The sequence below is a fragment of the Paenibacillus hunanensis genome (assembly GCF_014645615.1).
Lineage (GTDB): Bacteria > Bacillota > Bacilli > Paenibacillales > Paenibacillaceae > Saccharibacillus > Saccharibacillus hunanensis.
Genome location: NZ_BMMB01000001.1, coordinates 1 through 57,671 on the forward strand (window position 1 = coordinate 1; position 57,671 = coordinate 57,671).

41 protein-coding genes and 1 riboswitch are annotated in these 57,671 nt (G+C 47.9%); of the genes, 21 read left to right on the forward strand and 20 right to left on the reverse strand.

The genetic code is table 11. The features are described 5' to 3' along the window. Positions 1-1,418: S-layer homology domain-containing protein (locus IEX62_RS00005; protein WP_188773372.1), on the forward strand; the 1,418-nt coding region annotated here is incomplete at its 5' end. A 266-nt stretch (positions 1,419-1,684) separates the two neighbouring features. On the opposite strand, the gene IEX62_RS00010 is transcribed toward IEX62_RS00005, so the two are convergent. The 10 genes from IEX62_RS00010 to IEX62_RS00060 form a co-directional block, all read right to left on the reverse strand. Further along, entirely contained in the window at positions 1,685-5,215 is a 3,531-nt protein-coding gene (locus IEX62_RS00010; protein WP_188773373.1) for a glycoside hydrolase family 2 TIM barrel-domain containing protein, read from the reverse strand. Between the two features lie 8 nt (positions 5,216-5,223). Next, positions 5,224-6,528, reverse strand: coding sequence for a glycoside hydrolase family 125 protein (locus IEX62_RS00015; RefSeq protein WP_229685523.1), 1,305 nt, complete (start codon positions 6,526-6,528; stop codon positions 5,224-5,226). A 3-nt stretch (positions 6,529-6,531) separates the two neighbouring features. Next, positions 6,532-10,083, reverse strand: a complete 3,552-nt coding sequence (locus tag IEX62_RS23635) for an alpha-mannosidase (RefSeq protein WP_229685524.1) — start codon at positions 10,081-10,083, stop codon at positions 6,532-6,534. 18 nt (positions 10,084-10,101) lie between these two features. Continuing rightward, positions 10,102-11,067, reverse strand: coding sequence for a carbohydrate kinase family protein (locus IEX62_RS00030; protein WP_188773374.1), 966 nt, complete (start codon positions 11,065-11,067; stop codon positions 10,102-10,104). A gap of 53 nt (positions 11,068-11,120) precedes the next feature. Then, a complete protein-coding gene (locus IEX62_RS00035) occupies positions 11,121-12,020 on the reverse strand; it encodes a carbohydrate ABC transporter permease (RefSeq protein ID WP_188773375.1) in 900 nt (299 codons plus the stop codon). A 102-nt stretch (positions 12,021-12,122) separates the two neighbouring features. After that, a complete protein-coding gene (locus IEX62_RS00040) occupies positions 12,123-13,847 on the reverse strand; it encodes an extracellular solute-binding protein (RefSeq protein WP_188773376.1) in 1,725 nt (574 codons plus the stop codon). 71 nt (positions 13,848-13,918) lie between these two features. Further along, entirely contained in the window at positions 13,919-14,869 is a 951-nt protein-coding gene (locus IEX62_RS00045; protein WP_309807851.1) for an ABC transporter permease, read from the reverse strand. A gap of 151 nt (positions 14,870-15,020) precedes the next feature. Then, on the reverse strand, positions 15,021-15,785 hold the full coding sequence (locus IEX62_RS00050; protein WP_229685525.1) for a sugar phosphate isomerase/epimerase family protein: 765 nt from the start codon (positions 15,783-15,785) through the stop codon (positions 15,021-15,023). Beyond that, positions 15,782-16,708, reverse strand: coding sequence for an aldo/keto reductase (locus IEX62_RS00055; protein ID WP_229685526.1), 927 nt, complete (start codon positions 16,706-16,708; stop codon positions 15,782-15,784). Before IEX62_RS00055 ends, IEX62_RS00050 begins: the two co-directional genes overlap by 4 nt. A gap of 1,095 nt (positions 16,709-17,803) precedes the next feature. Continuing rightward, complete coding sequence (locus tag IEX62_RS00060; RefSeq protein ID WP_188773379.1) at positions 17,804-18,829, reverse strand: LacI family DNA-binding transcriptional regulator; 1,026 nt, start codon at positions 18,827-18,829, stop codon at positions 17,804-17,806. 447 nt (positions 18,830-19,276) lie between these two features. On the opposite strand from IEX62_RS00060, the gene IEX62_RS00065 reads away from it, so the two are divergent. From IEX62_RS00065 to IEX62_RS00080, 4 genes are all read left to right on the forward strand, one after another. Then, positions 19,277-19,990 (forward strand): FadR/GntR family transcriptional regulator, encoded by a 714-nt coding sequence (locus IEX62_RS00065; protein ID WP_229685527.1) that lies wholly within the window; start codon positions 19,277-19,279, stop codon positions 19,988-19,990. A 163-nt stretch (positions 19,991-20,153) separates the two neighbouring features. Next, entirely contained in the window at positions 20,154-21,521 is a 1,368-nt protein-coding gene (locus IEX62_RS00070) for a uracil-xanthine permease family protein (RefSeq protein ID WP_188773380.1), read from the forward strand. 100 nt (positions 21,522-21,621) lie between these two features. After that, positions 21,622-22,281, forward strand: a complete 660-nt coding sequence (locus tag IEX62_RS00075; protein ID WP_188773381.1) for a cysteine hydrolase family protein — start codon at positions 21,622-21,624, stop codon at positions 22,279-22,281. A 480-nt stretch (positions 22,282-22,761) separates the two neighbouring features. Continuing rightward, complete coding sequence (locus IEX62_RS00080; RefSeq protein WP_188773382.1) at positions 22,762-25,851, forward strand: PAS domain S-box protein; 3,090 nt, start codon at positions 22,762-22,764, stop codon at positions 25,849-25,851. A 458-nt stretch (positions 25,852-26,309) separates the two neighbouring features. On the opposite strand, the gene infC is transcribed toward IEX62_RS00080, so the two are convergent. After that, complete coding sequence (infC, locus tag IEX62_RS00085; RefSeq protein WP_188773383.1) at positions 26,310-26,789, reverse strand: translation initiation factor IF-3; 480 nt, start codon at positions 26,787-26,789, stop codon at positions 26,310-26,312. Positions 26,790-26,960: 171 nt separating this feature from the next. Here infC and IEX62_RS00090 point away from each other — a divergent pair, with 171 nt between their 5' ends. The 13 genes from IEX62_RS00090 to IEX62_RS00150 all read left to right on the forward strand — a co-directional run bounded on the left by IEX62_RS00090 (position 26,961) and on the right by IEX62_RS00150 (position 40,735). Continuing rightward, a complete protein-coding gene (locus IEX62_RS00090) occupies positions 26,961-28,442 on the forward strand; it encodes a copper amine oxidase N-terminal domain-containing protein (RefSeq protein ID WP_188773384.1) in 1,482 nt (493 codons plus the stop codon). Positions 28,443-28,986: 544 nt separating this feature from the next. Next, positions 28,987-29,955 (forward strand): hypothetical protein, encoded by a 969-nt coding sequence (locus IEX62_RS00095; RefSeq protein ID WP_188773385.1) that lies wholly within the window; start codon positions 28,987-28,989, stop codon positions 29,953-29,955. Between the two features lie 274 nt (positions 29,956-30,229). Beyond that, the gene (locus tag IEX62_RS00100) at positions 30,230-31,210 is read left to right on the forward strand and encodes an aldo/keto reductase (RefSeq protein WP_188773386.1); all 981 of its coding nucleotides are present in this window, start codon (positions 30,230-30,232) and stop codon (positions 31,208-31,210) included. Positions 31,211-32,187: 977 nt separating this feature from the next. After that, positions 32,188-32,466, forward strand: coding sequence for a hypothetical protein (locus IEX62_RS00105; RefSeq protein ID WP_188773387.1), 279 nt, complete (start codon positions 32,188-32,190; stop codon positions 32,464-32,466). Positions 32,467-32,700: 234 nt separating this feature from the next. Then, complete coding sequence (locus IEX62_RS00110) at positions 32,701-34,650, forward strand: asparagine synthase-related protein (RefSeq protein ID WP_188773388.1); 1,950 nt, start codon at positions 32,701-32,703, stop codon at positions 34,648-34,650. A gap of 60 nt (positions 34,651-34,710) precedes the next feature. Continuing rightward, positions 34,711-34,839, forward strand: coding sequence for a paeninodin family lasso peptide (locus tag IEX62_RS00115; protein WP_188773389.1), 129 nt, complete (start codon positions 34,711-34,713; stop codon positions 34,837-34,839). Between the two features lie 58 nt (positions 34,840-34,897). Next, positions 34,898-35,032, forward strand: coding sequence for a paeninodin family lasso peptide (locus tag IEX62_RS00120; protein WP_188773390.1), 135 nt, complete (start codon positions 34,898-34,900; stop codon positions 35,030-35,032). A gap of 51 nt (positions 35,033-35,083) precedes the next feature. Next, entirely contained in the window at positions 35,084-35,218 is a 135-nt protein-coding gene (locus tag IEX62_RS00125; protein WP_188773391.1) for a paeninodin family lasso peptide, read from the forward strand. A 311-nt stretch (positions 35,219-35,529) separates the two neighbouring features. Continuing rightward, entirely contained in the window at positions 35,530-36,465 is a 936-nt protein-coding gene (locus IEX62_RS00130) for a phosphoenolpyruvate carboxykinase (ATP) (RefSeq protein ID WP_229685529.1), read from the forward strand. A 164-nt stretch (positions 36,466-36,629) separates the two neighbouring features. Further along, positions 36,630-36,938 (forward strand): lasso peptide biosynthesis PqqD family chaperone, encoded by a 309-nt coding sequence (locus tag IEX62_RS00135; RefSeq protein WP_188773392.1) that lies wholly within the window; start codon positions 36,630-36,632, stop codon positions 36,936-36,938. Then, the gene (locus tag IEX62_RS00140) at positions 36,913-37,371 is read left to right on the forward strand and encodes a lasso peptide biosynthesis B2 protein (protein ID WP_188773393.1); all 459 of its coding nucleotides are present in this window, start codon (positions 36,913-36,915) and stop codon (positions 37,369-37,371) included. Before IEX62_RS00135 ends, IEX62_RS00140 begins: the two co-directional genes overlap by 26 nt. Positions 37,372-37,742: 371 nt before the next feature. After that, positions 37,743-38,945, forward strand: a complete 1,203-nt coding sequence (locus tag IEX62_RS00145; RefSeq protein ID WP_188773394.1) for a nucleotidyltransferase domain-containing protein — start codon at positions 37,743-37,745, stop codon at positions 38,943-38,945. Continuing rightward, positions 38,942-40,735, forward strand: coding sequence for an ABC transporter ATP-binding protein (locus IEX62_RS00150; protein WP_188773395.1), 1,794 nt, complete (start codon positions 38,942-38,944; stop codon positions 40,733-40,735). The genes IEX62_RS00145 and IEX62_RS00150 overlap by 4 nt, the downstream gene beginning before the upstream one ends. Before the next feature lie 401 nt (positions 40,736-41,136). Here the strand turns inward: IEX62_RS00150 and IEX62_RS00155 are convergent, their stop codons facing one another. Beyond that, positions 41,137-42,084: an aldo/keto reductase gene (locus IEX62_RS00155; protein WP_188773396.1), complete on the reverse strand. Its 948-nt coding sequence runs from the start codon at positions 42,082-42,084 to the stop codon at positions 41,137-41,139. A gap of 509 nt (positions 42,085-42,593) precedes the next feature. Further along, entirely contained in the window at positions 42,594-43,598 is a 1,005-nt protein-coding gene (locus tag IEX62_RS00160; RefSeq protein WP_188773397.1) for a Gfo/Idh/MocA family protein, read from the reverse strand. Between the two features lie 126 nt (positions 43,599-43,724). Here IEX62_RS00160 and IEX62_RS00165 point away from each other — a divergent pair, with 126 nt between their 5' ends. After that, positions 43,725-44,558 carry an AraC family transcriptional regulator gene (locus IEX62_RS00165; protein ID WP_188773398.1) on the forward strand — a complete coding sequence of 278 codons (834 nt, stop codon included), beginning with the start codon at positions 43,725-43,727 and terminating at the stop codon, positions 44,556-44,558. A 379-nt stretch (positions 44,559-44,937) separates the two neighbouring features. On the opposite strand, the gene cysC is transcribed toward IEX62_RS00165, so the two are convergent. From cysC to IEX62_RS00200, 7 genes are all read right to left on the reverse strand, one after another. Next, positions 44,938-45,543 (reverse strand): adenylyl-sulfate kinase, encoded by a 606-nt coding sequence (gene cysC / locus IEX62_RS00170; protein ID WP_188773399.1) that lies wholly within the window; start codon positions 45,541-45,543, stop codon positions 44,938-44,940. A 312-nt stretch (positions 45,544-45,855) separates the two neighbouring features. Then, entirely contained in the window at positions 45,856-50,124 is a 4,269-nt protein-coding gene (locus tag IEX62_RS00175) for an S-layer homology domain-containing protein (RefSeq protein WP_188773400.1), read from the reverse strand. 241 nt (positions 50,125-50,365) lie between these two features. Next, on the reverse strand, positions 50,366-51,100 hold the full coding sequence (locus tag IEX62_RS00180; protein ID WP_188773401.1) for a polysaccharide deacetylase family protein: 735 nt from the start codon (positions 51,098-51,100) through the stop codon (positions 50,366-50,368). 292 nt (positions 51,101-51,392) lie between these two features. Beyond that, positions 51,393-52,280 (reverse strand): hypothetical protein, encoded by an 888-nt coding sequence (locus IEX62_RS00185; protein ID WP_229685530.1) that lies wholly within the window; start codon positions 52,278-52,280, stop codon positions 51,393-51,395. A 40-nt stretch (positions 52,281-52,320) separates the two neighbouring features. Continuing rightward, a riboswitch (cyclic di-GMP riboswitch) is annotated at positions 52,321-52,414 on the reverse strand. 226 nt (positions 52,415-52,640) lie between these two features. Continuing rightward, entirely contained in the window at positions 52,641-53,402 is a 762-nt protein-coding gene (locus IEX62_RS00190; protein WP_188773402.1) for a peptidylprolyl isomerase, read from the reverse strand. A 186-nt stretch (positions 53,403-53,588) separates the two neighbouring features. Further along, positions 53,589-54,512, reverse strand: coding sequence for an AEC family transporter (locus IEX62_RS00195; RefSeq protein ID WP_188773403.1), 924 nt, complete (start codon positions 54,510-54,512; stop codon positions 53,589-53,591). A gap of 322 nt (positions 54,513-54,834) precedes the next feature. Beyond that, a complete protein-coding gene (locus tag IEX62_RS00200) occupies positions 54,835-55,200 on the reverse strand; it encodes a GIY-YIG nuclease family protein (protein ID WP_188773404.1) in 366 nt (121 codons plus the stop codon). Positions 55,201-55,582: 382 nt separating this feature from the next. On the opposite strand from IEX62_RS00200, the gene IEX62_RS00205 reads away from it, so the two are divergent. Together IEX62_RS00205 and IEX62_RS00210 are read left to right on the forward strand one after the other, a co-directional pair. Continuing rightward, a complete protein-coding gene (locus IEX62_RS00205) occupies positions 55,583-56,296 on the forward strand; it encodes a M50 family metallopeptidase (RefSeq protein WP_188773405.1) in 714 nt (237 codons plus the stop codon). Next, a complete protein-coding gene (locus IEX62_RS00210; RefSeq protein ID WP_188773406.1) occupies positions 56,293-57,660 on the forward strand; it encodes an N-acyl-D-glucosamine 2-epimerase in 1,368 nt (455 codons plus the stop codon). The genes IEX62_RS00205 and IEX62_RS00210 overlap by 4 nt, the downstream gene beginning before the upstream one ends. Positions 57,661-57,671 lie beyond the last annotated feature (11 nt).

Genomic DNA, 57,671 nt, shown 5'->3' on the forward strand with positions numbered 1-57,671 from the left:
TGGAACCGAATCAAGCGCTGGCGGACAATACCGATTATTATGTCACAGCTACGTCGGGAACGTTTATGGATTGGGGCGATCGCGAGCTGACAAACTTCACAGAGCCGAATATGTGGAGTTTCCGTACAGCGGATCATACTGCTCCGCAAGCGACATTTGAATACAGTGCTCTGAGTGGGTATCTACGTCTGAATTTCGATGAACCTGTGCAAAAGGGATATGGCTATCTGAAAATCTATGATCAGGCAACAAACGAAGTCGTTGCTTCGATTAGTTTGTGGGAGAATGAGTTCATTTCTGGTTATCATATCAATTTCAAGAACCTATACGGGAACAGCGCATCGTTTCATGTGGAAGGATTGCAAGCTGGAGAAAGCTACCGAGTGATGATTTCATCTGGTGGGTTATTTCAAGATTTAAACGGTAATTCATATAAAGGAACGGGCGAAGCAGGATGGAACTTCCGTATTACAAATGAAAAAAAACCTGAAACAAAGTCAGATAAAAAAACAACGACATCGGGAGGGGGAGGAGTTACTGGAGTTCCCTCTACATCTCCAGTAGTTAATTCAACGCCACAGTCAGGTTTAGATACTAGTACGTCAAAATCTAGTAATCCATCAGCTTCCAATACAGGAACTGATAAAACCAAAACGCCTGCTACAATGACATCCATGCTCGTTGAACCGCAGCTTGCATCATCCGGTACAGTGAGCTTGCCAGCACCAGTAGCACCAACAGCGAACACATTTGTCCATTATTATGATGCCAAATGGGATAAATGGATTGCCGTTCCGACAACGAGTGATGGCACGACGCTGAAAGCAGATGTTCCAACGGGTTCATGGACATCGGTCATCAATAGCGAGCAGGCGGTGAAGCCTGCTGATGTAGTGAAGAGCTGGGCAGTCGCGCCAGTTATGAAGCTGATGAGTCTTGGTATTGTGCAGGGAGATACCCAGGGAAATTACAATCCAAAGCAGGCAATTAATCGCTACGAAATGGCTGTTATTTTAGCGAAAACATTGCGCCTAGATGTGAATGCTCCGTCACAAGGTTCACCAGCCTCCTCAGCGAATACTCCTGACTGGGCACAGCCTTATGTACAGGCTGTAGTGAGTCAGGGTATCATGACAGGCACCAGTGACAGCTTCAACGGTAACGGTCAGGTGACACGAGAACAGCTGGCTACATTGATTGGGCGTATGCTGCCAGATTCCGCAACTACAGGCACGCCAGCAACCAATGTCACATTTAAGGACGCTTCGAAAATGTCGACCTGGGCAGTTCAGGGTATTGCGAAGGTACAGGCACTTGGATTGATGAAGGGCTATGACGATCAGAACTTCCGTCCAAAGCAGGCAGTGACACGTGAGGAAATGGCAGCAGTTATTGCGAAAGTTGTGGATATGTTGTAATTGGTTATTTAGAGGAATGTCTTGCATCCTCAAAAGCTAGTAACTAAAAAACAATTGAAGCAGTACAAGAAATAATGGCAACTAGCATCGTAAAAAGAAAAGCGTCAACACCTGTACTTAAATGGTGTTGACGCTTTTTGTTGTTACTGGATCATGTTGACCCGAAATCGATTGCGAATTACCATTTATTCGAACCCGAACCCGAACCCGAACCCGAACCCGAACCCGAACCCGAACCCGAACCCGAACCCGAACCCGAACCCGAACTACTTACCTACCCAACCATCCTCCAGCACCATCGGAACAATATCCAGCTCATACTGGAATTCCTTCTCCTGCAACCGATACGCTTCTGCCAATTCCGGTCCACATGAGTTCGAGCCAACCCCACTCATTTTATAATCCACATGCAAATACGTCTCGGCACGCGGCTGTAGCTTATACGTGTGCGTGGCTGCGGTTAGATCAGCTGGCGTATAATGTGACGCGTTAAACGAAAAGCACTTCGGCGCGCTCACATACAGACCCACACCCAGCGAATTGGTAATCATTAGCCAGCTCGTATCGGTACGTGAACCATTTTCCTGCGGTACAACATAATTGTAAAATAGCTCATCTACTGTACAGCGATATCGACCCAAGCGTGTACTATGGTGCTTATCCACATAGCTCTCATGCGGTCCACGTCCAAAGTACGTCACATGCTCCATCCCCGTCTTGAGCGGCAACAACAATCCAAAGCGCGGCAGAAATGGAGCTGTTTCTAACACATTAGCATACAGCTTGAGCTGAATGAGCCCACTGCGATGTATGATCCACTGTGCTTCGCCACGAACAAGGGGATATTGAGCGATTGCACCGAGTGAGAAGGAGGTGGTGATCTGAATCGTGTCCTCTTCCTGCTTGCTCCAGGTGGAAGTATATGTTTTCGTATGCAGTCGATCCATTCCGATATCTCGCCATTTTTCCTCGATATTCATATCATTGCTGATCGGCGCGCGCCACACGGCAAAGGAGGATGGCGCATCCAACAATAACGTGTCCTGACGCTGTAGCTGTTGCCATACGCCTTCGACCAGATCGTATTCGTAGCGGAAGCGATCTCCAGTAATATGAAGCACACCCTGATGTTCTGTTACAGTTAGCGGTTGTGCATGGATCAGTGCAGTGGAAGTCGAAGTCGTATCTCTCCCAGAATGATCCGTAACGTCAGCTACCTTCATTCCATCCAGCGTAAATTGGAAAAAGGCAATCTCATACCCTGTATCTGCCCAGGCTGTGCTGCCACGTTGACGTAGACGGAACGTTACATAGCTGTTTTGCCCTAATGTATGGGCTGCTCTGTTGGAGCTTGGCGAGCGATCTGAAATGGCAAAGCGTGTCCGGGCTACAGACTCAGCAGGCAATGTCCAGTCCAGCAACGCAGAATCATGCGGAGCAATCGTCGGTAGCTCCATTTGTCCCTGTGCTAGCAATATGCCCTCGTCCTCTACAATCCAGTCGAGTAGCAGATGATCTAGATCGATAAAGTCGTATCGATTGTGTATACGCAAGGATAAAGTGGAATCGAGATCATCCTCACCGTCCCGTTGAGACTGGTGCTCCTGTTCCATCCACACTGGAGCCATAATCTGCTTGAGCTCCAGTAATCCGGGATGTGGCTTGCGATCCGGAGAAACTAATCCATCGATGCAAAAGGATCCATCATTCGGTGTATCGCCAAAATCGCCACCGTACGCATAATAGATGCGTCCCAGTTCATCCTGTTGCTGAATCCCATGATCTGCCCATTCCCATACACAGCCACCCATTAATAGCGGTTGAGCATAGATCGCATCCCAATAGGCTTTCAGATCGCCCGGGCCATTGCCCATCGCATGGCTATATTCGCACAGGAATAACGGTTTGTGGCTATCTGGATGAATAGCATATTCCGTTATTTCTGCGGGCGAGGAATACATACGACTTTCCACATCCAGCACCGAGGTATCGGGATGACCCTTGTATCCGGGTGCTGCGCCCTCATAATGTACGGGACGCGAATCGTCACGTTCCCTTGTCCAGCGTGCCATCGTGATGTGGTTGCGATCATAGCCAGATTCATTGCCCATCGACCACATAATTACCGAGCTAAAGTTCTTGTCACGCTCGACTAGCCGTACGGCGCGATCAACAAAAGCTTGCTCCCAATCTGGATTAGCGGATAGCTGGTGAAAGGCACCGGGGCCAAAGCTTTCTGGAATTCCGATACCATGACACTCCAGATCCGCTTCATCGATGACATAAAATCCGTATCGATCACATAGCTCTAAAAAGCGTGGATCGTTCGGATAATGTGCTGTACGTACAGTATTGATATTATGCCGCTTCATGAGTAATAGATCGTCGATCATATGCTCCAGTGGTACCGTATGTCCCAGTACCGGATGTGTATCGTGGCGATTCACACCCTTGAGCTTGATCGGCTGTCCGTTGATCATGAATACACCCTGTTCACTGATCGTCACTTCTCGCAGACCAATTGCAAAATGCAGCACCTCACCAGCCGCCTCAATATACAAATGATATAGCTCCGGTGTCTCCGCATTCCAGAGAACGGGGTTATTCCAGCTCAGCTGTATGTTTACAGCTTCCGTCGAATCATTGGCAGCTTGCTGTGTATGAGCAACGATCGTACCATCTGGCGCAAGCACCGTGAACTTGATTGGCAGTGCGAGCTCGGATACACTTTCTCCAGAACCAGAACCAGAACCAGAACCAGAACCAGAACCAGAACCAGAACCAGAACCAGAACCAGAACCAGAACCAGAAGCCGGGGAGGCGAGCTGTGCAGAAGCAGCATCTGAATCGGAGGTTAACTCTGGAGCTGGATTGATCGCTTCGGCAAAGGAATGACTTAATGCATCCAGTGCCCCAGCATGGCGGGCAATATGCTCATAATCCAGCTCAATTTGCAAAGTAGCCGCTGTATAATCTCCTGTCGCAGCACGAGTGAGCGTCTGCTTCACAAACACATCACGTATATGACTGGAAGCACGATTCAGCAGATACACATCGCGGAAAATGCCGTTATACCGCCACATGTCCTGATCCTCCAGATAGGAGCCATCGCACCATTTGAGTACCAGTACCGCCATCTGATTGGTGCCCGATTTAAGATACGGAGTAAGGCGGAATTCCGCTGGTACACGGCTGCCCTGACTATAGCCGACGAATGCACCATTTACCCATACATAGGCACACGACAGCACACCTTCAAATACGACATACGTTTCCCGTGCTTGCCAGTCATCCGGTAGCTCGAATTCACGCACATAAGCACCTGCGGGGTTACGAGTCGGAATATGTGGTGGATCGCAGGGGAAAGGATAGTTCAGATTCGTATAATGCTGTTGATCATATCCATGACGTTGCCAGCAGGAGGGCACGGTCAGTGTATTCCAAGCATCGCTAGCAGGTGATACCATTTGGTCAGCACCAGCACCAGCACCAGCACCAGCACCAGCACCAGCACCAGCACCAGCACCAGCACCAGCACCAGCACCAGCACCAGCACCAGCACCAGCACCAGCACCAGCACCAGCAGTATGCCAGAATTCAGGCTCTACCTGACGAACGGAATCATAATAACGGAATTGCCAGTCTCCATTGAGTGAACGGTAAAAGGGAGAACGGTTGCGTTTTCCTGAGCTGGCAGCCTGCTGATCTGCATAAGGAATATAATAGGCGCGTGCAGGCTCGCGATTCATATGCAGTACATCAAGCTGTTGATGAAAATTCGGAATGAAAAAGGTCATAAGCGGGTCTATTCCTCCTTGTCACATCGTTCAATGAAACGAATAACGAATTCAGCGAATACACTATTCGACCAGGCGAACCATGGCCTTGTATATTGCGCTGGATCATCCTTGTGAAATCCTTCGTGCATCAAGCCTGTACCGTCGTGTGTCGTAGACAGCCAGTGGAGTAGCTGCTTCATCTCTTCAGGATCATTGGACGTCAAGCCTTGCATCGATAGTGCAATATGCCAGATATATGATGGCGGTGTATGCGGACTGCCGATTCCACTAGCAGCTGTACCGGTGAAATAATACGGATTATCCTCACTCAAAATAAAACGGCGTGTATTTTGATAGACAGCGTCATCTGCGTCGCGATAGCCGAGATACGGAATCGATAGCAGGCTCGGTACATTGGCATCGTCCATCAGATGATGATTGCCCTGGCCGCCTGTTTCGTACGCGTAGATTTTACCATAGGTTGGATGCAGTACTGTGCCATAATGCTCAATGCCGAATTCGATTTCTTCCTGTAGCTTCTGCGCGCGTGCCCTCAGGCGTTCATCGTTATAGATTTCACGCGCAATCTCTGCCATATAGCCAAGCACTACGACAGCGAACATATTTGACGGAATCAAATAGCCGAATGTACACGCATCATCACTCGGACGGAAGCCAGACCAGGTCATACCCGTATAGGAGGTTGGCATGCCGCGTCCATTATTTCGCAATGTATCAGACGGTGGACAATGCTCACGGATGAAGTGATACGGTGAGCGTTCATCATGACGCTGCTCAACGATCCATAGATCGATAATGCGGTGCATCGTCTGATAAAAGCTCGTATCAAACAAATCCGTTCGCCCGGTCTGCCGCCAGAACAGATAGCTTAATTGAATCGGATAGCAGAGGGAGTCAATCTCATATTTTCGTTCCCAGATCCACGGCGTCAGCTCTGTCAGATCCTCATCATAACGAGCATCATTCGGCTCAGGATTGAACGCATTGGCATATGGATCAAGGCTAATACAAAATAACTGCCTGCGAATCAATCCAGCAATACGCTCACTCAGCTCCGCATCCTCCGCAGCCAGTGGCAAATAATGCCGCACCTGTGCTGCCGAATCTCGTAACCACATTGCCGGGATATCGCCAGTAATGACGAAGGAGCTTCCATCCTCCATCACACGAATTGTCGTTTCATACGTACTGGCATAGCAGCCGCGAAACATTCGTTGTACATCTGGGAAATCCTCTAGCTGCTGCTCTATCCGCTGTACGTATTGCTCCATCGCTGGCGTGAGTGTGAGCGGTGTATCGATTAGCGTCATCGTCTACACCTCCTGTACTGTAATCAGGAAGGTACGTAGCTCATATGGCGTGATCGTAAGCTCAATCGGACGATGCTGTACTTCACCGATCGGCTCCTCCATCAGATTACATTCCTGCCACGACACGATGTTCAGATCACTTTCAATCGTTAGCGGTGTACGCATCCCGCCATATTCATGAATCCGTAAAATAATCGCGCTTGAATCCTCCGCTTTTTTGATCGCATCTGCGATTACATGCTCTGCGGAGAAGCGGAACAAGGAAAAGGCAGCTTGATTGCAGCTTGATACTAGATTTGACGTCGAGTTACGGGTGACTGATTGCTCTTGAATCAAGGCTTGCTCCGCCGGAATGGTCACAGCTGGCGCATTCAACTGCCATGCTTCCTGTACGGTGCCGCCATCCAGCCAATCTCCACCATGCGGATAGAGTGAATAGGTGAAGTGATGCTGTCCGTAATCTGCCATCGGATCGGGATGAATGGCTGATTTGAGCAGGGACAGGCGTATCGTATGATCCTTGATATCATAGCCATATTTGCAATCGTTCAGCAGACTGACGCCATAGCTACGCTCCGACAGATCCGCCCACTGATGCCCAATACTTTCAAAGCGGGCCCAATCCCAGCTTGTATTCCAGTGCGTCGGACGCTTCACATTACCAAATTGAATATCATACGTGGCTTCAGTGGCACGAATCTGCACGGGAAAGGCCACTTTAAGCAGCTTCTGCCGTTCCTTCCAGTCCACATCCGTTACAAAGTCGATGCGGCGGCTCGTTGTGTAAACGATCAATTGCTGTACAATCCGTGTATCCTCATAGCTCCATACGAATTCCACGATCGCGCGCAGTGCGCCAGATTCAACCAGTCTCACACTGCTTAGCGCAGTAATCTCATCCATCCGCTCCTGATAGAAAATATCAATATCCCACGCATCAAAATTCATCGGTTTATCTTCAAACAGCTGTAGTACATTGCCACGTTCTCCTATAGCCAGCACCTCGCGGTGATATTGTCGATCCGTAATACGTGTTAGTTGTCCGTTATCATTCCATTCCAGCTCATAATGAGGAGTAATCAGTTTACCCTCTTCATAGTGGAAAAATACCTCTGCTGCCTTCGCATCTATCGGTGCATCTATACTCGCATTCACATTAGTATGGGGAGTTGTAGGTGCAGTCCAATCGATAGCCGTACTTGCATTTGTACCTATGCTGTCGTCAGCTGTGGTTGCCTCAGATATTGTCGCTGTCGACTCCGCGTAATGAATCGTGCTCCAGCCAAGAGCAGGAACCGTAGTAGCCTGTACAAGCCAGCCATCTGCTGTTTGCTGCGCAGATAAGGGTTGACCTGTCTGGTCACTCCATACATAGTTCCCCTGTGCACATTGGTTCAACGGAATATGGACGAGTGGAGTGAGCCACCACGAAGAGCTGTTCAGCACAGTCAGCTCGCCCGATGTGGTTGGGTGAGCATGAGTAACAGCTTCAGCAGTATGAGCTTCGTGTCCACCAGCTACTATGGACACATCTTGTTTAAAAGCGAGATTGGCAACCGTGTTATCGTACCCGTTATGATCGGTGTCACTTGGAGTCTCCTCATGGATCAGCGACTGTGTTTCGCTTACCATTGGCTTCGTTCCTGCTGCTGCATTTTCTTGCGAGCGAAGGGAGAGGGACAATGGAGCTATCGGTAATGTCGCACCAGCTGCTGTTGCCCATGCATTACGCCCAATTTGTTCGGCTTCGGCATATTCGATCGTACTATCCTCATACACCTCAGCAATCGACGAGCCTGGAATAATATCATGGAATTGATTACGCAAAATAATTTTCCAGCCTTCTTCTAGTTCACTTGCCGGATAAGCCGACCAATCGCCTGTGACCGCTGCACGCAAGGTATGCAGCCATTCCGTTTCACGATAGAGCAGCTCCAATCGACGGTTCAATAGTTTATTGTACGCCTGACTTGTATACGTACCACGATGGTATTCCAGATATAGCTCGCCATCCCACGTGTGCACATAGCTATCGGTGTGCTGGAACGTCTGCTGTAAACGGACAAAATAATCATCAGCACGTCCGCTTTTGACTGCTGGAATCCCCGGAATGCGATCCAGCTGACGACGCAGCTCTAGCATTTCGCGTGTCACCCCACCGCCACCATCACCGAATCCGTAGGCGATCAGCATATTCTGGTTCGCTTCCTTGTCCTGATAGCTATTCCACACGCCCTGTACCGTATCTGCCTTCACATGACCGTTGTACGTATAATAGAAGGAATTGCCGCCTTCCCAGTCATCCGGTGTCGTAATAAAGTGGGTCAGCACCTCGGAGCCATCCATACCGCGCCAGCGGAAGGTATCGCGCGGCATCCGGTTCACCTGATTCCAGCTAATCTTCGTCGTCATAAACGTATCAAAGCCTGATTTACGCAAAATTTGCGGCAATGCCCAGCTATAGCCGAACACATCGGGCAGCCATAAATAACGGCTCGCCACACCAAATTCCTGTTTGAAAAAGCGTGTACCGAGCAAGAATTGACGCACCAGTGATTCGCCAGAGGTCAGATTGCAATCCGCTTCCACCCACATCCCGCCGCCAGCTTCCCAGCGACCCTCGGCAATGCGTTCTTTGATCCGCTCGTATAGCTCAGGGTAGTCATTTTTGATATATTCATACAATTGCGGCTGAGTTTGCAGGAAAATATAATCGGGATCATGCTCCATCAGACGCAGTACAGTAGAGAAGGAGCGTGCCGCCTTTTCGCGTGTATGCTTTAATCGCCATAGCCATGCCACATCGATATGGGTATGTCCTACAGTCGTCACAAGTACCGGATGCTCCTGCTTGATCTCCTCCAGCTTGATATTAAGATAATCATCCGCTTCAGCTACTGACGTATAAAAAGCGTCCGAGCCAGGCACAGACCAATCCAGCTTGAGTAGTGTCTGATTTAGCAGCTTGGTGAGCAGCGATTTTTCATACGCGGATTCGGGTAAAATCGCGATCGTTTGCAGGATCGCTTTGGACGTGTAATAGAGCCGATCGGTCGCATGATCTAACCAGCCGATCCGCGAATCACGAATCGTATGCGTCGCCTCACGTGGTACGCCGCCACCCTCCAGACCTGACCAGAGGCGAAAATCAAGCTTCGCTTCACCGGTATAAGCAGCAGGCAGAATCATCTCGATATGGTTGCTGTCCACGCCTTGATACGGATGCTCATTCCAATACGCAAGCGCCTCAAAACCTACATTATTTCCATCCTCCGTCGTACCAAAGTCAAATAGGCCGACCACTGTGCGATCCGCCCATTTTGCCGGAATGGAGATACAGGCAGAGAGCCACAAGTAGCGATCTCTGCCTGTCCAGGTTTCTCCTTTTTTCATTGTGTACGCAGCGCTATCCGCTTCTTTATGCTGCGGATAGACGCCATTCTTGCCTGCCTTATCTTCTAATGCTTCGAATTGTTCGATCGGAAATGGATCTCGATAACGCAGTGGACCAAGCTGTTCCAGCCGCTTTTTTAATTTCTCCTCTGTAAAAAACATGAAGCTCCTCCTCTGTCATCAGGCAATAACTTCCCAGTCGTCGACTACTTGTGTGGAATGATTTTGAATAAAGGCTGCTACGCCTGCATGATCAGGAATCCCGGTATTGCCGCCATAGGCAGATACAGATAGTGCGCCGCACGCATTGCCATATTGCAGGCATTCGCCAGCTGGCTTGCCGGTCAATACACCGTACATATAGCCTGCATTGAAGCTATCACCTGCGCCTGTCGTATCGACCGCAGTGACCGTATAGGCGGAACGATAGGTCTGCTGACCATTCTGGATCGACACAGCACCACGGGAGCCCATTTTTACAACCAGATGGGAAGACTGCTTTGACATGAGCGCAATCGCCTGGCGGATATCAGAGCAACCGGAGTAATGGAGCGCCTCCAGCTCATTCAGGAAAAATACATCCACCTCGCGCATAATCTCGAAAATACCGCTATACCACTCGCCGGTATCGTCCCAACCCACGTCAAATGAGATCGTTGTACCAAAGCTTTTGATTTTACGGATCATCGCTAGATAGGCATCATGATTGCGACTACCCTGATAGCCTGTCATATGCACATGACGACCGTACTTCATACTATTTTCGTGCAGGTCTTCCATTCGCACCTCGCTATTGGAGCCCATGTACGTAATAAAGGAGCGGTCTTGCTCAGGATTAAGGGCAATGGAGATGCCTGTATTATTATGCTGGCTTTGCCGGATATAGGTCGTATCGATATTCAGCTCACTGAACTCATCCAGAATGAACTGTCCATAATAGTCCTGTCCCAGCACACCGTTAAAGGCGACTTTTAAGCCCAGCTTGGCGACTGCCATGGAGAATAATGCTGCACCGCCGCCGATATGCACAAGCATATTGCTTACAAATACTTCTTGTCCCGGTTCAGGTAAATGGTCGCTTCCCGCCACAATCAGATCGATATTGGCATCACCGATGGAGACGACATCATATTGTTTGTTATCCAATGAACATCCCCCATTTAAGTTAAAGGCATGACGTGCTCAAATTTGGACTGGAATCAGCCTTTTACTGAACCGACCATAATGCCCTGTACAAAATATTTCTGAATAAACGGATAAATGCTAGCAATCGGTACAATCGAGATGATGACCATCGCCATCTTCATCGATTCACTCGTTACCGTGCTTGATGCGCTCATCATCGCGTTCATCGACAGATTTTTACGCATTGCTTCTGCGGCAGTCAGCATCTGCTGGAGTACGGTTTGCAGTGGACGCAGCTTCTCATCGGTCACATAAAAGGCACCGGAGAACCAGTCATTCCAGTGCATGACCCCGTTGAACAGGCAGATTACCGAGAGCACTGGCATACTGAGTGGAAAATAAATGCGGAATAGCACCTGGAAGTCATGCGCACCATCGATCTTCGCGGATTCCTCCATACTCGGATCGATCGATTGGAAAAATGTACGAACGAGAATCAGATTCCACGCGCTATACAGAGTGGGGATAATATACACCCAGATCGTATTGTTCAGGTGGAACATTTTCAGCACCATGAAAAAGGGAATAATTCCGCCGTTGAACAGCATCGTGAAGACGATAAACATACTCGCAATACCAACGCCCGGCAGATTGCGATTTTTCAGTGCAAAGGCAGCCATTGCGGTTAGTAATACACTCACTGCCGTACCGACAATCGTACGGAAAAGGGTCACTTCCAAACCGTTAATCACAGCTGGATTTTTGAATACTTCGATATAGTTGGACACGCTGAATATCCGCGGCCAGAAAGCGATCCCGCCGAGTGAAGCATCTTTACCATCATTGAAGGACAGCGCCAGAATGTTAACGAGCGGTAGCAAAATAATAATCGATAATGACGCAAGCAGGATGTAGTTGACGATCGTTGCGATGCGTTCGTTAAGAGGCGTTTTGCCTACAGCATGTTGATCCATCCGTATAACCTCCGTTTCCTGTCCATATACCGGAGCGAGTCAAGCTCGCCCCGGCTACAGAAGGGATGAAAATGTCAGTCCAAGTCATCGTAGCTTCGTCGATCAGAAGAATGCGTCGATGTAGAAAACAACCGAGCTCGGATCTTTATCATATTTCTGTTGCAGATATTGCTCGTATTGCTCCACGCCAGCCGCTTTGAGCTGTGCACGATAATCATCCAGAATCTTCGTCGCTTCAGTCATATCCTTGGCAAAGAAGGCTTGCACAAGCACGTCCTTGTACGAATCGAGTACAGGCTTCAGCGAAGCTTCAATGTCCGGTACTTCAGACAGATAGGACGCAGCGGTGTAACCATCCCAGTATTTATATTTCGGATTGCCATAGTTCATCAGCTCAAAATACAGCTTGTAACGATCTGGCTGGGAATTGGCACCACGGATCAATTCGCCAAAGTCTTTATTGTTGTTCACATCCGTTTTACCAAGCAGGCTACCCCAGAAGTAAGGAATCGTATTGCGCTCATCCTGTGGGCTATTGTTCAGGATCGACAGCACTTTGTCTGTGAAAATGTACTGACCTTTATCGTTGATCTTGTAATCCTCACCTTCGATACCGTAGTTCCACAGTGCTTTACCTTCTTTACTTGCCAGATAGTCAGCGAACTGTACGATTTGCTCTGGATTTTTGGTCGTGGCTGGAATCGCCCATACCTGACTACCGGATTTCGCTTTTTCGTAGATCGCATCCTCGCCCTTGTAGTTGTACATTTGATCCATTGGCAGATACTTCGTTTTCTCGAACATGGTTAGGGAATCTGGTGCGATGTTCATATAAGGCGAGATCGCATAGGAGCCATTGTTGTACGCTTCCTCTGCACGAACACCATCCATGTTAAATGCTTCTTTATCAAGCAGACCAGCTTTCAGCAGCTTTTGAACAAAATCGATGCTTTTTAGGGCGTAGTCGGTTTCAGCTACGTGCTTGACCTTGCCATCCTGTACATCGAATTGGGTACCGTTACCGAAGTCGTAGTTTTTGAACAGGCTGCTTACGACCTGACCGCCCCATTTACGAGGGCCAATGACTGTGATTGGTTTACCGTTATTGTCTTTGAAGTTGCCCGCTTTGATCTTCATCGCTAGATTGAACAGGTCATCCTGTGTTTTGATAGAGGTTGGGTCTACATTCAGCGCTTTAGCGATATCGGCGCGAATCCACATGCCACCGCGATAGTGAATACGGTCAGCATCTGTTGTATTCTTAGCAGGGATGTTCATATGAATGAAGTATACTTTGCCATCGAAGTCTGGACGGAACATGATGTTCTCGCGTGTATCACGTGGTAGGAAGTCCGGATCGAGATAGTTTTTCAGTACCTTCGTGTTTTCCAGATATGGACGCAGATCGGTGAACATGCCTTCACGCGCTGCTTTGAGCAGAACTGGCATTTCTGGACGACCCCCATGATCCAGATACGCTTCGATCACATCAGGCAGATCGCCAGTAGCGAGTGCAACCGTCAGCTCTTGCAGACCGTCAGCGGCACCGCTGGATTGCCAGTTCATCGTCATCCCGGTTTTTTCTTTGATTTTCTGGGCAACCGGGTTATTGACCTGATCATCAGGAAGCTGGGCACCATCGCCCTCAAGGAAGATGCGACCGGTGACATCACGATTGGCGATAAAGCCATTTTCACCGGATTTGCGACCGTCAGCAGCGACGGTGCTGGCAGCATCATTTGTGTCGGAGGAGCAGGCAGACAGGATGGTAACCATGATCAACATAAGGGCAAGCGTAAAGGACAGACGATGCGTAATCTTTTTCAATGAAATCACCCCAAATGAATTATTTTCATATGTCGTTGTACTCAGGTCAGGTGCATGGATAGAGCCATGTACTACCAGAGACTGGATTCATTTTTGCTAAAGCGTTTGACCAGATAGTTGGTTACGATAACGAGGATCAGACCGACCAGACCCTGTAGCAGACCGACCGCAGCACCGTAGCCGTATTGACCCTGCATCATACCGACACGCAGGACGTAGGTATCGAGAATATCGGAGAAGTCAGAGTTACCTGCGGTACGTAGTAGCCAGTTTTGCTCGTAGCCTGTAGTGAGCAGGCTGCCGATATCGAGAATGAATAGAATCGCGATTGTTGGGCGAATCGATGGCAAGGTGATATGCCAGATTTTGCGCCATTTGCTCGCACCGTCCATCTCGGCGGCTTCATATAGCGTGGGATCAATGCTCGCCATTGAAGCAAGATAGATAATCGAGCCCCAGCCGATATTTTTCCATACATAGGTAAGGAACATGATGAGGTAAAAGTAATGACCATCCATCATATAAAACGTGCTTCCATCGCCACCAAGCGCAGCTACGAACTGGTTGAAAATACCATCATCCGGTGCAAGCACCTTGGTCGTGAAGGCAGCGACGACAACCCAGGAGAGGAAGTAGGGTAGGTAGGAGATCGTTTGCGTCATCGACTTGAACCATTTGGTGCGTAGCTCGTTGAGCATAAGCGCCAGCAGGATTGGAAACGGGAAGTAGACGATGATTTTCAGGAAGCCGACAATGAAGGTGTTAGCGATCAATTGTGCCGCATCCGGGTACGAGAAGAAGAGCTTGAAGTAACGCATACCGACCCACGGACCACCGAACATCCCGCCATTAAAGCGGAACTCCTTGAACGCCATTACCAGTCCAGCCATTGGTAAATAGGAAAAGATTGCGAAAAAGATTAAACACGGCAGGAGCATCAGATACAGGTAGCGGTTGGCAACGATTGTTTTCCATAATCCCGCTGAAGCGGCTTTTTTAGCTTTGCTTCTTTTTTTGGACATCGAATCCAGTTCGGCTTGCATAGCACGACTCCTTTCCATTTTAAAAGGTGCGGGAACTGGATGTTACCCGACTAATAAATAGCTGATCACACTGTAATCCATGAGGGCTGCCGTATTGCTTATGAATAGGGAGGGGAGAAGCCGGGAACGCTTAGCCCGGCTGTGCCACCAGCCCTTGTAGATAACGTAGACTCTGCTCCAGACTGTCCATTGGCGAGCCTGGACAATAATCCTGTTCGACTGCATAAAATTCAACACCGTTCGCCTCACCCCATTGAAGGATCGGCATAAAGTCAATCGTACCGCTGCCTACCTCGGCGAAGTATTCCCGTCCATCATCCGTCATATCCTTAAAATGCAGGATCGGCATGCGTCCAGCATACTGGCTAATGACCGACAATGGATCATGACCTGCTTTTTTCACCCAGTACGTATCGATCTCCGCATAGACTGGCGCTTGCTCGTCATAATCGAGTAGATATTGCAGTGCGTATTGCTCGCCCATCATCGTATGGAATTCCCAATCATGATTGTGGAAGCCAACGCGATAGCCACGAGGGGAGACGATCGCTGATACGCTACGTAGCTCCTGTCTAACAAATTCATAGCCAGCTGCATTTTTATGCTCATCCGGTAAGGAGTGGCAAATAATATCCGGTGTACCGAATAGATCAGCCTCGCGCAACACATTGTCCAGATCGTTACGCATTCGCTCCAGACCGACATGCATGCCAGCCGTTTTCATCCCAAGCTCCTTCACAACGGCGGCAATTTCTACCGGATCATTACCATGCAGACCGTCGATCTGAACAGCTTGCCAGCCCATTTTGCCAAGCTCGCGTAATGTATAAATGTAATCCTGCTTGAGTTCGTTACGTACGGTGAATAGCTGCGCGGCGAGTTTATGTTGGATCATGCTCGTTCCTCCTTTTCAAGGTTCAACCATTGCAGGTCTTGCTCGGAAATCTCAATATCCAGTACAGCAAACGACTGAGCTAGCTCATCGCTGGTGCGTGGCCCGATAATCGCTGCGGTTGGGAAGGGGCGATGAAGGACAAAATACAGTGCAATCTGAGTCGGAGATACGCCCTTTTCCTCAGCTAGCTGTACTGCTCGGCGATAGCGTTCCCAGTTCGGTTCGCTATAATACACACGTACCATTTCTTCATTGGAACGATCATCCGGTGAAAAGGCACCGGAGAAAAATCCACCTGCCTGCGCTGACCATGATAACAGTGGCATCCGATTCGCTTCATGCCATTGTACAGTCGCAGCATCGGCAGACACACAGCCCGGCCAGCGCGCTTCCAGCGCTACCGCGAGCGACAGATTCGGACTGTTAAAGCTAAAGCCCTGCAAGCCATTGGCAGCTGCATAATCATTCGCCTCCTGAATCCGTTGCCAGCTCCAGTTCGAGGCACCAAGTGCGCGAATCCGTCCAGCAGCGAGATGCTCATTCAGCGTATCGATCAGCGGCTCCACTGGAACGGCTTCATTGTCACGATGCAGTGCATACAGATCGATATACTCTGTACCGAGACGCTCCAGACTGATCAGCAGATCGTGCGTAATCGCTTCAGGCGTGACGCGCGGCGTTGGATCACCCTTCAATGGATGGGCGCATTTGCTAAGTAGAACCAGCTCATTGCGATTCCCCTTATCCTTCATCCAGCGACCAATGATTTCTTCACTGTTCGTATACTGATAGGCCATATCGATCGTTGTTCCACCCGCGTCAACAAATTCATCAAGCACCCATGTCCCATTCATACGAGACAGATCCCCGGTACCGATAATGAGCGGTGATAGTGTGATTCCTGCGACAGCTACATGATTCAAACCAACATTCCCCCTTGTATCTGGTATCGATACCAGATGTAGTTTCATGCGTATTCAGCGTATGCCTTTATGTTGTCTACCATGAATCCAATAGCTTGCTGCGAGTAGCTTCTTTGATGTGGGAGGTGAAAAGAAGTGATGAGAAGAAGCAATGAAAATCAAGTTGATACTGAGTGATACGACAGGTTCGATTTATTATCTGGAATCGATACCATATCGATGAAATAACAAGAAGATGAATAGAGCCCTTAGAGTGAATATAAATTGTATATTGGATGGAGCAAGATATATAGAGCGTTAACCTTCGTCATATCGTCCAGACGCTTCAGATCAGCGAGCAGGAAGTGAATCAGGTGTACGCAAGTGAAACCAGATCGAGAGTAATAGGTAGGTGATAGCTTACAAAAGTATAAGCTGTATGGATGCTATAACGAATTGAATTATAGATCAGATAGATGAATTAATGTTAACTATAATAACATTAAAAGATGATTTTCTTGGAGTTTATGACATTTTTAAATTTTAAAACTATAAAATGTAATAATAAATGACTTGATCGTAGGATTTTTGGAAGGTTTATTCGACATTTTTTGTTCTTATGAGACATTATATTACGCTCGTTTTGGAATTGACAAGTAAAACTTTGAATTTAGTTTATTCCATGTAGAGTGGAGCGTAGAGCGAAATGATCGGTTGACTAGCTGAACAGGAGCATAGGATTCGTCTGTATGGTAACGATACCATAATTTTATGAAAGCGTAAACATAAATTGTTTATGTGCAATTGAATTTATTTGGATATCACGATCTTGCTGTACTTCGCCTGTGTAAAGGCAGCTAACAGGAGCATTTGTAAGGATATTTAACTCGTATATGCACGTTGACGGATAGTCACATATGCTGAATCAAGCAGATTGTCTATAATACGGCATCGGTCTAACAGGATACTCCATATCCATATAGCCAGCAGAATAGTCCTTTCATCTGGCTTCGCGATGCTCCGTTCCAGGCGGGGAAATCGCGCATTCCAGTTGAATAATGCTGATGTAGGAAGCTTTTGCTCCATGACATTTTATCGTTTTACAGTCTGCTCCCCTTACAAAGAGGTAGAAGGGTGCATCGTTTTACAGCTTTCACGCACGACGAGCTGATGCTGAAGCATAATGTCAGCTTGTGGACGTTGTTTGTCACGGATGATTAAGCGATGCAGATTCTCAAGCGATACTTGACCCATTTCATAAATAGGCTGCTGCATGGAGGTGATCGAAGGACGCACGATATCGGTAATTGTACTGCCATCAAAGCCCATAATGGATACATCCTCAGGTACACGAAGCCCCTGATCCAATACACAATTCAATGCACCAACAGCCATATCATCGCTCGCTGCGAATACAACCGTCGGCGGCTGGGCTAGAGCGAGCAATTCGCCCATTAAGCGGTGTCCGCTCGGAAGCTTATAATCACCAAACTTCACATACTCCTCTGGAATTGTAATATCGTGCTTACGCAGTGCATCACGAAATCCATTGTAACGGTTCTGTCCGGACGTCACATCCTCCAGATCGCCACCCAGATAAGAGATCGCTGTATGACCAGAACGAATCAAGTATTCGGTCGCATCATAGGCTGCCTGATAGTCATCAATCAGCACAGAGATGAAGTCTGCATCAGGTGATTGCACACTGGAAAATAGTATCGGCATCGTCGCATTCCGAATAAAATTCACGATATCCTCATTCGTCTTCTCATGCATAATAATGATGCCTTCTACTCGCATCTCCTGAAAAATATGCAAATACTTTAGCTCTTTACCTAGATTCTCAGCGATATTACAGACGATCAGGTTATAGCCGTATTTACTGGCGGCTTCCTCAATACTGCTCAAAATAGTCGAATAGAAGTTCGACGTTAGATCCGGTACAATCACACCGATGGTATTCGTTTTTTGCTTTTTCAAGCTACGCGCAATATAGCTTGGCGAATAATTCAGCTCTTCAATCGCCTGATTCACACGGTTCAAAATGTCTTCGCTTACATATTTCTCACCGTTCAGGACACGAGAGACACTGGTCACGGATACACCTGCCCGGCGGGCAACGTCTTTGATTTTAACAGTCATGCCTTCAGCTCCCTTTGCAGCAAATGATACCGCCTATTACGTATTTGCTTGAATGTGTCTTAGTATAATATTTTGACAATTCCAGCAGGTTTCGTCAATCGGCAAACCTGACAATACATGAAATTTCTACATCGCTTCGGTTTGATTCCATCGCATATTCATAAGCAGAAGAAAACTGGATAGAAGGAATATAGTAGAAAATGGATGCATGTAAATAAATATCACATACAATCTCGTTAAGCTATTTATTCAGTCTGTAAAAGATATATAATCTATCATTTCATACGTTTTAAAGAGCGATTTTATTGTTTTTAAGTAAATAAATATAACAATAAAGAAAAATAACGCTTGTTTTCGTAGTAAACTACTCCTATAATGTGCGATATAACGATCGAAACATCAGATGTTTACTAAATCGAGTCATAAAACCTAACATAATAAAAGGAGGTGCTGTTTATTTCGACACCAACGGGATTAAAAGCAGTCCAACGGCGCAAGCTGGTGGATGAGGTACTGGATCAGCTCATGGCACTCATTCAATCTGGACAATATGAGCAAGGTGCTAAGCTTCCACCAGAGCCAGAATTAATGCGGCTCCTATCAGTGGGACGCTCTACGGTACGAGAAGCAGTTAAGATTCTAATGCACGCCGGATTTTTAGAGGTTCGTCAAGGCGATGGAACCTATATCAAAAAATCGTCAACAGGGCTCCAATCTGTAAAAGCAACACTGATTCCGCAAAATTTTGAACAGGTACTGGAAGTCAGACGGATGCTGGAATGTGAAGCCGTCGAACTGGCAGCGATTCGGCGTACCGATGCAGATCTACAGCGGATGCGTACTCTATTGGATCAACGCAATGAATATTTAGATGGGGGCCGATACGCTGAATATGTGGCATCGGACATCGCTTTTCATATTGCGGTTGTCGAATCATGTCATAATGATGTGTTTACAGCCATGTACAGTGTGATTGCCGAGGGGCTACGTGAATTGCTCAGTCAGCTTATTCTGGATACACAGGGCTATGAGGATAACACCGTTTATCATGAAGCGATCTATCGTGCGATTGAAGCTCAAGATAGCGAGGCTGCCAAGCGCTATACGATTCAAAATTTGGATGCGGTGACAAGTCGAAGCTCTATCGCAGCTCATTCGTAATATGCAATCGTCTGGAAGCAGTCATACTAGAGAACAATGCTCGACTACCAGCCTATCTATAGAGATAAACATCAGATGATATGCTGTTTGCATGTGAACAGGTAACCAAAGCCTGTAAAGAGTCCGGTGGATGAGGTATGAATAATCGATAGGAGTGGATACCATGCAAGATACACATGGGGAAGAGCAGGTATTAACGGTAGGCATTGAAGAGAAGCTGTCTGTAGGTGCCAATATGACGTATGGCTTGCAGCATTTGCTCGCACTAACGGGCATTTTCCTATTCCCGGTATTGATCGGTCAGGCGCTCAAGCTCGATTCGAGTGTGATCGGCTATATGATTCAGGCATGCTTTTTAACGACAGGTCTGGTCACGGTGCTGCAATCGGGTCGTATGTTGAGACTACCAGTCGTACAGGGGCCGACAGCAGCTTTTTTCGTAGCTGTGCTGTCTGCGGGTGCTAGTGTAGGGCTTGGCACCGCCTTCGGATCGATGGCAGTAGCCGGAATCATTTTCATGCTGCTGGCTATTCCGATTCGTCGCCTGGGTCTGATTGGCTATGTGAACAAATTTATTTCGCCACCGATTGTATATGGAACCTTACTCATTATTATCGGTGCCCAGCTGGCAAGCATTGGACTGAAAAATTGGTTTGGTAGTGCAGGTATGGGAATTAACTTTATCGCTTCACTGGTGACTGTGCTCTGTGTACTTGTATGTATGGTTGTAGGCGGGAATACGATTGTACGACGTGGTGCGCTATTGTGGGGCATCCTGATCGGAACGATTTTTTATTCGATATTTGGAACGACTGATTTTTCGGCGGTAGCATCTGCAAGCTGGTTTAGTCTTCCTGGGGTGTTTCCATTCGGATTTGGCGTATCGATTCCGATTGTCATTTTGATGCTACTCGCCTTTTTGCAAGCCTCAGCGGAAGCGGTGGGGATGTACACGCTGCTCACCAAGTGGGGCAAGCAGCAGTTAAGTAATGAGCGTGTAAATCGCGGCTTATTTGGTGAATTTCTAGGCTGTACACTGGGCGCAATCTTCGGTGGTCTCGGTACGACATCCTATCCTGAAAATATCGGTATCGTGCGTGTATCGGGCATTGGTAGTCGTTATGTAACGATGACCGCTGGCATACTGGCAATCGTACTTGGCTTGATTCCCAAGGTAGGTATGTTTATCGCTTCTCTTCCTGGCCCCGTGCTATCCGCAGCATCGACCATTTTGTTTGGCATTATTGCGATTAGCGGTGTGCAGATGGTTAGCAAGGTCGTTTGGGATGAGCTGAATCTGGTCGTAGCTGGAGCTTCGTTTATTATTTCGCTGGGGACGATGTATTTGCCAGCAGAGCTAACTACGAAGCTACCGCTTGCGATTCAGAGTGTAGTGACGCAGCCGATGCTTGTCGGTGTTGTGCTGTTAATCGGTCTGAATACGATAGTGAATATGTGGCTACGACCCTTGCTGGCACGACGCACAGAGCGTGAGGCTATATTACCTGAAGCGACCAGCGAAGTCGTATAATAACGTGCAGACAACATCTAATAACTGGAAATAATGACGGAAGAAATGACCAATATCTACAGCAAAGTAGAAGATGAATAGCTCAAAGGGGATGACAACTATGAAAAATAAAATTAAATGGGATATTCAGCCGGAGCGTACAGCAGTCATCGTCGTCGATATGCAAAATGTATTTTGCAAGCCGGATGGCGCACTGTATGTGCCACGTACAGCAGAGATTATCGAGCCGATTCAGCAGCTGACAGCTGTTGCACATGCAGCCGACATGCCTGTTATTTATTTACGCCATATTGTGCGTGGTGATGGTAGCGATACAGGGCGAATGCTCGACATGTATCCTAATGTAAATGAGATTCTCAAGCGTGGTACGCCAGGGGTGGAGATTATTGACGAGCTTACACCGGAGCCAGGTGATATTATAGTAGATAAATTATTTTACAGCGGCTTTCATGATACCGATCTGGATACGATTTTGCGTAAGCATGATATTCAGACGATTATTATATGTGGTACGGTAACCAATGTATGCTGTGAAACGACGGTACGTGATGGCGCGCATCGTGAATATAAGATTATTTTCCTCAGTGACGCGAATGCAGCGATGGATTATCCTGATATGGGCTGGGGCGCTGTAACAGCAGACGATATTCAGCGTATGACCTTGACGGTCGTTGCCTATGAATTTGGACAGGTATCGCCAACTGCACAAATCGTCGAAGAAATCGCCATGAAGGCGGCGCTTCACAGCAATAAAATGTAAAGAATAGGTCTAAAGCTTCGATAGTCCTGCTGTTTATCGGCAATCGATGACGTCATCACCGATCCTGTGGACGGAGATCGAATTTGAATGGAATAGCAGAGCTGTGTCATGCCTATAAAAGAAGATCAGGTATGTAAGGGATAGGATAGCCATGTATCATTCGTGGCTGTCCTTTTTGTATGGAGCAGGAATCGAATAAAATATAATACTTACTAAGGACACCGCAGACAATAACCGATATACTTAGCATAAGTATGTTAGCTTCCATCGATTAACCTGCTCGAATCAAAGCTATACAATCTTTTCATTTCCGAATGATAACTACTGATTATCCTCTTATCAATCCTTCTATGAGTCGTCCGTTATGTCCTCGTTCACGAAATATACGTAGTAAAACCGTTTAACTTTCCTTGAAATAGGCTATATTATGGTGAAAGTTCCAAGTTTCAAGAAGTGTGTAGGATATGGGAGGATGGAATTGTGAATAAAGGGCTTGCACCTGATATGTCTTTACTGTTGCACGTATATCAGCACGCGCCCGGTGGAATTGCCATTTTTTCGCCGGAGGGAGCGTGTCAATACGTGAACCCGGCGTTTTGTCATTTGTTAGCGTATGAAGAGGAGCAATTGGGTGAGGTGCTAGAGCAGCAGCAGCTAATTAAGCTCTGGTCAGAGCATCGCAGCACGCAGGAGCTGGAGCATCGGATTGTACGTGGCGATTATCGCCCGATCTGGTTAACACTCAAGCCTTCCTTTTATCCGGAGTCTTCGGCTGAGCCGCTTCAATATATTATCATCTATGCTAGCGAAACGAAGGAGCATCAGGAGGAAGACCTTCGTACACTGGTTACACGTAATTCAGCGAGTGTGGTTGCGCTGAGTACACCGGATGGATATCTTCAATATGTATCACCATCGATCCAGCAAATGCTCGGCTATGAGCCGCAGGAGATTGTTCATACGCACTATAGCGATCTATGTGTAGGTGACAATCAAGATTATATGCCGATCTGGATGCATGAGGGTCGGGGCAGTATTATTCGCCGTGTGCGTCACAAGAATGGAGAAGAGCGCTGGATTGAAGCGTTTATTCAGGAAATGCACGATGAGCATGGACAATTGAAAAATATTATGAGCGTCATTCAGGACGTGACCAAGCGCAAATCGCAGGAGGATATCATTTCCCGTGCGCATCGGATGGCAGGCATTGGTGCATGGAATTGGGATATGGTCAAAGGAGAAATCCATTTTTCACGCGATGTATTGCGTATTTTTGGTTATGCGATGAAGTCGATGGAACATACACCGGATTCGTATCTGGCTACGATTCATCCAGATGATCTGGATTATGTGTCAGAATGTATGCAGCGCTCGGTTGAGTTTGGCTATGATGGAGTGAACACGTATCGCATTATCGTTCCAGATGGAACCGAGAAGACGGTACAGACACACTGGGAAACGATCTGTGATCCAGATACAGGCAAGCCTGTGCAGATTATCGGCGTTGTGCAGGATATGACACGTCAATATAGCGTAAGTGAGAAGCTGCGTCGTAGTGAGTATAATTATCGACTGATCACCGATAATTCACTCGATCTGATCTCACGTCATCAGGATGATGCAGACTGCACCGTACTGTTCGCATCCCCGGCATGTAAAACATTGCTTGGCTATGAGCCGGATGAGCTGATCGGTCAGTCAAGCTTTACTCTGGCACATCCTGAGGATCGGGATAAGTTAGAGCGTTATATTACGAATGTACGCTCAAGAGAACACAATCATCATGATACATTGATTTTCCGGTATCGCCATCGCAGCGGTCGTTATATCTGGCTGGAAACACTCAGCCGCTACACGTATAACGAATACGAGGGCAGATATACGTTTACCGCGGTATCACGCGATATTACCGAGCGTAAATATTTGGAGACCGTGCTTCGAGATAGCGAATATCGGTATCGTTCTCTGTTCGAGCATAACCCGTCTGGCGTATGTGCGATTGATCTGGAAGGTCATTTCTTATCCGTAAATAGTAGTCTGGAGGAATTAACGGGCTATTCACGGCATGAGCTGATCGGAATGCAGGTATATCCATTTTTCATGGAAGAAGATTTGCCAAAGATTCGTCACCACGCTAGACTTGCCCGGCAGGGCGTGCCACAGATCTATGAGCTGAATGTACGGCGCCGGGATGGCTCTATATTCAGTGCAGATGTGATCAATGTGCCGATCATGTCGGATACTGAGGTGATCGGGCTATATTGCATTGTGACAGAGACGACAGAGCTGAAGCGTTATATTCGCTTGATTGAGAAGTTGGGTAATGAACGCGCGCTTATTTTGAACTCGGTATCAGAGGGCATTTTCAGTGTAGACGAGGATGGTCGTGGTATTTTCATCAACCGTGCTGGAGCTGAGATGCTAGGGCTGACAATGAAGCCTGCAATGCTGGATGGCAGCGAGGACAGTGAGCCGGGCTGGCAGCATGGCTTCTATAACTTTGATGAGCTGAATGAGCAATCTGCAATTATTCAGGTGATTCGGCAGGCAACACCGCATCAGGAGGAAGAGACGGTCTTTTGGAAAAATGATGGCTCCAGCTTCCTCGCTGCCTATCGGGTGACACCGGTATACGAGCAGGGCGAACGACGCGGAACTGTTATCGTATTCCGTGATATTACGAATGAGAAGGAAGTGCTACGTGCGAAGGAGTCGGCAGAGCGTGCTGACCGTGCCAAATCGGAATTCATGTCGGTGATGAGTCACGAGCTCCGCACGCCCATGAATGGAATTATGGGCATGGCAGGGCTGCTTGCTGAAACGATGCTGGATGAGCAGCAGCGTAGCTATCTGGAGATTTTGCTAAGCAGCAGTGAGGCATTGCTGAATCTGTTGAATGAAATTCTAGACTTTAGCAAGGTGGAATCCGGCATGCTTGTGCTGGAGCCGAATACGTTCTCCATTGCTGATCTATTCGATCATATCGCCGAGCTGTTCTTGCTACGCGCTTCGGAAAAAGGCAATGCGTTGACCGTTGCCATTGAGCCAGATGTACCGGAGCTATTATATGGTGACGAGCTGCGGATTCGTCAGATTTTGACGCATCTGGTGGGTAATGCGGTCAAGTTTACCGATCAGGGGCAGATTCATATGACGGTTCGCTCGCTACTGCGTGAGGAAGGACAAGCGTCCAGCGGTGGAGATACCTGGCTGGAGTTCAATGTCTCAGATACAGGTATTGGGATTGCAGCCGAGCAGCAGCATCTTATCTTCCAGCCATTCTCACAATTGCATCCAGCGCTGAACCGCAAATATGGTGGCACCGGGCTCGGCTTATCGATCTGCAAAAAGCTGGTCGAGCTGATGGATGGCAGTATCGATGTGACCAGTGTCGTCAATGAAGGGTCAAGCTTCCGCTTTGTATTGAAGCTGGGCGCGGTATTGCAGACAAGTATGAATCCGCCTGCTACACGAGTAGACCTGACTCCGAATGCAGAGATTACCCGTCAGTGTGATCAGGCGCGCTTGTTGCCAGATAATGATTATTCCAAGGGTGATCCCCACTGCTGATTCGCAGTACAGATCAGGGATTAGATAATTATAGGCTGATTCTATAGTGTGAATGAGGAGTCATGCGATGGAACCGATCATATAGATCAGGTTGAACAAGTAGAGTAAGCATTTAAAATAAGATAGAGCAACTATCTGCTATGACGTAATGGATAAGCGTATATACGATATAACATGATAGGTAAAAAGCCTTTCCCCATAATGAGGAAAGGATTTTTACGTTCGATTTTTCAGCTCATAGGCTCGTTGTTTTCTTACGTTTCCAGAGTCGCAACGGATTAGACGTATGAGCTAGCTTATTTTCAAGCGGTTCCAAGTGGCATTCCAACTGCTATTCCAATTCATGTTCCATCTCGAAGACCATTCTACAACAATCTCTACGATAAACGTGCTTATACAAAGTCTATTCATCATCAGCTTATGAGTAGGTGCTTGTGAGAAGATGCTTGGTATATCGCTTAACTCAGCGGATCGAGCTGCACCATCGATTGCTTACCACTGACCTGAATGCCGGTAGCTGGACGCCCTTCAGCTTTCAGATCACGAACCAGATCCTCTAGCAGCTTACGAGCAGCGGCTGATTCTTTATTGTTACCTGTTTTGACGACGAGCATAACGGGATGACCGGATTGGAGCAGACGGCGCGCTTGCTGCTGCTTAGTTTCATAATCATGATCCTCAATCGATGCGGTCAATCGGATTTCCTTGAGCTTGGCTGGACGCTCGCGTTTGGCTTCCTGCTGCTGCTTCTGACGTGCTGCGCCTGCGCCGATCAGCTGACATGGGGGCGGGCTACTCAGTAGCGAGGTGCAGACCAGATCGACCTTGAGCTGTTTGGCAAGCTTGAGTGCTTCCGCAGTTGGCATAATGCCCAGATCCTCGCCATTGATCCCGGTGACATGCACCTCAGATGCTTTGATTTTTTCGTTTTTAATCATATTTAGCTATCCTCCAGCAAAATGCGATAATTTTCTACCTTATAGCAAAGTGCTTCTATTGTAACATAGCGCCTGAAAAACGGCTGATTATAGGTATTTGTTCATTTTACAAACCGCATATAAACTGGGATAATGAAGGCGAAGTCCGATACAGAAAGGGGAACACTATCAATGAAAAGGAAATTGTGGATCACACTTCCGCTTGTTTTACTGCTTATTGTATTATCCGGTTGTCAGGCAGTAGGCAATCTGGATGTGAAAAATGCATTGATTCGCAATCTGGAGGTACAGTCGCTGGAGTCGAACCAGACGCTCAGCATGACACTGACACCTTCGGAATCAGCAAGTGTAGAGGATCGTATGATTGCTACGATGCTGAACTCTAGCAAGCTGGTGATCGATAGCGCTAAAATGCAGAGCGCGAACGAGCTGTCACTGATCGGAGCTGTAGAATACAGCGGTCAGCGTCTTCCATTCCATGTATACATGAACCAGGGCGGTATTACGATCGATCTGGAAGGAGCAAAACAGCCGATTTACATATCTTATGAAGCTTACGGAGAGGCTGTAGGGCTGGATTCCGGCTTCAATCTGCAAGTATTACAAGGACAACAAAAGGAATTTGCCAAAGCCGTCGCTTCGTTCCTGTTCACGCATTTGCCAAATGCAGCGAATATCTCTGCTGATACGGTGAGCACAGCGGTATATGGCGGCGAGACCATGGATATGACTCGTCTGCATATCGAGCTGGACGGACAGGAAATGCTGCAACTGGTCAAGCCATTCCTGACTAGCATCGCTGCGGATGAGCAAGGGATGAAGGAATTGCTGGGTGCATTTTATGATTATTACGCACCTCTGTTTATCGGTACATCTGACGAAGATTTAGAAGGAGTTCTAGGTAGTCGTGATCAATTCGTTAGCGAAGGCTACAAATCGATCAGCGAAGCGCTGACAGAGCTGCTTCAGGAATACGATCAACAGATCGAATCCTTAAAAGCTGACGATTCCTTCAATACCGTCTTCGGTCCAGAGACACGCGTTGTAGCCGATACGTATTTTGACAAGGATATGTATGCACGTAAGCAGATGATGGATGTAACGGTTGCATTGCCAAAAGAAGCTCCATATTCCTCGTTCAATCTTCATTCCGAAAGTGAAGCGTGGAATGTGAACGGTAATGTGCTTGCAGATCCGGTAGATGTGAGCGGTGGTACATTGAACGTGACGGACAGCACGACACCAGGCACAGTGCTGCGTAACTTTGAATCCAATTCTCCGGTGTATCAGCTGATGAAAATGTCAGGTGTCACGCAAAAAAACGTCTATGTAGGAGAGTACTCGGATTACAATACGATCACTCGCAACAAAATGACGTATATTGCGGTGAAGGATCTGGCAAGCGCACTGGATGCAAAAATGGAATGGAACGCGTCCAGCAAGCAAATTCGTCTGACTGACGATATTACTGGAGCGGTGATTGAATTGAAGCTCAACTCCAAAAAAGCAACAGTGGACGGTGCAGCACGTATGCTACCGGCGAATGTGATTCAGGTTAAAGGTACGACCTATGTCCCACTTCGTGCTGGAGCCGGCTTGCTCGGTGCTACTGTCGATGCGACCTATGGCGATCTGACAATCGAACGTAAATAATTTCGGTTGTACACTTCGTAGTTGCGAAATCGAATATAATAATAGCGAAAAGGACGATTTCATTTGCTGAAATCGTCCTTTTTTGTGCTGATTTTCTTACGCAGACGTGAAATGACACTCCAGCAGAATCGTTTACCACGTCAAAATTGCTCGAAACTCGCGATTAGCAATCCTCGATCTGCTTTGTAAAAGAGATGTATTATCCTAAAAACCAGAGATTTAGGGAGCAATTGGACAAAAAGAATAAATAAGCAATTCGAATCATTTCAAGATGGCACATAGTGGCTAAAATGTATCCATACATAGAAGTGATCTGACTTGCCCGGGGTTCTGGTGAATCGTCATCGGAGTGCCGGGTAGACTCATTTGAAGCTACAGTCTAGCCTTTTTAAAAAATAAAAAAATTGCTTAATAACTATGTAATAAAATGAGTCAATTAGGATATTAATGGTTATTAAACGCTCATGGAAAATTTAATCCAGTTTAACCATTTCCGAAACGATACTTCGGATGTTCGATTGAATATAAAGGAGAGATTAGCTAAATGAAATTATGGGGTAAGCAAAAGGGATTATGGATCGCAGGGATTTTACTGGCAAGCACATGCTATCAGGCAGGAACGGCAGCGGCAGCGCTCTCGTACAGCGATGATGTCGTTCCACAATTAAGCTCAGACACAGGCAGTAACGGCGCAGCGACTGCAAGTACGGAGGAAACGGGATATGAGGCATGGCGTGCATTTGATAATAGCGCAGCATCCGACAGCTACTGGCGAGCAGCCGCCGATGGATCACTGGCACAGATTGGCTACGAATTCAACGACAAAAAAGTAATTACACAGTATACCGTGCAGGCAGATACATACGATGCGGCAAGTGCGCCGCAGGATTGGGTATTTGCAGGTAAGCTTGGCAACAGATGGCTAGCGATTGATGAGCAGTCTGCACAGACGGATTGGCAGCCGGGTGAGCGAAGAACATTTGATGTGGATAACGATGCGGCTTATAGTGGGTACGCCTTATTTATTTCTAGCAATAATGGCGGGGATTGGATAGCGGTTAATGATCTGGAGCTCAAGCAGTATCAGAACAACTATAATCTGGTGCCAGCAGGTACAGCTAGCGGAACGGCAACCGCTTCGGAAAATGCGGATACCGCATGGAAGGCATTTGACCATTCTGTAGCCGCAGATAGCTACTGGACATCCGATGCACAGAGCTATGTGGATGTATCGCTGTCGTATACATTTGACCAGCCGACTGCAATTAAAGGATATTCGATCACAGCAGCAAGTCCGCAGACTGCTCCCGTATCATGGGTGCTGGTCGGCTCCAATGATGGCGAAGAGTGGAGTCAGGTTGTTCATGAGGTACCATCCTCTATTCATTGGGATTCCGGCGTGACGAAGACGTATGCGGTCGATAACGATATAGCCTACAAAACGTATAAGCTGATCATCAGTCGTAATAGCGGCCCAGCACAGATTAGTATTAGTGAGCTGGAGTTGTACTAAGCGCTAGAGAAGAGTAGCATGGAGATCAGGCTAGACGACATGTGAAAAAATAGCGTTAATCGGCTTTTGCTGTAATTAGCTGTAAGCGGTAATACGTATGAATGAGAACATGAGCATGAATGAGAAACGAAAGGGAACTGTTCATCGAGACAGTTCTCTTTTTTTATGTGTCGCCGTATTACTGTAGTTGCCTGCTCTATTGTCATGGATAGGTGGAATGTGAGAACATAGTAAGGCATAACGATCAGCACATAGCGACAGGAGGACATAGAGAATGAGCAAAGTGATGCCACTTGTAAAGCGTGGGGTAAAAGCAAGCCGTCTGGCACTCGGATGTATGCCGTTTGGAGGAAGCTGGGATCAACAGCCATTTACCGACGAGCATGTGAAGGAAGCGGAGGCTGCCGTAGACGCTGCCCTGGAGATCGGAATTACGATGTTTGACCATGCGGATATTTATACACGTGGGAAGGCAGAGCAAGTATTCGGACGTATTTTGCAGGCAAGACCGGAGTTACGTGAGCAGATCGTGATCCAGTCCAAATGCGGCATTCAGTTGCAGGATGATACATGGCCGGGTCGCTTTAATTTTTCGCGTGAGCATATTATTCGCTCGGTCGATGGAAGTCTGGAGCGTCTTGGAATCGACTATCTGGATGTACTGCTGCTACACCGTCCAGATCCACTTGTTGAACCGGATGAAGTAGCAGAGGCTCTTGCTCAGTTAAAGGCAGCAGGTAAAATTCGCTATGTGGGCGTGTCCAATATGAGTGCGCCGCAGATTCAATTTTTACAGCAGGCGATTCCAGATTCCTTTGCCGTAAATCAGCTGGAAATGAGTCTGGGCCATCTGCATTTTGTTGATCAAGATATCCATGTGAACCAAAATGCAGGCACAAGCGTGAACTTTGGCTCCGGACTGATGGAATATTGCCGTAGTCAGGATATCCAGCTGCAAGCATGGGGGCCGCTGGCACAGGGCAAATTCTCCGGTCGCGATGTGAAGAAGGAACCGGAACATATCCGCAAGACCGCAGCACTGGTACAGCGTATGGCTGACGAAAAAGAAACAACTGCCGAAGCGATCGTACTCGGCTGGCTGATGCGCCATCCAGCAATGATTCAACCGATCGTAGGTACAACCAATCCGAAGCGTATCGGGGCATGTCAGGATGCAGAGCGTCAAGCCGAGCAAATGACGCGCGATGAATGGTACTTGCTCTACACGAGCGCACGCGGGCAAATGGTGCCTTAACCATACAAGCATGACAGAAAGAGCCAGATGATACAGCATCCGATCAGGAGCTGTGCAGTCTGGCTCTTCATTATAGATGGACGGTGGATGATAGATAGATAGATAGACGGTGGGATGATAGACGGATGAGTTTGCATGGAACGATCAAGCCCTAGCTTCCGCACAGCCATTCCCGTTCCAAATGAAGCTATGAGAATAAAGAACGAACAGGACGTTTGACCGTATATCGATCCAGCGCAAAAACGTAAATGTAACCTTTTCCAAGACGTTAATGCACGATTCATATTCACTTTGTGTATATCCACTTATCCACGAAAAGCATAAAAAAATCGCTCCATTACAGTCATTAATCGTTTAGCATACATACAACACAAAAATAATTTTAAGAGAACATATATTCTGTTTATGGTATAAATATCTTATTAAATGACAATGATGAACATTTTGTAACCAAATTGTAATAATTTTAATCGTTTTCTTTTTAGTTAACTTACAAAGTCAGTTTTGAATATTATGGTCATTTACTTGTTTGATCAATCATTCTTCAAAAGCCAGTCATAGCAGGGGTTTATGCAAGGCATACACTTATAGCGACATAAAATAAAGATAAGAATCCTTGTTAACCCTTACCGCGCAAGGGTTTTGTTCCTTTTAAAAAAAATCGCCAGAATCGTATAAAATGGAAAAATTATCATGTAAATTATTCGTTTAGAGTATATAATAGCTTCAACAGCTAAGAAGTTATTCAAAACGAATAACATTTGGGTAAAGGTAACAGAGTGGGAAGGCTAGCATTTGGTTCATTGATTAAACTGTTTCTCTACTTATGCTCAGGATGAGCATGTGAATGGGACAGCAGTAAGGACTAGCTGCTTCATCCCACCAAATGACGTATACTCGCAAACGCGTAGTTCCACATTTGTATATGCTTGGCCGATGCTTCACGCTTCGGCACCACTCGATCTACTGGAGGTGCAATGGTGAGCTATTGTGAAAAAAAGGTTAAGGCAGTTACTCAACTTGTCGTTGGAGCTGATGTTTACTATAATATGCCCTTGCAGGAAATGGAGCAGCAGGCACCACCTGTAAAGATCGCAGAGCTGATGGAGCTGAACACCTTTGTACAGCATTACAGTGAGCGCACACAGCAATATAAAGGTCAGATCGAGCAACTACGAGAGCCCAGCAATCAGCTTCGAGCAGAGGCAGCACAACTGCTACATCGTCAGCCGTTACATGAATGGAGTACACGTTAATTCATACATAATAGTATAGGTTGCAGCACATCGTCATACTGGTGCTGAGAAGTGCAAAGGGCATCATGAAAGCTGCCAACCATACAAAAAACGAATCGTTCGCTTATTAAAAGTACGATCCTGTCAAAAGTACGATCGTGGCGACAGACGAACGGAACGATTCGTGACCATGCACAAGTAACAGACATCAAAGAAATAACACACATCAATATCCTCAGGAAAGGGGTGGAGTGAATGAGTACAGCAGCAGGTATATGGGATCACAGTAAACAATGGTCTTCCGAAGAGCTGGAGCAGACTGGACAGCGAATGATGGAGCAAATGGCACGCTATCCTAAGGATCGTTCCGGCGTCTGGCAGCAGGATCGCGTCTGGTTCGGCTGTCATGATCAGTGGGTGACACCGGAATCGGTAGGTCAGCCCATGCCTTATTATGATGCTCTGCGCGAGCTGGCAATCACAGGCGATGTGATTCTGGACAATCGGGAGGAGCTACTGGAGCAGCTTGGACTATTACAGCAGCCCGAATTACCGGATGTACTGCTGCTCATTCATGCCTACACCAAATGGGGAGAGCAGATGCCTTCACGATTAAATGGCGATTTTGCCTTTATGATCTGGGATGGCAAGCAGGAACGGTTGTTTGGCGCACGCGACTGGTCGGGAAACCGCACATTATATTATGCGAATCGACAGAGTCAATTTTACTTTGCCAGTACGATGGAGGCACTGCTGCATACAGGCCATGTGAAGCGTAAGCTGTCCACGCCGTGGATGGCGGAATTTCTGACTACGGTAGCGATGGAGGAATCGACTGATATTCATGCCACCGTATATGAAGAGATTCATCAGCTTCCACCAGCACATAAGATCACGGTCGCATCAGGTCGTTGTCGAATTGAGCAGTACGGTAATCTGCTGCCAGATGGCCCACTCCAGCTCCGCTCGGACGGTGAGTACGAGGAAGCGTTCCGTGAGCTGTTTGCACGGGTTGTGCGCTCGAAGGTACGCACACGACATGGCGTAGCTGCTACGCTAAGCGGTGGACTCGACTCGGGCAGTGTGGTTAGCTATGCGGCACCGATTCTATCTCAGCAAAAGAAGCCGCTTTATACGTATAGCTTTGTACCGATTCCAGGCTTTAAGGATTGGACTTCCTCGCGAGTTATGGCGAATGAGCGACCTTATATCGAGGAAACGGTACGGCATGTACGCCGTGTCAATGAAGTCCATGATCATTATATGGACTTTGCGGATCGGAGTCCGCTCAGTGAGGTGGAGCACTGGTTATCGTTGATGGAAATGCCGTACAAGTATTTTGAAAATTCATTTTGGATTCGCGGTATTTTTGAGCAGGCACAGCAGCATGGAGCAGGCGTGCTGCTAACAGGAGCACGGGGGAATTTTACGATCTCCTGGGGGCCGGCGATCGAATATTACGGGCAGATGCTGCGTAAATTCCAATGGATGCGTCTATATCAGGAGCTGAAGCTGTACAGTCGCAATGCAGGCATACGGCGTAAAAAGCTTGTACAGCAAATTGGTCAGTCTGCCTTTCCAGGTCTTGTACGAAGTAGCCCGGATCTTGGGCGACCGGATGCACTGCGCTGGATTAATCCAGAGCTGGCGGCGCGAACCGGTATGGCGGAGCGTGTACGTCAGGCAGAGCTGGATCTGATCGGCAGCGATACGATGACCGATGAAGAGGTTCGTAACAGCAAGTTCGCCAATCTTGCAGTTGCAAATAAGGATGGTGCCGTCACATCGAAGCTATCGATGGGCTATGGCGTATGGGAGCGTGATCCGACGAATGATCCGCGGATCGTCAAGTTCTGCTTATCCATCCCTTTCCATCAATACGTACAAAATGGCATGGATCGTGCACTCATTCGCCGTGCAACCGAAGGGCAGCTACCGGATAAAATTCGCCTTAATCAAAAGGTACGTGGACTACAGCCAGCCGATTGGGTGCTGCGTATGCGTCCGCAATGGGGCGCCTTCACGGACGAAATTCGCGAGCTATGCCGGGATGCCTCGGTCGCGCAGTGGGTCAACACAGACAATATATTAAGTGCACTACAAGAGGTGGGGGATGAGCCGGATGCAGAGGCGGCATTTAACCCATCCACAAGGCTGCTGATGCGCAGCTTGATCGTGGGACGCTTTATCCGCGGTCTTGCCTGAGCGTGAGTACGAGCAGGGGCAGCACGAACGTATACTCTACAAAGGAGGTGAATATAACCAATGACAAAAATGGAGTGGACCACTCCAGAGCTTGAAGTTCTGGAAGTCAATGACACGATGGCAGGTAAAGGCTGGAAAGTCATCGACTGGGTTACTTATGATGATGCTGACCTGTACAATCCAAGCTGATGCAATGAAGAAGGGGTAGTCGCTCGTTGTTTATATCCAAATTTGAGGAGGCAAACGCATGAACAATGAAAAAATGCAATGGCAGGCTCCAACGTTAGAGGTTTTGGATGTAAATGAAACAATGGCAGGCAAAGGCTGGAGAGTTATTGACTGGGTGACATACGACGACGCGGATCTGTATAATCCGAGCTGATCGATCACACCATACCTAATCATTTCTTAAACGGACAAGGAGGAATCGATAATGACGAACGAAAAAATGCAGTGGCAAGCGCCAGCCATGGAAGTGCTGGAAATGAACGAAACCGCAGCAGGTAAAGGCTGGAAAGCCATTGACTGGGTGACGTACGACGACGCAGACCTGTACAACCCGAGCTGATTCGCTTTTCCCAAAATCGTTGTTGCCAGCTAAGGGCATGATGCTTCATGCGTAAGCAAGAGCGACATAATGAGTGCAGGTGCTGAACACTTTGGATACTTATCCCTGGACCCATGTATTTGCTGAATATGAAGGTGGCCCTTATACATTTCATAGGTATAAGGGTCCATTTTCTTCGTGAATCGACCATAGCAACCGCCGTATGCGCCAGATTTCATTTGCATCGTGAGACAGCTATATGATGCTCTGAAAATAGGCTTGCATGACACTATATGTTGGCGCAAAGCGCAGAAACATGCTGGGAGGCCCAGATGATGAATACCATTCAACAAACTGTATATGAGGCATTTGGTTTAGCAATTCAAAGTGAGATTCCATTGCCTGAATTGCCGCCTGTGTCTCATGCAGGCAAAAATGTAGATGTTACGGTTCGTTTGGCAAGCTTATCGCGCTGGGATGCTATCGTTAGCTCGCGCGATACGAATTTTAGTAATCAGGCAGAGGGCTTTGTATTTCGGATGCCGGATACAGCGACCTTTTGCGTACAAAATGGCTCGACCATTACGATTGATCGGCTCCCTGGAGTGAGTACAGAAAAGCTTCGTTTGTTTGTGCTAGGCACGTGTATGGGGGTGCTGTTAATGCAGCGTGGTCTATTTCCACTGCATGGTAGTGCACTATCGATTGATGGACGTGCGTACGCCTTTGTCGGGCAGTCCGGTGCGGGCAAGTCCACACTGGCAGCGAGCTTCCTTCAATCTGGATATTCGCTTATTAGTGATGATGTGATTGCAATTAGTTATGAAAATGGCGTGCCGCTCGTCTATCCCGCTTATCCGCAGCAAAAGCTGTGGCAGGAAAGTCTGGATCATTTTGGACAGTCCTCCAGTGGATATTCAGCATTGCACGATGAATATGATAAATTTGCCATTCCAGTTGGTGATCGATTCCATAATGAGCCGATTCCGCTGGCAGGCGTGTTTGAATTAGTGAAAACCGAAGAGCCGTATGCGTCGATCCATAAGCTGGAGCGACTGGAGCGTCTGCATATTTTACTGGCACATACGTATCGGAGCGCGATTATTCCGCGGCTCGATCTGAAGGAGCAGCATTTCTCGATGGTGGCTGCGCTGGCAGGTGAGCTGGAGGCATATCAGATTCATCGTTCGACGACAGCCTTTACCGCGCCGGATATCGTGGAGCGTGTGGTGCAGCTGGTGCGTAGTGAGCATGAAGCGAGAGCGTAATTAATGAATGGATGATCATTAGAGCAATGGATTGCCGGATAGAATAGCAGAACATTTCCTAAACCAAAGGAGAGGGTCATGCCTTTACAGGCTAACGAAGTAGAGTAATACGAGCATCTAGCCAGTGAGCTGGCATGAATAAAAAGATGAGAGGGGAATATATAATGACGAATATGACAGGACTCGATCAACAGCGATTCGTTCAAAACAAAAACTATATCGCCAGTGATATGAATGGAGAAAAGGTCATGCTAGACGTGCAATCCGGTAAATACTACAATCTCGGCACGATCGGCGGACGAATCTGGGACCTGAGCGCACAGGCATCTACTGTAGATGAGATTGTGGCACGTCTGTTGGAAGAATACGAAGTATCACAGGAGGTCTGCAAGCAGCAGGTGACAACATTCATGGGTCAAATGCTGAGCGAAGGGCTGGTCGACATCGATGATCAAGGCACTTCGTCTCGATAAACTGAGCAAGCTACGCAGCTACCCTGCCGATATGCGGCGACTTATGCTCGAAGCATTGATCGCACTGGCATGGGGACGTGTGCTCAAGCAGCTCCCTTTTGCCCGCGTATCACCGTCATTGGGTGATTACATGAAGGAAACATCCTATGAAAGCGAGCGCGAACAACACCGCCAGACCGTACAAATCTCGCGCGCGCTACATTTGGTCAGTCCGCATGTCCCATGGGAAGCGGAATGCCTCGTCATGGCATTCGCCGCTCAACGTATGCTTAATCGCCGCCGTCTATCGAGCACACTCTATCTGGGCATGCGCCGCGACGAACAAGGCAAAACCGCCGCTCACGCCTGGCTACGCAGCGGACGCTTTTATTTAACAGGAGCGAAGGAATTGGAGCAATACACGGTAGTCGGTCAATTCGCGAAGGGTTTTTAGGCTGTTCCTTTTTCAGTTCCATTACTAGTGGTTTTCTAGCACTATTTTATTTCTAACACCATTTTAGATGGAAAGTGGTTTTGTGAAGAAGAGTATTTACAGTTTTGATCTCTGATTCTCAATCTCCGATTGATTATGGATTAGATTGGAGATTATGGATGTTAGGTTTTGATGCTGCTTCTCCCTCCATGGTTTGCATACGTATGGAACGGAGGGAAGGAAATAAGGGGAAAGAACGACTTTGGAGGGGCGGGAATCTACATTCTATCCTAATCCGTAGATTCCCGCGGCTCCACTGAGTTCGTCCCCTTATTCCTTCCCGGAGTGGTGTACCTATCGTAACCCCACCACCTTAATGAAAGGAGTACGCCATGAACAAGCAAAGGAGCCTTGAACCGCATATGTATTCTGCTGAGCTGGCACTGTTGCTAGAGCTGCTCCAGTCAGAATCAGCTGCATCGTCATCCATCGAAATGACTTCCCGTACAGCATCGTCGCTGGATTGGAAAGAGTTTGTCGCTCTTGCGCATCATCATCGCGTGTATCCGACCATTCAAGCGCAGTGCGCTGAGCATCCGCTATTGCCGGAGCAGGTCAAGCAGTGGCTAACGCAAAAGTACAATCGTAATGCCTTCACCATGCTTCAGCTCAGCGGACAGATGCAGCGCCTGAGCGCCTTACTGGGCGAACGAGGTATCCGTGCATTACAGCTCAAAGGGCCGGTGCTGGCACAGCTGCTCTATGGCGATCTATCTCGCCGCACGTCGAAGGATCTGGATGTACTCGTGCCGATGGAGCAAGCACAGCAAGCTGAGGAGCTGTTACTGGAGCTTGGCTATGTCAAAACACAATCTGTACCGCGCACGACGCATAATTGGCGCTGGCGGTACAATCATGAATCGTATACAGATGAGCGGACAGGTGTAGAGATTGAGCTGCACTGGCGGCTCAACGGCGATGCCGGGAAGGAGCAGGGCTTCGAGGAGCTATGGAGTCGTCGCCAGACGCTAGCATTTGGCGGCACCGATGTACATATGCTGGGGATGGAGGATTTGCTGATCTATCTGGCTGTACACGGGGCACGTCATGCCTGGTTCCGTTTACGCTGGCTTGTTGATATCGATCGGCTAACACGCAGCAATCTGGATTGGTCGCTGCTGCGACAACTCACACGCCAGTATCGCTGTGAGCATATTGTCGGTCAGGCGCTACTGCTCAGTGCCAGCTGGCTCCACACACCGATTCATGCGGAAATGGAGCATTGGACAGCGCATGCACGCTCGCATGAGCTAGCGGTTCGTGTGCTGCCATTTATTACGAATCGGGTGAATCTGTGTCCTGAACCAGAAACCGAAGCACTGGCAAAGCCTTATCGTGCCTATCAGTATGCACTCAAAACGTCAGGACAAAAGGCGCTGTTCTGGGTGCGCAAGCTGGCACCGGATGATTGGGATATGCAGACCTTGCCGTTACCTAGGGGGCTTTACTTTTTATATTATCCGCTGCATCCATTCCTGCTGTTATATCGTCGTATGCAGCGGCGTACGGCATTACAACGGGAGGTGGAGCAATGAACATCGTCCGCAATTATGTCAATGAGCTACGTCAGTATGCTGGTAAGCGTCTGTACGGCTATGTGCTATTGATGTTGCTGATTAGTGTACTGGATATGGTCACGCTGTATATGCTCATTCCACTGCTCAGTCTGATTGGCGTATTTGGCGGCAGTACAGGCTCCTTGCCGTTTGCACAGGTGTTTGAACCGCTGCGCTCGATGCCGCTCGTCACTTCACTGGCGATTGTGCTGGGACTATATAGTGTACTAACGATTGTGCAGGGCTTTATGCAGCGTCAGCAATCGGTGATGGGAGCAGAGATTCAGCAGGGCTTTATCAAGTCGCTACGGCTACGCGTGTATCGTTCGATTATGCGCTCGAACTGGACTTTTTTCCTGCGGAAGCGCAAGTCCGATCTGAGTCATATGCTCACGACTGAGCTCGCTCGTGTGAGTCAGGGGACGAATCTGGTGCTGATGCTGGCAACCTCGATTCTGTTTACCGTGCTGCAAATCGGCTTTGCGATGGTGATATCGGTGAAAATGACGCTGCTCGTGCTAATTGGTGGCGGCTTGCTGGCGCTGTATTCACGTCGCTTTGTACGCAAATCCAAAGCATACGGCGATCGGATGACCGAGCTGTCACAGGATTATTTTTCCGGTATTCAGGAGAATCTGAACGGGATTAAAGATATTAAAAGCAATATGCTGGAGGCTTCACATTTTAACTGGTTCCGCAATATGGCGAATCGGCTGGAATACAATCTGATTCAGCAGGTACGGCTTAACTCCACCACACAGCTTATCTATAAGCTGATCTCGGTGGTGTTCATTATCGGCTTTATCGTGCTGTCTGCACAGGTATTTCAGCTTCAGCCTGAGCGCTCGGTGCTGATCATTCTGATCTTCGCCCGGTTATGGCCGAGATTTAGCGGTATTCAGTCGTATCTGGAGTATATTAGCGCGCTCATTCCTGCTTTTCATGCGTTATCCAAGCTGCAAAAGGAATGCCAGCAGTCGGAGGAGAGCTATCGTCCGGTTGCGCATGGGGAAGGGCCTGTCCAGCCACTACAGGAGGGTATTCGCTGCACAGATGTGACGTTCCATTATAATGAAGGGCATGAAGCCGCGCTGCAACATATTAATCTGTTCATTCCAGCCGGGCAAATGACGGCAATTGCTGGACGCTCTGGTGCTGGGAAAAGTACACTGATCGATCTGTTAATGGGCTTGATGGAGCCGCAGCATGGGGCAGTTGAGGTGGATGGACAACGATTAACAGGGGAGCGTCTGCTGTCCTGGCGTAACTCGATCGGCTATGTGGCACAGGAGCCATTCCTGTTCCATTCCAGCATTCGAGATAATCTGCTGCTGGTGAAGCCCGATGCGACAGAGGACGATCTGTGGGAAGCGCTGGAATTTGCAGCCTGTGATGAATTTGTTCGCCGTTTACCGGAAGGTCTGGATACGATTATTGGCGATCGTGGCGTGCGTTTGTCAGGTGGTGAGCGTCAGCGTGTCGTACTGGCGCGAGCGATTTTACGTAAGCCCGAGGTGCTGATTCTGGATGAGGCGACGAGCTCGCTGGATACCGAGAATGAAGCGAAGGTACAGGCGGCGCTCGATAAGCTTAAAGGTCGCATTACGCTGATCGTTATTGCCCATCGTCTATCTACGATTCGTAATGCCGATCAGGTCGTCGTCGTTGATGATGGACGGATTGTGCAGACAGGGGAATTCGGTCAATTGTCTCGTGAAACGAAAGGAACGTTTCATCAATTGCTCGGATATCAGAATGCGGCGCAGTAATAGCAATTCAATCGGTTAGCCAGATGTTAATGAAGTTATTAGCATCTGGTTATTTTTGTGGCCGGTTATCGTATAGTGCTTGCAGGCAGAGCTGCATCGTGTGGAACAGGTGGGACACTTTTTAGATCGGGATGGCGATGTGGAATTTCCGCTGGTACGTGATCTTTTGTTACGTATATTGGAGCCTGTAACATCGCGAAGCTCGTGACCCCTTACTTGTGTAGCTCACCTTATATAATAAACGAACAGCCAGCATCGCTTCCTTTGGACGGAAGTGCATATGCTGGCTGTTCGTTTGTTGCAGTGAGTATAACTATTGGTTCTAAGTTAATGCGGTACGAATACGCATATTCTATAGTTAAGCCTATAGTGGTTATACGTTCATATACGTTCAGGTGATCTTATACACCAGAAGGATTTGCTCCACTCAGATCGAGCCAGTTCAGCTCGTCACGCGTGAGTGTAATGCCAGCGCCTTGCTCACAGGACAGCAGTTCTTCGCGATTTTGCGCACCGATGAGGGCACAGGTTGGGAATGGCTGGTTGAGTACATACGCGAGCGCGATCTGGATGGTCGTTGTGTTTTTATCCGCAGCGAGCTGCTCAGCGCGGCGCAGACGTTCCCAGTTATCATCGCTGTAAAATACGCGTACAAGATCCTCGTTGTCACGCACCTCTGGTGTAAAGCGTCCGGTGAAGAAGCCGCGTGCTTGCGATGACCATGATAATAGTGGAAGCTGAGTCTGCTCATGCCAGTCCAGCGTCTGCTGATCTGCGGATACACAGCCTGCCCAGAATGGCTCGTTCGCTTTGGCAAGACTCAGGTTCGGGCTGCTGAATGTAAAGCCAGTCAGTCCGTTGGACGCTGCATAATCGTTCGCTTCCTGCATCCGTTGCCATGTCCAGTTGGAGGCTCCAATCGCTCCGATACGACCTGCCTCGATATGCTCATTAAGCGCTTCCAGAATGACCGCAACCGGCACGGATTCATCATCTCGATGCAGGGCATACAGCTCTACAAAATTCGTTTGCAGGCGCTCCAGACTGGTCATCAGGTCATTGCGAATCGCCTCTGGATTGACACGCGGGCCATTCTGGTCGTGGTGAGCGCCCTTGGTGAGGATGACAAGCGAGTCACGGTTGCCATGCTCCTGCATGTATTTTCCGAGTACTTCTTCACTTTGACCGCCGCAATAGATGTATGCGGTATCGATCGTATTGCCGCCGATTTCGATAAAGGCGTTGAGGTTGGTGACTACTTTTTCGTAGGCATCGTGGGTAAAGTAGTCGGAGCCTTTGATCAGGGTGGATACGGGTTTGCCTGCGCCTGGGATTTCGATATGTTTCATTGGGATCAGTCTTCCTTTCATTTGTGGGTGTTATAGGATTAGAAAAATTGCGTGCTTGTTTGGGTGTTCTCGCTGACTTGTGTTGAGGGGCAGCAATCACTTCGGCAAGGAATAAGGGAACGGACTCGGGTGGAGCCGCGGGAATCTTTTGGAATGGGGTGAGAATGAAGATTCCCGCCCTCCAAAGGAGTCCTTTTCCCTTATTTCCTTGCCTGCGTTCCGTGCTACTTGCAAATTAAGTTGAGAAGATCTATACATCTATACACCGAAAGTTGTAGTGGTTGGAGCTTTTCTAATCCTGTTTTGGGTGGTGTGGCCGTTTTAAAAAATGCTGTGCATTTTTTAATTTAGTGATTTTGCAGATACTTATTTTAGACATACTATATGCGATTAACCTAATACGATTACTGTATACGACTAAACTTTATTATATTTTGATTATTCTAAACTTTTGCTAGCTGTAGAAACCTGTACTTTTTGAATGAGAAGGTCTACACACTACGCATCGTTTACAATGTGATACGCTGGCGTTCTTCGGCTGACTTCAGGCAGGCGTCTAGTACGCGCATGTTGCGTACGGCGTCTTCGGCGTCGTAGAGTGGTGTTTCGCCGTTTAGGACGGTGCGGGCGAAGGCATCGGCCTGGGCTGCGTATTGGTTGAGTGTGGCTACCTGGACTTCGCGGCGATTGTCGCCGACAGTGACGAAGAAGTTGGAGCGTTCGTCGCCTGGGCTTACGTAGGCGGATGGGACTTCGATGATGCCCTCGGTGCCGAGTACTTCCAGTGTGTTGCGGAAGGCTGCCCACATGCCGCTGTCAAAGGTGACGCCGATATGGTCGTCGAATTCGAGTAGGCCGCTTGCCATCATGTCGACCTCACCGTGCTGAGGGGAGAACATGGCGATTACGGTAGCGGCGGATGGTTCTTTGCCGAGTAACATGCGCGCTGCGCTGATAGAATAGCAGCCAATATCGTACAGCGAGCCGCCGCCCCAATCTTTGCGGAAGCGTACGTTGCCGTCGGAGCCGCTGCTGTTAAAGGTAAAGGTGCTATGGATGCCGCGCACGTCGCCGATCTCGCCGCTGGCGATAATATCGCGAATCTGCTCGTAACGCGGATGATGGCGATACATGAATGCTTCTGCCAGATGTACGCCAGCTTTGGATGCTGCCGCTGCCATTTCCTCGGCCTGTGCTGCATTCAGAGCGATTGGCTTTTCACATAAAATATGCTTGCCTGCTTCTGCGGCACGTAGTGTCCATTCATAATGAAGATGGTTCGGAAGCGGAATGTAAACGGCATCAATACTAGCGTCAGCTAATAATTCCTCATAGCTCCCATAGGCTTTTGGAATGCCCAGATCGGTTGCCGTTTGCTCTGCCTTGTCCAGTGTACGGCTCGCCAGAGCAGTCACTTCGTTCAGGCTGGATTGCTGAATGCCCGGGATCACCGAGCGAATGGCGATGCTGGCGCTACCGAGAATACCCCAGCGTAGTTTGCGTTCTTGCGTCATGAAAAAGATCCTCCTGTCTGGGTTGCTATATTGTTCTATGTTGTGATTATAATGAATGAATAAGCGCTTGAAAATGATAATATATTGAATAGAATTAGTACAATATTGTCATTAAGGAGGACGGACATGCCCAGACAAAGCGTACTGCTGACCTTGCAGGAGCAACCTTATTTTTGCCTGCCGGAATCGGTGGGACATTACAGTCAGCAGCCAGAGCATCATGTGCTAAGGGAAGAAGGCGCGCTGAACAATTTTAATATTCATTATGTGGCATCTGGAAAAGGATATGTAGAGATGGATGGGACGGTGCATGAGCTGCGCAGTGGGCAGGCTGTGCTCTATTTTCCGCATCAACGACAGCATTATTACAGCAGTGAGGATGATCCGTGGGATGTACGGTGGGTGCATTTTTATGGAGAACGACTGCATGATTATATGATCGAGCGCGGATTCCATCGACATCTACTATGGACGCTACGGCAGCGCGGCGAATGGGAGCAGGCGCATCTGGAGCTACTAGCCGAAGCTGAGCATAATCGGATGCTGCATCAGGCCAAGCTATCCACGCTCACGTATGCGGTGCTTGCCGAGTTCGTTCATCAGGCAGTTCCACTCAAAAATACGCGTGCTGGCAAAGCGGAAAGTCGCATTCTTGGCTTACTACCACAGATGCAGCAGGAGGCATGTCAGCCGTTTTTATTACGGGAATGGGCAGAGCGCGCAGGAGTCAGTGAATATTACTTTTGCAAGCTGTTCAAAGCGGTAGTCGAAATGACACCGCTGGAGTTCATCACACGCTCTCGCTTGCAGATGGCAAAGCAATGGCTGCTGGAGCGTCCAGATCGCAATATCGGACAAATTGCAGAGGATGCTGGCTATCCAAGTGTGAGTTATTTTAATCGTCAATTTATGGCGCGGGAAAATATGACACCGACGGAGTATCGGAAGCTGTACTGGTAGCTGTAGCGATACTGGCAAGGGCAATGAAGTCATTGGTAAACGCGGTATATTCCCCATACATCTGCTCCGTGTTAAAGGCTAGGCAGGTGGTGCGGCAGATAGATGTATGGGGTATAGGCGGAAAGAGTGGAGTATAAGAAGTAAATGCGGATACATAGGTGTACTGTATATCTGGTAAATATAAATTTATGACTGGGAAGTATAGTCAGGTATTCGATAAATAAGTGCTGATGTACATCGTGATATTATACACAGATGTGTATCAGCATGCAGTACGATAGATAGATAGATAGATAGATAGATAGATAGATAGATAGATAGATAGATAGATAGAATCGTGAACCAAATAAACAGCATATAACAACGAATAGAAATGATTTTATACGGGCGCAGACCCCAGCTCCAGCGTCTCCATCATCAACAGCACTGCTTCCTGCACCGATAGTAGCTCCGTATTAATAACCAGCTCTGGCTTTTCCGGTACTTCATATGGTTCATCGATTCCGGTAAAACCTTGAATCTGACCTGCTCTAGCTCTGGCGTACAGCCCTTTGGGATCGCGCTGCTCGCATACATCAAGTGAGCAATGGGTATGAATCTCATCAAAGTCCTCCTCGGCAAACATCTGGCGCACCATTTGACGATCACTGCTGTAAGGAGATACGAAGGCGGCAATCACAATTTGTCCAGCATCCACCATAAGCTTAGCCACCTCACCGATTCGGCGCAGGTTCTCATGGCGATCGTCTGCGGAGAAGCCGAGATCGGCATTCAGTCCATGTCGTATATTATCGCCATCCAGTACATAGCAGAGCTTATTCTGTTCAAATAGTGCTCGTTCCAGCGCGAAGGCGATCGTGCTTTTACCTGCACCAGGAAGTCCGGTTAGCCACAATAGTCTGCCGCGTTGTGCGTAGCGCTGCTCCCGCTCCTGACGTGTAACAGCAGGAGTCTGCCAGTGGATATTAGGTTGAAGATTGATCATAATGGTATGCGTCCTTTCATCGTTAAATAGCATAGTCGCGTGTATGTATAGGTGTCGTTTTCGATGGCTGTACTTGTATCATACCAGCGAATGTGCTGGACTGCGAATCTGGAAATGTAAGGATGGTATCTAGTTGCGAATGAATAAAGGAGCGCATAACAACAGCCCCCTTTCTCTGTAGAAAGGGGGCTGTTGTATCTTTTGTATACGGATATTTGTAGTGCATGATGGAGTTCAATCCATGATCGCTGATTCGTTCACCGTCACGATGGTCTAGCTACATACCATGCAGCCTGTAGCCAGATGTTTCGTTTAGATCAGCTCGGATTGTTTCAGCAGACGTTCTACCATGGCTGCAACCTCTGCACGAGTCATGCTTGCTTTTGGATCCATTTTACCGTTACGTCCATTGATCAGCTTGGCGCGAACGGTCAGTGCCAGATTGTCTTTTGCCCAGTTACCGATCTGACTATGGTCAGCAAAGCCAGCCAGTGCTGCTGTTGTGTCAGACGCAGGTGTGCGCTGCGCAAGACCCGTCAGATTCATCGCTTTGGCTACGATCATCATCGCCTGTTCGCGTGTAATGGTATCCTGCGGACGGAAGGTACCATCCTCAAAGCCATTAATCAGCTTGTAAGCAACGGCTGTCTGTACAGCACCTGCATACCATGCATCCGACTTCACATCGCTAAAGGAATCTGCGCCTTTCCCTGCTGGCAGTCCCAGACCGCGAACGATAATAGCGGCAAATTCAGCGCGTGTGATGTTGGCATTCGGGTTAAAGGTAGTATCGTTTACCCCGTTTACAACCATACGCGAGCCCATATCATTTACAGCATCTTTTGCCCAGTGATTGCTCACATCAGCGAATGTCATTGGATGCCAGACGACCGAATAATTGCTGTTCGTCAAGCTGTTCAGAACAGCATAATATCTGTTGTTTTGCTTGATCACTTTAGTAGGGATATGATCAATCGAGTTATCGTCACGCATAACAACGCCTGTCGTGATTTTCGTTGGATCAATATCGTCTGGTAATTGGATAGTGCGTTCGATATACGAATTGAATGATGTTACAGCTACCTCTTTATCAGCTATGATGGCTGTCACTTTAAAGTCAAATGGAGGTATAAGCAGTGTAGCTTTTTTCGACGTACTTGCTTGAGTCATCTGCTCACTTACTGCTTGAGATGACTTAGCAATCTGTAGCGATACCTTAATATTGTCAGTAGAAGTGATAGCACCTAATCCATTCAGCTGAGCCAGTGTGCTCAGTTGAATTTCTTTGGCTGGAAGCTTATACGATGCCTGGTCAGTTTGCAAAACGATCGTAGCGGACTTATCCTGCATATTTTGCAAGGCTTGCCCATCGATCTGTGCTCGATTTACATCAGAATCAGAAGAGATCGGGATCGTAACGACAGCGTTAGCCCCTTCTGCATCCAGCTTTGCTTTGAGCTTGTTCGTATCCACATCGATCGTGGTCGTTTTGATATTGTTTTCGATCGTTGTCGTGGATTCGCCTGCATTTTCTTGTTTGCCATTTACAAGTACAATGACAGGTTGTTTTCCACCAGTAACTGGTGTGGTGGTGCCAGGAGTCGGTACCGTAGGGGTTGTGGAAGGACTACTTCCGCCGCCACCGGACGAGCTACCACCGCTGGAACCGCCGCCAGAGCTTTCCGAAACAACGACAGCTTGAACGACAGCATAACGCAGTACATTGGAATTCATATCTGCTTCAACGACTACGATGGAATCACCATTGGCTGCATCCACGAGTCCGCTAGTAGGCAATTCACTATAATTGCTTACCGATGAGCCGATTCCTGGCTGAACCACAGTAGCTGTTCCAAAGTTTTTGAAGAGCCATTTATTACCCGAGCCAGGCAGCGCTGGCGAAGTGATCGTCAATATCGTTTTGCCATTATTGGCAGAGCCAGATGGATCACTTGCTGTTACCGTTAAGGCTGGCAGCTGGTTCGCTGTAAATTGCAACAATGTTACCAGACCAGCAGGCTTGGACCCGGTAGCTGCATAGCGTACTTTGACTTCATGATCGCCGATCAGAGATGGCAGATTGGATCCGTTGTATAGCACATAAGCCTGTCCATCGACGGAAACTTCCATCGTCGTATCCAGTCCGATAATCGTATTCAGTGTATCATCTGCCATCACGACAGGTGCAGGTACGATCTCGGCATTCGGATCTTTGACACCAACGATTTTACCTGCCGATTTGGAGGCAAATGAGCTTGCTGTCGCTTTGTAGCGAATGAAATACGTATTAACTGCAAGATGAGTTAGCTCGTTGCTATAAATATTGTTCCACTGAACCACATCGCTAATCGTATATTCCATATCACTGCTCACGCCGGATATTTTACCATCAAGCGCCTCTGCATAGGTGGCATCGGTCACGCTCAGGTTCAATGGTGGCAGCGGACGAGTCGGAATCATCAAGGATTGTGGCTGACTGTCTACCGAGCCTGCACTTGCAGCCTGGATCACATCGATCGTCTGACCCATCCAGAAGGAAGGGATCACGATATGACCGTACGTGTCCGCAACAACCGTAGAGCCATTGACGACGTAGGTTGTATCTGGCGCCAGTCCGGTCAGTTTTTCGTTAGCATAATCAATCGTTGCTTGTGGTGTAGCATGTGGTGCTTTGGCTTTGTAGATCGTTACCATCGGTGAAGCATCGATAAAGTTATAATTGGCTCCCGAAGATAGAATGAATTGAAGCTGACCGGAAGTTGGATATTGATCAGCAGGTGGTGGATCAGGATTCATTTGCACCGAAGTGATCGTGACTGACCAGTTTTTACCGGAGCCACTTACTGTTCCTACGGTTGCGGAAGCTGTGACATCGAAAAAGGCAATATCATTGGCGCTTAGATCAGCGACATCCTTGTCAAAAGTAAGATTAATTTTGGTGGATGTGCTTGTATCGGAACCATCTGCCAGCGCAGATAGTAAGGTTACATCCGTTGCAGGCGGGTATACGGCGAGCTCATAATATTGAACCGTTGTACCGTTCTCTGCGGTTACTTTGACATAAAGATAGGTAGGTGGCTGATGATCCTTAATGCTGATCGTTCCACTACCAGTGATTTCATTACTTGCATAATCAGAGCTTTTGTATAGATTGACCGTAGCCGTTGGATCCTGAACTTTCAGGTCAGCCAGACCCAGCTCGTTCACAGACGCAGGCATACTTAGCTTCCATTTGATTGCATTTATAGTCGAGCTTCCATTGCCGCCCGTTATATCTGTGCTTGCAGGTGCTTGATTAGCTACAGAATCCAATGCAGCGTTAGAGCTTGGTGTATATTCCAGTGCACCCAGGTCGACGATGCCGCCATCGGTACGAGGGTTACCGTCCAGATCGCGACTGCTTAGCACATAACTATTGTCGCCATGGTCGATCGCATCTACAGCCTGAGTATTCAATCTATAGTCCTTCATATCTGTGTTTCTAAATGTGCTGGAATCAGCAGACGTCAGAATCAAGTTGGGATCTACTTTTACCGCAGGAACATCGGGCGATGCTCTGTAGATGAGTGTAGAGAGAGCCGTCTGTGCGCTGAAATTCATAGAAGAATTCGCAACGATATTGTTACGGAATTCATTTTGGAATGGAACGCCATTTGGTCGCCCTGCATCTGTCAGATAGGCGATTGGAGCGAGCACAGCGCCTTGATCATTATTTAGATTGTTATTGGCAAATGTATTATTGTACCAGATCGCATCATATGCACCGCCACCGGAGCTGATAGAGCCGATTCCAGTTGAAGATGTATGTGTATTGACTGTATTATCTGCAAACAATGAGTTGGTAATGGTAGCCTGGACGAAGCTGTTGAAAAATAACATACCTTGAAACGTGTTGTCCGTGGCATCATTAGCCGCCATTGAGTTGTTCGTGAATTTGACACGATCGATAGTCACCTTGTAGGGAGCTTGGACTACGCTCAGTGATACGATGCCGCCACCGCTTTTAAACGCTTTGTTGTTACCGATAAAATAGATATTATTTAGCGTTACACTGGAATAATTTTCGCCCGTAATCGATAACGCAGAACCCATATAGTCCAGTCCTCCATGCGTATCAACCACATTGAAGTTTTTCATAATCAGGTTGGACATGCTGAATGTTCCGCTACCGGTAGCATAGATGCCCTGTACTCCATTGCCATCGACCGTAATCGCAGGCTTGCCCTGAGCATCGGTCAGACCTTCGATGGTGAAGCTGCCCGTCGATTGCGAACCGATCTCCACGGATGTATTGTCTCCTGGATTCCAGTGTGTCAGACTGCCTGTGAGTGTAATCGTTGAGCCTTTAAGAGAAGGATCAAATACGACTTTACCGTCAGCGAACTGACCTGCCTGTGCAATCGCCCATGCAAACGAGCCTGTACTATCATCACCATTCGTATTAACTACTGTAAAAGTGTTATTGCTTGCTGGCCCTGCGAACACCGATCCTGCTGCACTTGAAAAAGAAGCTAGCAGTAGAATCAAGCATAATGAAATTTTGAACATGCGTGTTTTTGATATTGCATGATAACGGTTCACACAATCATCCTTTCGCCCTTTTGGATTTGTTTACGCCCTATGGCAGGCTCTACCCTCATTATCGGTTTTACTTGTTCAATTGCTTAGATATCGAAACACTTATTTTCGTAATGATGAAAATAATTAAATAGGGATACGATCCATCTGCCAAACGTAAAAAGCCAGAGCCTGAAGGATATGCTTCCGGCTCTGGCTTTTTCTTTTATCATACTGTAGTCAAGCTTTGGATGAAGGCTATAGATTAACGCTCGTCGTTCCAGAAGTTCACTGGCTTGATCTGCTTATTGATTACTTTGAAGGTGTAGCCCTCGGCTTTCAGCTCTTTTAATACAAGCGGCAGTACCTTCAACGTTCCTGGCTGATCATGCATCAGGACAACTGGAGTTTGACCGCGTCCTTCGACAGAGTGAATCTGGCGCATAATGTTCTGATAGACCTTCTGATGATCCTTTTTATATTTCCAGTCCAGGGAGTCGACGTTCCAATCCCACAGGTGGAAGCCACCAACAGGCAGCAATACATCACGGAAGTTCTGTTTCAAATACGGCTTGCTACCATAAGGGGGACGAACAAGACTTGTACGCTGACCCGTTACTTTGTAGAGACTGTTGTTCGCACCAACCATCTCATTATAAGCGCTGTATGGCGAGTGATAGAACTTGCTCGCAACGTGGGTAACACCGTGCAGTCCGAGTCCGTTACCTTCTTTGACAATACGCTTGGTTGCCGCAGGATAACGCTCCATGTGCGGGCCGAGCATAAAGAAGGTAGCGTGTGCATCGTATTTGTCCAAAATGTCTAGCAGATCCATCGTGTGTGCAGTCGGGCCGTCATCAAAGGTCAAATATACCGTTTTACCCGAAGTAGATGTTCCTGACTTGCTGTTGCCGGCTGCTTTCGCATCGGCGGTCATTGCTTGCGGAATGAAAAGTGCCATGATGAGTGTGACAATTAGCCACCGTTTCATATGTAGCATGAGATGAGACGCTCCTTACATAATAAATTTCTCTTGTTCCCGTGTTCCATCATACCAGCAAAGCGACCTGCCAATCAGTCTTCAAACGATACTATTGCATAACATTTTTGTCACATTCACCCCATTAAAAGAAGCAATTGTTTAAATTGTAGAGATTGAAATTAGGGGATATAGGCAAATAGTCAGGCAATTGCAGTCATTTGTAAGACGGATCATTATGTCCCTATTGTTATATATTAAAATGACTGCCCCTCAAAAAGCAAAGAGCAGTCATTTTAATCGTGCAGGATTGTTAGCGATTGTTAAATGCTGTCCAGCCCGCATAATCATGCACAGCTACTCCGGTAAAGGAAGCATAAGCTGAAGCTGTATCATTAACAATCTGAAGCTGTTGTTTCATATAGGCTGCGCCTTCTTCGTAAAATGTAATCCCGTTTCCTTCTGCGGAAGCATTCGTTTCCACACCAACATACACGCTGATGCCCGCAGTTACACCTTCGGCAAGCTCTGCCGAGGCAACATCTACAATCGCATCAGCCCGGTCGCGATACGCCATAATGGTAATCGAATCGTATTGCTGCATCATCCAGCTGCTCAGTGTGGTTTGCTGATCGGCTGTATACAGGGTATGCAGCCAGAATGGAATATCAGCCGAAGCGGAGATACCGAGCTGGCGTGCGGTTTGTACAACGCTTAGCACGCTTTGCTGCCAGCCGCGGATGACTTTAGTCTGCTTCGTTTTCCATTCGCGCAGCAGATAAGGCTCAATATCGATATGGATACCGCTAAAGCGCTCATCGGCACCCGCTGTATTTTGATAAGAGCTAATCCAGTCGAGCGAGGCTTGTAGCTGAGAACGCTGGGAATCCAGCGCCCAGGAAGGAGCGCCGTCCAATGCTTGCACAGCAATGCCCTGTGCAGAGGCAGCGGCGATAAAGTGGTGATACACCGCAGCATCCAGATCACGGTTGATTTGCAGGTAGATCAGGTTGATCCCTTCGGATGCGGCAAATTGCAGCACGTCAGCTGAGGAAGTGGCAATCAATTGCGTATTCCACAGCCAGGTGGCTTTCTGAGCCGATTGCGCATGAGCGGATGACATAGGTAAACCTCCCAGCAGGATCAGCAGTGTAAGCATCGTGATCCAGATGGTTTTTGAATAATTAGCGTTCTTGCTCATGATGAATCGGACTCCTTCGATTCATACCTATCAGGCATTCCTCGGCAACCGGCTATCGTGGCGAAACCCTGCACTTTCGCTGTAGACCCATGGCTTTGCGTCTTCACCTTTCGATGAATTTGCCCTGATTGAATATGAGTTCCGTTTAATAATGTGCGGTGAGCCGATTATAATCTGCGCCGCATGTCCTGTTTAATGAACAGGGTAATGTATATATCGGTCAAATGGCTAAGTGTCTAAATAGTTAAAAATAGTTTTGTACATATCCTGTTATAAATAAAAAAGCAGGCAGAGTGACTACGGCTTTCTATCCGTAATGACTCTGCCTGCTGCTGTTCATACCATGCAGCGATGTAATGCTTAGTTGCTGCTGCTTTTCTCTGGTTCTGGATAATCGACACCTTTGGTATCGACGGTTACTTTTTTCATTACTGGCGGTGTATTGGGTTTATCCATGTCGCCGCGTGGAAGATTCACAATCTTATCGACCTCGTCCATGCCGCTGATCACTTTACCAAAGGCAGCATATTGTCCATCAAGCTGCGAAGCATCGGCAACCATAATGAAAAATTGAGAGCCGGCACTGTTTGGAGCTTCAGTGCGTGCCATCGATAGCACACCACGAGTATGCTTGAGATCATTTTGTACATTGTTCTTTTTAAATTCGCCGGGAATGCTATAACCAGGGCCGCCGGAGCCATTCCCGTTCGGATCGCCACCCTGAATCATGAAGCCAGGGATGACACGGTGGAAAGTTAGTCCGTCATAGAAGCCCTTTTTCACCAGTGAAATAAAGTTGTTCACCGTATTCGGTGCCGCCTTTGGATAGAGCTCTAGCTCAATCTTCTGACCATCATCCATCTCAATCGTTACAATTGGATCATTGGCTTGCTTGAAGCTCGCTGAATTGTCATTGGCAGATGGCGCGTTGCTGCTAGCTTCACCTTGCTCACTGCTGGTGCTGCTGTTGTCTGATCCCGTCATGCCGGATTCGGTCTGGCTACTGGATGAGGTACTGCTCTGTCCAGCACTGTTACTTGCATTGCCGCAGCCTGCAAGAACGAGTAGTAGTGCGCTGAACATCAGGAAAAATACGATAGCTTGACGTGGTTGGCGTAGCATATATATGCTCACTCCTTTGAAATGAATAAATCGCCGTAGCTGAATGTACAGGCTGCTGACACGCAGCCGCATCATGCGCCCATCCCGATACGAACGAGTACAGGTCTGGACGAATGCGTACAATCAGGGCAAACAGTATCAGTATAAAATGTATACTCCCTTGAAAACAAGTTTTGCAAGCTTTCGTTACGCTACATAATGCGAAAGGGTGATCACAATCGTAATAGTAAACACATTAACCATCGTAGATAGCAATACCGTCTGAGCAGCAAAGTCTGGCTCATTGCGGTACTCCTCTGCCAGAATCGACGTGTTCACCCCTGTAGGCATCGCGGAGGCAATCAGCAGTGCCTGAGCAGGAATACCGCTCAAGCCCAAGGCATAAATAAGCAGCAGCCCGATCAGCGGCCCGCCAAATAAACGTAGTGCCATACTCAGGTAAATATCCTTGCGATACAGCCGTAGCGGATATTTGACGATTTGAGCACCCAGCGTGATCAGTGCAATCGCCACCATCGATTGTTGCGCATAGGTTAGCGGCTGGGACAGCATCGCAGGTAGCGGTACAGCCATCACATGCAGCAATAGCCCAAGCACGAGTGCGTAAGGAACAGGCATTTTCAAAAAGCCGACAATCACACTACGATAATTCCCCTGTAGCCGAGAACCCTGAATCGAGATGACTCCATAGGTAAAGGTCAGCAGACTTTGCAGCGACATAATCAGCGCCTGCATCGACGCCGCGAGCGGCTCTCCGTTAAATACAAGCTGATTCACGGGCAAGCCATAGTTACCGGAGTTATCGAGCATGATGCTATTGTTAAAAGCGGCTTTTTTACCATTGCGATAGCCCATTATCCGCGAGGTAATCGAACCAGCGATATATAACAGCAGTACATACAGCGCATAAAACAGAATCACATTACCAAGCAGCTCTGGATTCATATTGGAATGGTACATACTCATAAATACCGTTGCTGGTGTAATGCAGTAAAAGTTGATTTTGGACAGGGTGTACAGATCGAGTCGGAAAATACGCTCCAGTACCGAGCCTGCCACGATCAGTACAATAATCGGCAATACGACACCGAACAAAATATTGAGAAACAAAAGGCTCCACTTCTTTCTTTCATCATCTGGTATACGGATGTCCGATCTGGAAAAGGCATAAGCCAGGGCAATCCTTTCCCAGCCGCTGCCGCAATCTGCTTACCAGTATACCATACCCAAGTAAATCACCCTGAACCGGATAGCGATCCAGTACAGGGTGATAGGGGAGAAGATGAGCCATATGCAATAGCACAGGCTGCCTCGTTTACTTTTACTCATTTAATTGTATAGGGATGCCTGCATAACAGATGCACCAATGCCGCATGTTAGATACACAATGCAGAGCGATGCGCTGAATTGTAGCTGTATCGCACCGTATCGCTTATAACGCTGTATTTTTCTCCAGCGGTTGATACAGATTCCAGCCTTCGGCGCGCAAGCGCTCTGTCCATTCCTGTTGTCTGTCATACAGCAGATCCTTATGGCTATCAAATGGATTCTCCGGTGGCTTCACAATCTCCAGTACATCGATAGTGAATTGCTCCTTACCGAGACGCGACCAATCCGCCTGTAGCTCACGATGAACGAACGAGCCCATATTGAGTGAAAAGGTTCTACCATTTAATGAACGCAAATTAGGCAGGCTGTCTACCCATGCCTTGTGTTCAGCCAGATTACGTACGACATACACGCCAGCTTCGATTGGGGTTTCTTTATATTGCTGTTGCAGCTCTTTCCTGCGATCCATGCGATATCAGCTCCTTGATAGATAATTGATTGATTTTATACTTATTTTATAGATGTATTGTTATTTTGTCTATAATTAAATAAACAAATATATTTTTGTCTATTCAAAATATAGATAAATGCATAATGGTCGGTCTGTTGATTATCTACTTACCATCCATTTACCGATCAAGAATAGATTCCGATATGAAAAGAGTACGTATCTCTGGTTAAGCAACTACGCGCATACTCGCTGAGCAATTGCTTCACCTGCCTCAAAAATAAGTAGTCGTTCAAATTGTGTTCGCTTCGTACGCACGGTAAAATGGTGAAAAGACTTGCTGCTGCGCGATTTTGCGATAGAACGTGGCAGTGGCAACTAAAACGGGTAAGGATGTGAAGCTTTGAACAACTGGCTGAAATTGATTCTACTGCTGCTAGCTTCGGCAGTATTGACGAGATTGATCCCTTTCTCGTCGTTATTTCGCAATCTGGATACGATGATCCATGAGTTCAGCCATGCGATGGTTACGCTGCTCACCTCCGGGCGAGTCAGTCGAATTGAATTAAATGCAGATCATAGTGGAGTGACCTATTCGATGATTACGTCGGCATGGAGCGGTCTGCCGATTGGACTTGCTGGTTATATGGGTTCATCGATCTTTGTCGTATGGATGTTTTATCTGTATCACAAGCGTCAACAGCGCGTAGGCATTATCGTTACAGCGTCGATTGCCTTGATGATGCTCATTCTGTATGTGCATCATGGATTTGGAGTGATCTGGCTGATCGGCTTTATCGTGGTGAGCATTCTAATGCTGATCGGGCCGGAATGGCTACGTAACGGCTACTTTATGCTCATTATGTTTTTGACATTAGAGGAATCGGTCATATCGGCACTTACGATTCTACTTATGTCTGTTACCTCGCCTTCAGCTGCTGGAGATGCAGCCGGACTTGCTCGTCAATTCTTTTTGCCGCCTGTGGTATGGGGCGCATGGTTTGCTGTCTTTTCGATCTGGTGTGCAAGCAGAGCGGCGCGATTATTTTTGCGAGAGCGCAAGCCTGCTGGAGTACGCACACGTTCATCTTATAAGCGTGGAGGATATTCGCGATGAAGCCGAATGGAAGTGCAGGACGCCCGTGGGCGCTACGTGGAGCTAGTATTCAGATCGATCCGTTATTCCCGTATTATGCTGACCGTTCACCCGATAGTATCGCGGATGAACTGGTGCTGGCAGGTTATCGTACGGTGCATTATTTTGTCGTGAATGAGCAGAAGGTTGATCTGCGCCTGGTGGAGGCATTGCAGCGCAGAGAGATTGCGGTCTGGGCACTTGTGCTGGGGAACGGTACATTTAGCGCGGAGCATGCGCCGCCGCTATGGAAGCAGTGGCGTATGGAGCTACTGCGACCGATTAATGATGGATTTGAGCGATTTTCCCATTTTTCAACTGAATATATAGAATGGAAAAAAGAAGTGCTGTCCTATGTGCTGTCCAATGTGCCGTTTGATGGTGTGGAGGTGGCAGAGCCTTATTTTCCAGAGTGGAATGGATTGGAGCGAGGAGTATATGGAGACGTAGGGCCGCTGGCAGCACAGGCATTCCGTGCACGATATGGGGAAGAGATGCCAGAATTCCGTGATACGTCATCTTCGCGTTATTACACACGGGTACCTGAGCTATACGAAGCCTGGATTGATCTGCGTGTGGATGCAGTGAACGGACTTATTCATGAGCTGATCAATGGTGCCAAGGGAGCGCGTGAGGTTCGACCGGATATTCAGGTGGCTACCTGGTCGCTCGCGGTGCGCGATGACGATGCCGCGCGCAAGCTACGCGAATGGCAGGGGCTGGATGCAGTATCTATGATTGAGCTGGTGAAACCGGATCTTCATGTGCTACAGACGCATTGGCCGGACTGGATGAAGCGTGGATTGCCTGCCGACTATATTCGCGAATACGAGCCACTTGCCGCTTCGATTCGTGAGCGTTATCCCGATCTGCCACTCGGCATTCAGGCAGATATCGGCTCACGGGCGAGTATGATCAAGGGTCGCCGCTGGCTGGATGATTTTGAACATCATGCGTATGCGCTTGGGTATCGCACCTGGATGGCATATGAATATCATATTGGCGGTTATATGTATGCCGAGCCACCGCTTCCTTCATCCGGTCTGCGACTGGACGATGCTGAGGTGATGATCACCTATAACAAGCGAATTGACCCGGATTCGATCGGTGAGGTGCTGCTACATCTGTCCTCTGGCATGAGCCGTCCACAGGTAGTAAAGGTAACAGGATCGACAGTGGACGGGAATCGGCTGTTTTTGAGATTTGCGCGAGCGTTACCGGACACGCCATTTCAGTTGGAGGTACGTGATGTGCGTGACACACCAGAGCTATGGCTACTCAAGGGACGCAAGGCGAATCGTACACCGCGCCGAACCCGAGTATCGATCATCCGTCCGGTGACCTGAGTTGCTGCAAT

Bases quoted from the DNA above. Each gene is read 5' to 3' on its own strand.
- IEX62_RS00010 (WP_188773373.1), bottom strand. From the start codon at position 5,215: ATGACCTTTTTCATTCCGAATTTTCATCAACAGCTTGATGTACTGCAT.
- IEX62_RS00015 (WP_229685523.1), bottom strand. From the start codon at position 6,528: ATGACGCTAATCGATACACCGCTCACACTCACGCCAGCGATGGAGCAA.
- IEX62_RS23635 (WP_229685524.1), bottom strand. From the start codon at position 10,083: ATGTTTTTTACAGAGGAGAAATTAAAAAAGCGGCTGGAACAGCTTGGT.
- IEX62_RS00035 (WP_188773375.1), bottom strand. From the start codon at position 12,020: ATGGATCAACATGCTGTAGGCAAAACGCCTCTTAACGAACGCATCGCA.
- IEX62_RS00045 (WP_309807851.1), bottom strand. From the start codon at position 14,869: ATGTCCAAAAAAAGAAGCAAAGCTAAAAAAGCCGCTTCAGCGGGATTA.
- IEX62_RS00050 (WP_229685525.1), bottom strand. From the start codon at position 15,785: ATGATCCAACATAAACTCGCCGCGCAGCTATTCACCGTACGTAACGAA.
- IEX62_RS00060 (WP_188773379.1), bottom strand. From the start codon at position 18,829: ATGACTGTTAAAATCAAAGACGTTGCCCGCCGGGCAGGTGTATCCGTG.
- IEX62_RS00070 (WP_188773380.1), top strand. From the start codon at position 20,154: ATGCAAGATACACATGGGGAAGAGCAGGTATTAACGGTAGGCATTGAA.
- IEX62_RS00075 (WP_188773381.1), top strand. From the start codon at position 21,622: ATGAAAAATAAAATTAAATGGGATATTCAGCCGGAGCGTACAGCAGTC.
- infC (WP_188773383.1), bottom strand. From the start codon at position 26,789: ATGATTAAAAACGAAAAAATCAAAGCATCTGAGGTGCATGTCACCGGG.
- IEX62_RS00090 (WP_188773384.1), top strand. From the start codon at position 26,961: ATGAAAAGGAAATTGTGGATCACACTTCCGCTTGTTTTACTGCTTATT.
- IEX62_RS00095 (WP_188773385.1), top strand. From the start codon at position 28,987: ATGAAATTATGGGGTAAGCAAAAGGGATTATGGATCGCAGGGATTTTA.
- IEX62_RS00100 (WP_188773386.1), top strand. From the start codon at position 30,230: ATGAGCAAAGTGATGCCACTTGTAAAGCGTGGGGTAAAAGCAAGCCGT.
- IEX62_RS00105 (WP_188773387.1), top strand. From the start codon at position 32,188: ATGGTGAGCTATTGTGAAAAAAAGGTTAAGGCAGTTACTCAACTTGTC.
- IEX62_RS00110 (WP_188773388.1), top strand. From the start codon at position 32,701: ATGAGTACAGCAGCAGGTATATGGGATCACAGTAAACAATGGTCTTCC.
- IEX62_RS00115 (WP_188773389.1), top strand. From the start codon at position 34,711: ATGACAAAAATGGAGTGGACCACTCCAGAGCTTGAAGTTCTGGAAGTC.
- IEX62_RS00120 (WP_188773390.1), top strand. From the start codon at position 34,898: ATGAACAATGAAAAAATGCAATGGCAGGCTCCAACGTTAGAGGTTTTG.
- IEX62_RS00125 (WP_188773391.1), top strand. From the start codon at position 35,084: ATGACGAACGAAAAAATGCAGTGGCAAGCGCCAGCCATGGAAGTGCTG.
- IEX62_RS00130 (WP_229685529.1), top strand. From the start codon at position 35,530: ATGATGAATACCATTCAACAAACTGTATATGAGGCATTTGGTTTAGCA.
- IEX62_RS00135 (WP_188773392.1), top strand. From the start codon at position 36,630: ATGACGAATATGACAGGACTCGATCAACAGCGATTCGTTCAAAACAAA.
- IEX62_RS00140 (WP_188773393.1), top strand. From the start codon at position 36,913: ATGATCAAGGCACTTCGTCTCGATAAACTGAGCAAGCTACGCAGCTAC.
- IEX62_RS00145 (WP_188773394.1), top strand. From the start codon at position 37,743: ATGAACAAGCAAAGGAGCCTTGAACCGCATATGTATTCTGCTGAGCTG.
- IEX62_RS00150 (WP_188773395.1), top strand. From the start codon at position 38,942: ATGAACATCGTCCGCAATTATGTCAATGAGCTACGTCAGTATGCTGGT.
- IEX62_RS00155 (WP_188773396.1), bottom strand. From the start codon at position 42,084: ATGAAACATATCGAAATCCCAGGCGCAGGCAAACCCGTATCCACCCTG.
- IEX62_RS00160 (WP_188773397.1), bottom strand. From the start codon at position 43,598: ATGACGCAAGAACGCAAACTACGCTGGGGTATTCTCGGTAGCGCCAGC.
- IEX62_RS00165 (WP_188773398.1), top strand. From the start codon at position 43,725: ATGCCCAGACAAAGCGTACTGCTGACCTTGCAGGAGCAACCTTATTTT.
- cysC (WP_188773399.1), bottom strand. From the start codon at position 45,543: ATGATCAATCTTCAACCTAATATCCACTGGCAGACTCCTGCTGTTACA.
- IEX62_RS00180 (WP_188773401.1), bottom strand. From the start codon at position 51,100: ATGCTACATATGAAACGGTGGCTAATTGTCACACTCATCATGGCACTT.
- IEX62_RS00185 (WP_229685530.1), bottom strand. From the start codon at position 52,280: ATGAGCAAGAACGCTAATTATTCAAAAACCATCTGGATCACGATGCTT.
- IEX62_RS00190 (WP_188773402.1), bottom strand. From the start codon at position 53,402: ATGCTACGCCAACCACGTCAAGCTATCGTATTTTTCCTGATGTTCAGC.
- IEX62_RS00200 (WP_188773404.1), bottom strand. From the start codon at position 55,200: ATGGATCGCAGGAAAGAGCTGCAACAGCAATATAAAGAAACCCCAATC.
- IEX62_RS00210 (WP_188773406.1), top strand. From the start codon at position 56,293: ATGAAGCCGAATGGAAGTGCAGGACGCCCGTGGGCGCTACGTGGAGCT.